Origin of the sequence: Sulfitobacter dubius (genome assembly GCF_900113435.1) — a bacterium.
GTDB classification, from domain to species: Bacteria; Pseudomonadota; Alphaproteobacteria; order Rhodobacterales; family Rhodobacteraceae; genus Sulfitobacter; species Sulfitobacter dubius.
The window spans coordinates 1,606,777-1,661,181 of record NZ_FOPG01000001.1 but is presented as its reverse complement, the minus strand read 5'-3'; the positions used below and the strand labels follow the sequence as shown (position 1 = coordinate 1,661,181).

Genomic DNA, 54,405 nt, shown 5'->3' with positions numbered 1-54,405 from the left:
GCGGCCCTCCTTGTCCTTCAGCGCATTGAACATACGCTCGGCTGCGGCAGTGAAATCAGCGGTGCCTTGGGGCACGAATTCCTCGGTCACCACGGTTGCGCCTGTGCCGTCAAGCGCGGCTTTAAACGCGTCGATCCCGTCATGGCCAAAGGCGTAATCTTCGGCGATGGTGGCGACAAAGAGGTTCTCGTCGGGCTTCAGCGCCAAGGCCTGCGCCTGCATGTCCATCGAAGAGTTGCGCGAGGTTTTGAAGACGTAGCGGTTGCTGTCTGGCCCGGGCAGGCTATCAGCGACCGCAGGCTCTACGATCAAGATCTTCTCATATTCCTCGGCGATGGGCAGCATGCCCTTGGCAACACCAGACGAGGTCGATCCAATCGCCATCAGAACCTCGTCGTCGCCGTAGGCTTCGGCCAATACGGCTCGGGCGACATCGGGTTTGAATTGCGTGTCCTTGACGATCAGCTCGATCTTGTGACCTTTGACAGTATTGGTCCCGTCGGTGGCGTATTCGATGCCCAGCTCGAAACCGGTTTGCGCCTGTTTGGAGAAGGCTTCGAAACTGCTGCCCGAGATCCCGTGCACGAGTGCGATCTTGATCGGGTCTTGCGCCCATGCCGCGCTGGCAAATGCCGCAACACTTGCCGTCACGGCGGCAATCCGCGTGAGTGTCTTCATGGTATCCTCCCTGGACGGGCCAGCGCATTGTTGCACCGTCTCCCCCCGTCGACTAGCTTGAGTTTCGAACATCCGAGAAAGAGATGATTGGGGCAAGATGGTGGAAATACGTACCGATGACTGCTTTCGCGATGGGCAGTTCGCTGAACTGGCTTTCGTGCATGCGCCCATCGGTTTGGTGGTGACGGAGAACAGGGTGATCCGCGAATGCAACATCGCCTTTGCGCAGATGTTCGGCTATGAGCGTGCGGCCCTGCGCGACCAATGGTTCTCGGTGTTATATCCGTCGGATGAAGAGTTCGTAAACATCCGCGACCGGGGCGTGGTGCAGCTGCGCGAAACGAATACCTATTGGGATGAGCGTATCATGGCGCGCCGCGATGGTAGCCTGTTCTGGTGCCGCGTGCGGGGCCATTCCTTTACCCCAGAAAGCCCGCTGGACCGCGCGGTATGGAGCTTTGCCGACCTGTCGGGCGAGCGACCCTATCTGCCGCTCACTCGGCGAGAGCGTGAGATTTTAAGCCATCTGGCCGAGGGGCTGACCAGCAAGGAAATCGCCATCAATCTCGACATTTCGCACCGCACGGTTGAGGTATATCGCGCCAAATTGCTAAAGAAATTCGGCGTGAACAATACCTCTGGTCTGTTTCACTCGCTCGGTGGGATCGACAGTGAACATGTGGTGTCCAACAGTCAGAAGTGACCGGCACTCGTTTCAGCCGGTGTCACCCCGTTCATCGCCCTGCTCCGATTACATCGGGGGCGGAATGCTGCCTGCAGTTTCCCCTTCGCCGCAACACTGTGGTGTCTCCTCTGCGGCTTCGGCCATTGCATCGGCTTGCGCATAGAGGCTGCGAATTTCCACCAGATCTGTTTCTGTCGGAGGTTTGTATGGCTTTCGCACTTCGTCAGATGTTTCTGACGCGCAGCGTTGGCTATTTTTCATTGAGCTAATCCGAATTTTGACCTTAATCGCACGGCAGAACCCGTGGTTGCGGGGCAAACTACTGCCCTACAGTTTTTGCGCCAATTGGGCGTTGCCCCCAAGTAAATCAGGGTTATCCCTAATAATCCGAAGCAAGGCGCTGATATTGCGGCGGTTATTTTTAGGCATTTGTTTCGCATGGCGGTACGGTGAGGTTGCGGGGATAGTCTTGCCAACCGCTATGAGGGTTTTCCCCAATAGACAGGGCGGCGGAAAAGACCGACTTTCTTTGTGAAAGTAGAGGTGCCACATGAGCTTTGTCGCAGCGTTCACAATGATTGCGCTGTGCGGACTGGTTTTGACCTGCGTGATGATCGCCAGACAAATCGGCGACCCGGTGAATCGCTTTGGCGTGTTCGGCGCAGTTGCGGTATTACTATTGGACATCATTGTGGTGCTGGCATCGGCGCAAGCTCCGCGCGGCGTTTTCTATCGTGATCCGGTTGAACTTGTCTTGGCGGCTGCGGCGTTTGCTGTGCTGGTGGCCCAAGTCTGGCGGGTTGCGCGCAACCACCGCAAACAGCAGGGCGGCGGCGGTAGCGAAGAGACCCGCAGGAAATTGCCCGATCTGCTGAATGATCTGCCTGTCCAAGCGGCCTTCCTCACGCCTGATATGACTTACGCTTTTGTCAACGATGCCTATAGCGCGTCCTTTGGGCGACCGGCGCGTGATATTGTGGGCCAGCATCTTTCTCGGATCGTTCCACCTGAATTGTTGGACGAAATAACCGCCAACCTTGAAAAGGCTTTGGCCGGGCGGCAGGTGACATGGCATTTTGATTTTTCCCGCCCGGTTTTGACCCGCAACCAAGGGGCGGCGATCTATCAACCGCTGTCCGACCGGGGGCAGGTGGTGGGCGTTTTGGTCATGGTGATGGAGCGCTCCGCCTTGCAGGACGCGGTTTATGAGGCCGAGATCAGCGCGACAAAACATGCGCTTGCCGCCGATGTCGCAGGGGTGGGTTATTTGGAATGGGATCAGGAGGGCGCACTGATTGATGTCTCACCCGAGGTAGAAACTTTGCTAGGGCGTGATGCGCAGACCCTGCGCGAGATGTGGCAACAGGGACAGGGGTTCGTTGAACCGCGCAGCCGTGCGACGATCCGCAACAATCTGCATATGGCGGACAGCCGCACGCGCGACGTGATCGAAAATATAAAATTTCTGACCGCCAATGGCCGCCAGATCGAGGCACGCGCCTGCATTCGCCGCGTGGACCGAGGGCCAAACGTGCATGTTTTGGCCGCGATCCAAGATGTGACCGACCAGCAGAACGTTCTGAGCGATCTGGTCGAAAGCGAAACCCGTTTCCGCGATTTCACCGAAAGTGCGACCGATTGGGTATGGGAGATGGATGTCCACCGTCGATTTACGTTTCTTTCAGGCGGGGGCCGTCAAACCGAAGCCGAAACACCGATTTTCGAGTTGGGCAAAACACTCACGGAGGCCGATATCGCACGGCGCAAGGGCGACTATGATGTGTTGCAACAGCGGCTGGCCCGTCAGGCGCCGTTTCGCGATTTGCGGCTGGTGATCCCATTGGCCGATGGGCGGGAACGCCTGATCGACATGTCGGGTAAGCCATTTTTTGATAGTAGCGCGCAATTGGCAGGCTATCGCGGCACCTGTTTTGACATGACAGAGATCGCTACAGCGGAGAGTGAGCGGAAAAGCGCGTTGGAAGCTTTGGCGCTGGCGTTTGAGAATATATCGACGATGGTCGCGCTTTTCGACAGGAACGACCGGCTCGTCTATTGTAACGAGAAATACCGCGCAACCTATGCTGGGATCGGCGGTGATATCATTGGTCGGCATTTTGATGAGCTACTGGCGCATTTCACGCGCACCGGCAAATTGGCCATGTCATCTGAAGGCAAAGTTCGCTGGGGCGAACAGCGGCGCGACCGTCGAAACACACCCGCCAAATTCTTCCGCGCACGGTCGTCAGAGGGGCGCTGGTTGGAGGTTACGGATTATCCCGTGGCCGCAGGGGGGCTTTTGACGATTGCCTCTGACATCACCGAAAAGGTTGAGCGTGAAGAGCGGCTTCACCGCCATGAAACGGCGCTGCAACTGCTTAACCGGCGCGAGACGCTGGGCCAGATGACCGCCGCCATCGCCCATGAATTGAACCAACCTTTAGCCGCTATTCATAATTTTGCCGCAGGCTGTGTGCTGCGGGCCGAAAACGACCAGCTTGAGAGAAAGGACATGATCTCTGTGCTTAACAACATGCAAAAGCAATCTGAGCGTGCAAGTGCCATCCTACGGTCCATGTCGAACTATCTGCACAACGATGACGCAGATCGTGTTGCCGTGGGCTTCACCGAAATCCTCCGCTCGGTTCAACTGCTGATCCAGCCGGAAAGCTCTGCCACCGGCGTCACTGTGGTGATCGACGATCAATGCAATGATGCCGAACTTCACTGCGCCCGAATTGAGATTGAGCAACTGCTGATCAATCTGATCAAGAACGGCATTGATGCCTGCCGGGACGCGGGCCGCCCCGATGCCGAAGTCATTTTGTCCGCCCGCTGCACGGAGGGTGAGATCGTGGTTGACGTGGCCGACGGAGGGAGCGGCTTTGCTTCGGATATGCCCGCCCAAACGGCTTTCAGTGCCTTCCGGTCGACCAAGGACAAGGGCCTTGGTGTGGGGTTGGCGATTTGCGAAACGATCGTGCTTTCGCATGGGGGCTCAATCGCCGTGACCAAATCTGATGCAGAGGGGGCCTGCCTGTCCGTTCGCCTACCGGCGGAGGTGCAGGTGTAGAATGACTGAAGACAGGATCGTTTACGTTGTCGACGATGACGCCGCCGTGCGAGATTCGTTGGTGTGGTTGCTTGGCTCTGTCGGGCTACGCGCCCTTTCCTTTGGCTCGGCCGCTGAGTTTCTTGAAGGGTATGAAGATATTGGCACCTGCTGTCTGGTCAGCGATGTCCGCATGCCGGAGATGAGCGGTCTGGAATTGCAAAAGGCGCTAAACGCACGGGGCATCCAGATACCGCTTATACTGATGACGGCTTTTGGCGATGTGTCGACGGCGGTCAAGGCGATGAAGGCCGGCGCGGTAGATTTTATTGAAAAGCCCTTCAACAATCAAAACATGCTCGACCTTATCAACACCGCGCTTCAGGCCGATGCAGCGCGGCGCAAAAGCAAAGAGGTGGCCGTCGAAAATGCGCAATTGCTGGCCCGGCTTACCCCGCAAGAACATCGCGTGTTCGAACGCGTAGTAGCGGGGTTGGCCAATCGTGAAATAGGCAATGAGATGGATATTTCTGTTAAGACGGTCGAGGTGCATCGCGCACGGGTGATGCGCAAGCTAGAGGCTAATTCGGTTGCGGAATTGGTGCGTTTTCATCTGCACAGTGCATCCACGACGGAAGGTGGTTAGCTGCACCAAAAAGCCCCGGCAGCATGAAAACCACCGGGGCAGGATGCCCAGCCCCGGCGAGGGGGGAAGGGCTGGGGGTCTTCCCGGCAGCATGAGGATTGCCGGGAAGGCATGGGTCACGCCGGCTTGGGTTTCAGCGCGCCCACGGTCACCTCAAGGGTCTGTTCCGTGCCCTTGCGCAGGACGACAACCTCCGCTGCGCTCTCTGGTGTTGTGGTGGCCACGGCGCGCGTCAGATCGCGCAGATCATCCACCTCTGTTTCGCCAAAGGATAGAATGATGTCGCCTCTCTTAAGGCCCGCTTTGGCGGCAGGGCTTTCTTCGCTGATGGCCTCAATCACCGCGCCGCGCGGCTCGTCATAGCCCAGCACATTGGCAACCTCGGGGGTCATCTGTCGGATTTGCACACCCAGCCAGCCGCGCTCAACCAAGCCGTCATCGGCGAGATCAGCCACGATGGTCTGCACAAGGTCAGAAGGCACCGAGAAGCCGATCCCGACAGAGCCGCCGCCCGGCGACAGGATCGCGGTGTTCACGCCCACGACTTCGCCATCGTTGTTAAACAGCGGCCCACCAGAGTTGCCACGGTTGATCGCCGCATCGGTCTGGATGAAGTCATCGAATGGCCCGGCCTGAATGTCACGCGACAGAGCCGAAACAATGCCCGAGGTCACGGTGCCGCCAAGGCCAAAGGGGTTGCCCACGGCGACGACTTCATCGCCGACACGCAGGGTTTTGGAAGTGCCAAAGTCCACCTTGGGCAGATCCACATCCGCTTTGACTTTGAGCAGAGCGATGTCGGTCATCGCATCGCTGCCGACCACTTCGGCGTCAAAACTGCGACCATCGGCGAGTTTCACGGTTACCGTCTCGGCACCCGCGACGACATGGTGGTTGGTCACGATCTGACCGTCTTCGGAGATGATGAAACCGGACCCCAAACCTTGGCGCGGAGTCGCCTCGGCACCGTGCTGGTCGGGCAACATCTGCTCGAACCGGCGGCGCAGTTCTTCGGGCATGCCAGGGGGAAGCTGCTGCTGGATCTGCGCGCTCTGTTGTTTGGCTGTCACTTCGATGAAGACCACGGCGGGAGAGACGGCCTCGACAAGGTCAGCATAGCCGCCTGCCGGTACGGCCAGCGCGGCTGTGGGGGCAAGTGCCAGCATTGGGGTCGCGGCGACGGCGGCGCTCAGCGCAAGGGCGGCGGCGCGGGGGGCCTTGGAAAGGGTCTGGTTCATGAGATGCTCCTTGCTGTGCATTCAGTGTTTCTGGACCCCTATCTGGGGGCCGCGTTTTACAGCGCCGTCGCAGGCGCTATACAAATCTGTGAGAATACAGGCGGCGGGATGCGCGGGTGGCAGAATTGCCTTACCTCTTGGCTGAACCTAGATGAGACCCCGATGAAACTGCTTGTTGTCGAAGACGATACCACCACCAGCACCTATATCGCGCGCGGCCTGCGCGAAGAGGGGCATGCGGTGGATGTGGTGGCCGATGGCCGCGACGGGTTGGTGCAGGCCACCACCGGGCAATATGACGTGCTGATCCTTGATCGGATGCTGCCTGAGTTGGACGGGCTGACGCTGTTGAAAACCCTGCGCGGGGCGGGCAATGCCACGCCGGTGTTGCTGCTCACGGCGATGGGGGCGGTGGAGGATCGGATCGACGGGCTGAACGCCGGGGCGGATGATTATCTGGTCAAACCCTTTGCCTTTGGCGAACTGTCGGCGCGGGTGAACGCATTGGCACGTCGCCCGCAGGCGCTGGAGCAGGAAACGACCCTCCGCGCTGGCGACTTGACGATGGACCTCATCAGCCGCCGGGTAACGCGGGCCGGGCAGGACATCGATTTGCTGCCGCGCGAATTCGCTTTGTTAGAGCATCTGCTGCGCCGGAAAGGCCGGGTGCAAACGCGAACCATGCTGCTTGAGGCGGTCTGGGACATTTCCTTTGACCCGATGACCAATGTGGTCGAGACCCACATCAGCCGCCTGCGAGCCAAGGTCGACCGGCCCTTTGACAGCGAGTTAATCCAGACCGTGCGCGGCGCGGGCTATAGGATCGACGCGTGAAGGCGCGGCTGGCGGGGCTCTGGCGGTCGATGCCGCTGCGTCTGGCGCTTTTGCTGGTGCTTTTGTTCACCATCGTCAGTCTTTTAAGCCTCGCCGCCAGCTATGCGGTCACGCAGCGGTCGTTCGAGCAGGCCATCCGCGCCGATCTAGCGCAGGACATGGCAGGCTTTCGCGCCGCCCCGGGCGCCTCGGCATTGGCGCGGCTGGTCGAGGCGGAATCGCGCGAGACTGATCCCAACCGGCTGATCCTTAGCTACATCGGTCCCAACGGACGCATCTACGGCAACGGGGCCATCGCGCGGGACAACGAGGGCTATCACATCGTCTCAATCGGCGCGGCGCGGGCGCAATATGACGGCGTTTACCTCACGCTCACCGACACGCTTTATGGCGGGCTTTTGACCATCGCGCGCAGCCGGGCCGAGATCACGGCCCTGCGCGAGGTTTTTATAAATATCTTGCTGGTGAGCCTGTTGCCCACGGTGCTGATCGCGCTTTCGGGCGGGTTGATCCTTGCCCGACGATCCAAACGGCATGTCGAGGTGATCCGCGGCACGCTGGATCGGCTGACCACGGGCGATCTAACCGCGCGGGTGGCACCGGGTGCGCGCTGGTCGGATGACCTCCTGCGCATCGGTGAGGCGGTCAACCAAATGGCCCGGGCGCAGGAAACGTCCGTGGCAGCGCTGCGGCAGGTGTCGCTGGATATCGCCCATGACCTGAAGACCCCGATTCAACGTGTCTCGGTGCATCTGGACGATCTGGATCGGGCCGAGGCGACGGGCGAAGACCGGGTCGAGCCTTTGGCCCGTGCACGTGCCGAATTGGACGGCATCGCCGCGATCTTTCAATCTCTGCTGCAACTCGCGCAGGTGGAGCAGGGCGACGCCCGCGCCCATTTCGCCCCCGTCGATCTGACCGCGCTGTGCCGCACCATGATTGAGCTTTATGAGCCCGCGGCAGGGGAGCAGGGCAAGCGCCTGATCTGCACCCTGCCGGAGACGCCTGCCCATGTCACAGGTGACCGTGCGTTGCTGGGCCAGATGATCGCCAACCTGATCGAGAATGCCCTGCGCCATTCTGGCGACGCCGAGGCGTTGGACATTTCGCTGGACCAGACGGCCGATCAGGTCACACTCAATGTCGCAGATGGCGGCCCCGGCATTCCCGCAGCAGACCGCGACAAAGTGTTACAGCGGCTCTACCGGCTTGATCGCAGCCGGGGCACGCCGGGCCATGGGCTGGGGCTGGCGCTGGTCGATGGGGTTGTGAAACTGCACCGGGCAAGGCTGGAACTCATAGACAACGCGCCGGGGCTGCGTGTGGTGGTGACATTCGAGCGATAGGCGATCCGGCAGCGGCTGCGGCAATTTAGCCTGTGCCTCTACACCCCCCCGGTCCTATATAGGTCAGGAAACAACACGCGGGGGCTTCTCATGCTCGACGGTTACACCGCCGAAATCCTAGCGCGGGTGCAGTTTGCATTCACGGTTTCGTTTCATATCATCTTCCCGGCTTTCTCAATCGGGTTGGCAAGTTTTCTGGCCGTGCTTAACGCGCTGTGGCTCTGGAAACGCGAAGAAACCTACCTGAAGCTCTTTAACTATTGGAAGAAGATCTTTGCGGTGGCCTTTGGCATGGGTGTCGTTTCGGGCATCGTCATGTCCTACCAGATCGGCACCAACTGGTCGGTGTTTTCTGACAAGGCCGGGCCGGTCGTCGGGCCGCTCATGGCCTATGAGGTGCTTTCGGCCTTCTTTCTTGAGGCCGGTTTCCTTGGCATCATGCTCTTTGGCCGCAAACGGGTCGGCGATGGGCTGCATATGTTCGCCACAGCACTTGTGGCACTGGGCACGCTGGCCTCGGCCACATGGATCCTGTCGGTCAACAGTTGGATGCAGACGCCTGCGGGCTTTGGCATTAATGACGTCGGTCAATTCGTGCCCGAGGATTGGTGGGCGATCGTCTTTAACCCCTCTTTCCCCTACCGGTTGGTCCATATGGTGCTGGCGGCCTATCTGACCACAGCGCTGGTCGTGGGCGCGGTCGGCGGGTTGCACCTGCTGCGCGATCACGCCGACCGGGCCGCGCGGCGGATGTTCTCTATGGCGATGTGGATGCTTCTGTTGGTCACGCCGCTGCAAATTCTCGCGGGCGACATGCATGGCCTTAACACGCTGGAGCATCAGCCCGCCAAGGTCATGGCGATGGAGGGGCATTACGACAGCCATCCAGATGGCGCGCCTTTGATCCTGTTCGGCATTCCGAACCCCGAGGAAAAGCGCATCGACTATGCCATTCAGATCCCCAAGCTGTCATCGCTGATCCTCAAACACGACCTGAACGCGCCCTTGGACGGGTTGGATACGATCCCGGACGAGGATGAGCCGCCGGTGGCGATTGTCTTCTGGTCCTTCCGTATCATGATTGCACTTGGCTTTGCCATGCTGGGGCTGGGTCTTTGGGCTGCGCTGGCGCGGCTGCGGGGGCGGCTCTATGATGCGCCGCTGTTGCATCGGCTGGCGCTGCTCATGGGGCCGACCGGCTTTGTTGCGGTGCTGGCAGGCTGGATCACAACAGAAGTGGGGCGTCAGCCCTTCACCGTTTACGGGTTGCTGCGGACCTCTGACAGCCTCGCCCCGGTCGAGGCGCCGGCGGTGGCAACCTCGCTCATTGCATTTATCGTGGTGTACTTCTTCGTGTTTGGCGCGGGCACTTGGTACATTGTGGCCATGATGCGCAAACCGGTTGTAGATCGCGCGCTTGAAGATGAACGCGACGATGCACAAGACGATGGACCCGTGCTTGCTGTCGGCGCAGAAGCCGCCCATCGCGGCAAACCGAAGGAGAGCTGAGATGTTGGGATTTGAACTGTCGTTCATCTGGGCCGGGATCATCGCCGCTGCGGTGCTGATCTATGTCATCCTTGATGGGTTTGATCTGGGCGTTGGGCTGTTGTTCCCGATGACCAAGGATGAAGGCGAGCGTAACGTAATGATGAACTCGGTCGCGCCCATCTGGGACGGCAATGAGACTTGGCTGGTGCTGGGCGGCGGCGGGTTGTTCGCCGTCTTCCCGCTGGCCTATGCGGTGGTGATGCCTGCGCTTTACATGCCGATCATCCTGATGCTCCTGGGCCTTATCTTTCGCGGCGTGGCGTTTGAGTACCGTTGGCGCACGAAGCGTTGGAAACCCCTTTGGGACATGGCGTTTTTTGGCGGCTCGCTGGTGGCCTCCTTCTGTCAGGGCATCGCTCTTGGCGCGCTGGTGCAGGGGATCGAAATCGAAGGCCGCGCCTATGCGGGTGGCTGGTGGGATTGGTTCACGCCCTTTTCGATCTTGACCGGCGTGGCCGTGACCGTGGGCTATGCTTTGCTGGGCGCGACATGGCTTAACATGAAGCTCGAAGGCCGCATTCAGGCGCATATGCGCCGTTTGGCATGGCCGCTGGCGGTGGCGACGCTGGTCTTTATGGGGTTGGTCAGCCTTTGGACCCCCTTCACCGATGCGGTCTACTTCCAGCGGTGGTTCGCGTGGCCCACCGCGCTCTTCAGCGGTTTGGTGCCGCTTTTGGTCGCGCTTGCGGCCTTTGGGATGCTGCGCGGTTTGCAACGCAAGGCTGACATTCAGCCGTTCCTCTGTGCGCAGGCGCTTTTTGTTCTGGGGTTCATCGGCATCGGGATCAGTTTTTATCCGCATATGGTGCCGCCAAGCCTGACCATCGCCGATGCCGCCGCCCCCGACGAAAGCCTTGCTTTCGCACTGGTCGGTACGCTGGTGCTGCTGCCCCTGATACTCAGCTACACCGCCTACGCCTATTGGGTTTTCCGCGGCAAGATCGACCCTGAGGAGGGCTATCACTGATGCGCCATTGGCTGAAACGTAGCGGCTGGTTCGTAGCGCTTTGGCTGGCCAGCGTGTTGCTGCTGGCAGTGGTTGCCTATGGCATCCGTCTGGTAATCATGCCCAGCTGACGCAGCGATGCGGCTTGCGGGCCTTGCCAAGGGCGCGCGCTTCTGGCCTCTTCGGGCCAAAGCAGCACGAAAGGACAGCCCGATGCGCGCCATGCAAGTCACCGCCTATGACGAACCGCTCACCCTGCAAGAGCTTGAGATGCCGATGCCGGGGCAGGGCGAGGTGCTGATCCAAGTTGATACCTGCGGGCTGAACTTTGGCGATTTGCTGATCATCAAAGGCACCTATCAGGAAAAGCCGCCGCTGCCCTTCACGTTGGGAATGGAGATGGCGGGTACGATTACCGCTCTGGGCGCGGGGGTGGATCACCTGAAAGTCGGGCAGCGCGTGGCGGCCTATACCGGATTTGACGGGCTGGCCGAATATGCCGCCATTCCCGCCGCGGTCTGCGTGCCGATCCCTGACGAAATGACCGCCGTGGATGCAGCAGCTTTCCTCATCGCTTACGGCACCAGCCATGTCGCGTTGGAGTATAAGGCGCGGTTGCAACCGGGTGAGCGGCTGCTGGTTTTGGGGGCGTCGGGCGGCATCGGGCTGACGGCGGTGGAACTGGGCAAGCTGATGGGGGCCGAGGTGATCGCCGTGGCACGCGGCGCGGATAAACTCGCTGTCTGCAAAGAGGCTGGCGCAGATCACCTGATCAACTCCGAGACCGACGACATCCGCGCCATCGTCAAGGAATTGGGCGGGGCGGATGTGGTCTATGACCCGGTAGGCGGCGACCAGTTCAAAGCCGCTATGCGCGCCTGCAATCCCGAAGCGCGGCTGATCCCCTTGGGTTTTGCCAGCGGCGAAGTCCCGCAGATCCCGGCCAATATCCTGCTGGTCAAAAACCTCACCGTCTTGGGGTTCTACTGGGGCGGCTACGCCAAGATCAAACCCTCGGTCCTGACCGACAGTTTCGCCGAGCTGATCAAATGGTATGTCGCGGGCAAGCTGAAACCCCATGTCAGCAACGTCATGCCGCTGGAGCAGGCGAATGAGGCGCTGGCTCTCCTGCGCGACCGCAAGGCGACGGGCAAGGTGGTGGTGGAGGTGGGGCGCTAGGCCCGCCGCCCGCCCTGCAAACGTGTCACGCGCAGCGCCTTTTGGCGCTCGCGTAGATAAACGAACAGGCCCGAGGCGAGGATCAGCGCGATCCCAACCCACACCTCCCAGACCGGCAGGTCGCCGAAAATCACGAAACCCCAGAACACCGCCAGCGGCAGGCCGATATATTCGAACGGGGCCACGGTGGCGGCGTCGCCCAGCCGGTAGGCTTGGCTGAGGCAATAGCCGATCAGCGCGATGTTGAGGCCGATGCCGAGGAAGGTGAGGTAATCCTCTCGTGCGGGCCAAATCCATGCGCGCAGCAGGAACTGGAGCGAGGCATTGCTGCCCTCATCCACGAAACGACCATCGCCCGCGATCAGGAAGAACCCTAGCGACACGGCGACGAAGGCAGCCTGAATATAGACCATCAGCGCCGAGGCTTTGGAGTTCACGCCCAGCTTGCGGGTCATCAATTGGTTCAACGCATAGGTCAGCGCCGCCAGCACCGGCAGCAGCAGAACCCAGCGGGAGACTTCGAGCGTCGCCGTCGAAGCCCATGGCCGCATCATGATGACCACGCCAACAAACCCCACGATCACCGCGCCAAGGCGCAGCGGACCGACCTTTTCGCCCAACAGCGGGATCGACAGCAGGGTGATGAACAGAGGTGCGGCAAAGAACAGCGCCGTCGCTTCGGCCAAGGGCAGGACCGAAAGCGCCAGAAAGAACGACATGTTCGAGATCACGATGAGCAGCCCGCGCAGCAGATGCAGCCCCGGCTGGCGCGTCTTGAGCAGATGAAACCCGCCCTCAAGTTTGACCAGCGCCAGCCCCAACACGATCCCGATGGCCGAGCGGGTAAAGACGATCTGATGCAGCGGATAGCCGCCTGACAGACGTTTGATCAGCATGTCATTGACCGAAATCGCGGCGACGCCGAGAAGGATCAGCCCGATCGCCAGTCCGGCGCGGTTATGGGGAGTAGTTGTCATGGCAAAGACCTACCAGCCCGGCGCGGGAGGTCCAGCGCTTTGACGTTGGTTTGCGCAGAATTACCCGCTAGACTGGTGGGATACGCCAAAGGGAGAGCCAGCCATGCAGATGTCCGACACCCGCCAGATCGCCGCCACCCCGGCCGAGGTCTATGCCGCATTGCTCGACCCTGAGATGCTGCAAACCTGCGTGCCCGGCGCGCAGGATGTGACTGGCTCGGTTGAAGAGGGGTATGACGCCACCGTCGTGCAAAAGGTCGGCCCGGTGAAGGCGACCTTTAAGGGGCATGTCACGCTCTCCGATCTGGTGCCGAACGAAGCGTTGACGATCACCGGCGAGGGCAAGGGCGGTGCAGCCGGTTTCGCCAAGGGCGGCGCAGAAGTGCGGCTGGCCGAAAAAGACGGCGGGACCGAGCTCAGTTACGATGTCGAGGCCAAAGTCGGCGGCAAGCTGGCGCAGCTTGGCAGCCGGATCATCGACGGTTTCGCCAAGAAAATGGCGGATCAGTTTTTCGACAATCTGCAATCTTCGCTCGAAGGTCCGACAGAAGAGACGGGCGAAAGCGCGGAAGCTGGTGAAGACGCCCCCGCCAAAAAGGGGTGGTTCGGCCGCGCCAAGACTTGAAGGCATCTGTTCACCGCCGCCAAAGCCAGTTAGGTTGCCCGCCTTACCAAAGCGGAGACGACCATGCCGACAATCGTGGATATTCAGAACCTGCGGAAATCCTACGCGGGCGGTTTCGAGGCGCTTAAAGGGGTCAACCTACAGATCGAACAGGGCGAAATCCTTGCGCTCCTAGGTTCTAACGGGGCGGGCAAGACGACGCTGATCTCGACCATCTGTGGCATCACCACCGCGACCAGCGGCAAGGTGACCGTGGGCGGCCATGACATTAAGGACGATTTTCGCGCGGCACGTTCGATGATCGGACTGGTCCCGCAGGAGATCAATCTGGAGCCCTTTGAACGGGTGCTCAACACCGTGCGCTTCTCGCGTGGGCTGTTTGGCCGGCCGGCGGATGAGGCGGTGCTGGAGAAAATCCTGCGTCAACTTTCGCTCTGGGATAAGAAAGACAGCCAGATCCGTGAGCTTTCGGGCGGGATGAAGCGCCGGGTGCTGATCGCCAAGGCGCTGTCGCATGACCCGAAGGTGCTGTTCCTTGATGAGCCCACCGCGGGCGTCGACGTGGAACTGCGCAAGGACATGTGGGAGATCGTCGCGGGGCTAAAAGCCTCGGGCGTGACGATCATCCTGACCACCCATTACATCGAAGAGGCCGAGGCCATCGCGGACCGGATCGGCGTCATCGCCAAGGGCGAATTGCTGCTGGTTGAAGAGAAAGACGCGCTGATGGCGCGGATGGGCAAAAAACAACTCGAAGTGCAGCTTACCGAGCCGATCACCGAAGTCCCACTGGCGCTGCAGTCGCCCGATGTGGAGTTGTCCGCCGATGGGCGGTCCCTGATCTATACCTATGACACCAATGCCGAGCGGACCGGCATCACCAAGCTGCTCTCGAAAGTCGCGGAAAGCGGTCTGGTGCTGCAAGACGTGGCGACACGGCAAAGCAGTCTGGAAGATATCTTTGTCGATCTGCTCAAGGAGGATGCGGCATGAACTGGACCGCGATCAAAGCCATCTACGCCTTTGAAATGGCGCGTTTCTTTCGCACCATCACGCAAAGCATCATCTCGCCGGTGCTGTCGACCTCGCTCTACTTCGTCGTCTTTGGCGCAGCCATCGGCAGCCGTATCGAAGAGGTCGAGGGCGTGAGCTATGGCGCCTTTATCGTGCCGGGGCTGATCATGCTCAGCGTCATCACGCAGTCGATCTCCAACGCCTCTTTCGGCATCTATTTCCCGAAATTTATCGGCACGGTCTATGAATTGCTCTCGGCCCCGATCAACTTTTTCGAGATCGTCATCGGATATGTCGGTGCGGCGGCCACCAAGGCGCTGTTCATCGGTACGATCATACTGATTACGGCGTTTTTCTTTGTCGACATCACGATCCAGCACCCCATCGCCATGGTCGCTTTCCTCATCTTGACCTGTATCAGCTTCGCGCTGATGGGCTTTATCATCGGCATCTGGGCGGGGAATTTTGAGCAGTTGCAACTTGTGCCGCTGTTGATCGTCACGCCGCTGGTCTTTCTTGGCGGGTCTTTCTACTCGATCTCGATGCTGCCGCCGGTTTGGCAGGTGATCTCGCACTTCAACCCGGTGGTCTATCTGATCTCAGGCTTTCGTTGGGCATTTTTCGGCTCTGCCGATGTGCCGATCCTGACCAGCCTTGCGGCAATCGCGCTGTTCACGGCGCTTTGCCTCGGCGTGATCTGGTGGATTTTCCGCACCGGCTGGCGTCTGCGGGCCTGAGGGCTGCGAAACTTGGACGCCCGCCTTGTTTGCACGGGGTGGGCGTTCTACATGAGAAGAATGAGAATTAGGCTGCCCTTCCTTAAATCCCCGCCCAGCGTTTCAGTGATCCGGCTTTCCGGTATGATCGGCTCGCAGGGCCGCGCGGTGTTGAACGATGCCACCATGGCTCCGGTCATCGAAAAGGCTTTTGCCAAGGGCAAGCCTGCCGCTGTCGCCTTGGAGATTAACTCTCCCGGTGGCAGCCCGGTGCAATCGTCGTTGATCGGCGCGCGTATTCGGCGGCTGTCTGAGGAAAAGAATATCCCCGTCATCGCTTTTGTCGAAGACGTCGCCGCCTCGGGTGGTTACTGGCTGGCGGCTGCGGCGGATGAGATTTATGCGGACCCAAGCTCGGTCGTGGGCTCCATCGGGGTGATTTCCGCCTCTTTCGGGGTGCATGAGTTCATCCGTGAGCATGGGGTTGAGCGGCGGGTCTATACGGCAGGGCAGAGCAAATCGATGCTCGATCCCTTCCGCCCGGAAAACCCCGAAGATGTCGCGCGGCTGAAAACGCTGCTCGAAGACATTCATGAGAACTTTATCGATCACGTAAAGACCCGCCGGGCGGGCAAGCTGCCCGAGGGGCAGAACCTCTTCACCGGGGAAATCTGGCTGGCGAAACGCGCCGCCGAGTTGGGCTTGATCGACGGTATCGGCCATCTGAAACCGCTGCTGAAAGAGCGCTTTGGCGAGAAGGTGAAACTGCGCCGCTACGGCGTGAAACGCGGGCTGCTGTCACGCTTTGGCGTGCAGATGGTGCAGGACGCGGTGCAGGGCATAGAGGAACGCGCGGCCTTCGCGCGTTTTGGTCTCTAGCGCATGGTTTTTAAGATCGTTCTGCTCTTTCTGGTGGCCATGGGCCTTTTGGCTTGGTTTGGAAAAATGCATTGGCTGGGAGGCAAACGCCTGGCCCGGACCAAATGCCGTGACTGCGGACGTTACCGTATTGGCAAAGGCGATTGTGCCTGTAAGGGAGGGCGTTGATGCTGATGCCGTGGCTACTTTCGGGGCTTGGCCTCGTAATCCTGCTGTTCGCGGGGGATGCTCTGGTCAAAGGGGCGGTGAACCTGTCGCTGCGCCTTGGGGTGCCCGCGCTGATCGTCAGTCTGACGATCGTGGCCTTTGGCACCTCTGCGCCTGAACTGCTGATCTCGGTCAAGGCGATCTTGGACAACGCGCCGGGTTTGGCGCTTGGGAATGTCGTCGGGTCGAACACGGCGAACATCCTGATGGTATTGGGCATTCCGGCCTTGCTGGCGACCATGCACACCTCGGAATGCAGCACGCGCAAGACCTACAATCAGATGATCGCTGCGTCAGTCTTGTTCATTGCATTGGCTTTCCGCGGGGTTTTTGACTGGATCGCGGGGCTCATCTTGCTCGCTGGGCTGGCCTATATGCTCTATGACGCCTTTGGCGACGCCAAGGATCACCGTCATGCCTGCCGGGCCGGTGCGGCGGATGATGATGAAGAGCCCGAAGGCGCGGACCCCAGTATGGCCGGTTGGCAGATTGCGCTGTTCCTGATCCTTGGCCTGATCGGCTTGCCCTTGGGCGCAAGCCTTCTGGTGGATAACGCCACGATCATCGCCCAGACCTATGGGGTGAGTGACACAGTGATTGGCCTGACGCTTGTGGCCGTGGGCACATCGCTGCCGGAATTGGCGACCACCGTGATGGCAGCGCTGCGCCGTCAGGCGGATGTGGCGCTTGGCAACGTCATCGGTTCGAACATGTTTAACCTTCTTGCGATCATCGGCATCGCAAGTCTTGTTGGCCCGATTGAGGTCGACGAAGCCTTCTTGCGGATCGACCTTTGGGTGATGCTGGGCGCGTCGCTGTTGCTGATCCCCTTCGTCTATCTGGGGCGGGATATCACGCGGCTTTGGGGTGTGGCGCTCAGCGCGCTTTACGGGCTTTATTTGTTAATCATCCTGATCTGAGGAGGGCGGCAGATGCGGCGGGCATTGGTGACCGGGGCCGGGCAGCGTCTGGGCCGTGCCATGGCGCTGTATCTTGGGCAGCGGGGCTTTGACGTGGCGGTACATTATGCCACCTCGCAAGATGGGGCCGATGCCACGGCCGCGGGGATCACAGCCATGGGGCGCTGTGCTGTGACTTTGCAAGCCGACCTGCTGGAAGACGCCGCTACGGAAACGCTTTTGCCTCGCGCGGCCGAGGCGCTCGGCGGGCCGATTACCTGCCTTGTAAACAACGCTTCGATTTTCGAATATGACGATATCACCAGCGCCACCCGCGAAAGCTGGGACCGGCATATGGGCAGCAACCTCCGTGCGCCATTCGTGTTGACACAAGCGATGGCGGGGCAGGGGTTAAAGCCCGAAAAAGACCAAAACGGAGAGCCCCGCGCCGCCGGGCTGATCGTCAATATGCTTGACCAGCGGGTGCGGAACCTCACGCCAGAGTTCACGACCTACACGATCGCCAAGATGGGGCTTTGGGCCATGACGCGCAGCACAGCGCAGGCTTTGGCCCCGGCGATCAGGGTTAACGGCATCGGCCCCGGCCCGACGCTGAAGGGCAGTGCCCAAAGCACCGACGACTTCGCCGCACAGCGCCGCAACACGGTTCTAGCCCGTGGTTCAAACCCTGAGGATATCACAGCGGCACTCGGCTATTTCATCGATTCATCGGGGGTGACAGGACAGCTGATCTGCACCGACGGAGGGGAACATTTGCAGTGGAATACAAGCCCCAAAGGTCCCTTGACGTAAGCGCAATGCAGGAAGTTTTGCACGTTCTTAACGTCTGTCACCAAACTGTTACCGAAACCTCTTTGTTTTCAGAGGCTTGTTTCATGCGAGATAAAAAATACAGCAATAACAACGAATTATTGACGTGCTTAAAAAATGGGCAAATCAGAGAAGCCAGTCAAAAACAACGGAAATTCCTAGATGCCCAGAAGTTATCGTCAGACTTATCCACATGTTTGGTGGACATGTTAAAGCTTGCCCCCATTTCCGTCCTATTGCAGCAAAACACGAGAATCAGCGCCTGAGATGACCACGCCAAACGACAGCCCTCCGCCGCAAGGCCGCAAGGTGATTCAGGCCTATCTGAAGTCGCTCGATTCGTCGCCGGGCGTCTACCGGATGCTCGACGCGGAAAGCCGTGTGCTCTATGTCGGCAAGGCGCGGAACCTGCGGGCGCGGGTGTCATCCTATGCGCGGCCGACGGGGCATTCGGGGCGCATCTCGCGGATGATCGCCAATACCGCTTCGATGATGTTTCTGACCACAAAAACGGAAACCGAGGCGCTGCTTCTTGAGCAAAACCTGATTAAACAGCTCAAGCCTAAGTTCAACGTGCTGCTGCGCGACGACAAGAGCTTTCCCAATATTCTTGTCACCGCCGATCACGACTACCCGCAGATCAAGAAACACCGCGGCGCGAAGAAGGAAAAGGGCAGCTATTATGGCCCCTTCGCCAGCGCGGGCGCGGTGAACCGCACGCTGAACCAGTTGCAGCGGGTCTTTCTCTTGCGTGATTGCTCCAACTCGATGTTCGACAGCCGCACGCGGCCCTGTTTGCAGCACCAGATCAAACGCTGCTCTGCTCCTTGCGTCGGTAAAATCTCAGCCGAAGAGTATCGCCAGACCGTGCGGGATGCAGAGCGGTTCCTCAGTGGGAAATCAACCGAGATTCAGGGCCGTCTGGCGCAGGATATGGCCGAAGCGTCTGAGGCGATGGAGTTTGAACGCGCCGCGGCCCTGCGCGACCGGATCAAGGCGTTGACGCAGGTTCAGACGGCCCAAGGCATCAACCCGCAAGGGGTGAATGAGGCCGACATCATTGCGCTGCATATGGAAGGCGGACAGGCCTGCGTACAGGTCTTCTTCATTCGCGCCAACCAGAACTGGGGCAACCGGGATTACTACCCCCGCGTCGGGGCCGATGTGGACGCCGCCGAGGTGCTGGAGGCTTTCATCGGCCAGTTCTACGACACCCGCGAGCCGCCGCGGCAGTTGATCCTTAGCAATGAGATCGAAAACCCCGATCTGATGGCCGAAGCGCTGAGTGGCAAGATCGGTCGCAAGGTGGAACTGTTGGTGCCGCAGCGAGGGGAGAAGGCCGAGCTGGTTGACGGCGCGCTGCGCAACGCCCGCGAAAGCCTTGCCCGCAAGATGGCCGAAACGGCGACCCAGACCAAGCTGCTACAGGGGCTGGCCGATGCCTTTGATTTGCCAAAACCGCCCGATCGGATCGAGGTTTACGACAACTCGCACATCCAAGGCACCAATGCGGTGGGCGCGATGATTGTCGCGGGCCCAGAGGGCATGATGAAAAACCAATACCGCAAGTTCAACATCCGTGGTGACGACCTGACCCCGGGTGACGACTTCGGCATGATGAAAGAGGTGCTGCACCGGCGTTTTAAACGGCTCATCAAAGAAGACCCAGACCGCAGCCGTGGGCTTTGGCCTGACCTACTGCTGATCGACGGCGGCGCGGGGCAGGTGAGCGCCGTGGCCTCCATCATGGCGCAGCATGGGGTGCAGGACATTCCGATGGTCGGCGTCGCCAAAGGCATTGATCGTGACGCGGGCAAGGAAGAGTTCCACCGCGTCGGCAAGCGGGTGATGGCGCTGCGGCACAATGATCCGGTGCTTTATTTCGTGCAGCGCTTGCGCGATGAGGCGCACCGTTTCGCCATCGGCACTCACCGCGCGAAACGCGCCAAGGGGGTCAGCGCCACGCCGCTCGATGATGTGCCGGGCGTCGGGGCCGCGCGCAAACGCGCGCTTTTGGCGCATTTCGGCTCGGCCAAGGCGGTGGGCCGCGCGAACCTCAGCGACCTTAAGGCCGTTGATGGCGTGTCGGATGCGCTGGCAGAGACAATTTATGGATATTTCCATGAGAAGGGCTAGCGACGCGCCCGCCGAAGGGCAGACCGCTGGCGCGGTTTCGTCCTTTCAGCCGCGAACGGCGCAAGGTAGGATAACGTCATGAAATGGAATTTGCCCAATATCCTGACCCTGCTCAGGCTGGTCGCGGCGCCCGGTGTGGCGGTCATGTTTCTATATTTTACGCGCCCCTATGCCGACTGGTTCGCCTTGCTGCTCTTTGTCGGGGCGGCGGTGACGGATTGGTTTGACGGCTACCTTGCCCGCGCGTGGGCGCAGGAAACGAAACTCGGGGCCATGCTCGACCCGATTGCCGACAAGGCGATGGTCGTGATCGCGTTGATGGTGATCGTGGCCTTCTCCAGTTGGTCGCCGTGGCTGGTGCTGCCCGCTACGTTGATCCTGTTTCGCGAAGTCTTCGTTTCGGGCTTGCGGGAATATCTGGGCGATGTTGCGGGGACGCTAAAGGTCACCCAACTGGCCAAATGGAAAACGACGCTACAGATGATCGCCATCGCCGTGCTGTTTTCTCAGGGCGTATTCGAGCATTACCTCGGGATGAGCGTTTTCGGGATGGACCAGCAGATGATCGAAGCGATCCTCGATGGCGAGGTCGAAGATACTCTGGGGCTGGGCTGGAAACTCGCCGGGATGGAATGGGCCGGGCTGTTGGGGCTGGCGCTGTTGTGGGTCGCCGCCGTGCTGACCGCCATCACCGGCTTTGACTATCTGCGCAAGGCGCTGCCGCATCTGAAGGAGCCACGTTGATGGACGTTCTATATTTCGCATGGGTCCGCGAACGGATCGGCCTGCCCCGCGAACGGGTGGAGAGCACCGCAGCGACCGTGGCCGAATTGGTCGAAGAATTGCGTGGCCGAGAGGAACGCTACGAGATGGCGTTTTCTGATCTCTCCGCATTGCGCGTGGCTGTGGATCAGGAGTTGACCGATTTCGACGCCCCGCTCCAAGGCGCGCGAGAGGTGGCTTTCTTCCCCCCGATGACCGGGGGCTGACCGATGCGCGTTTTGGTGCAGGAGGCGCCCTTTGATCTGGCTGAGGAAACCGCGCGTTTCGCCAAGGGCGAGGGCGGCAGCGGTGCGATTGTGACCTTTACCGGCGTCGTGCGCGACAATGATGCAGGCACGCTGAGCGCGATGGAGATCGAACATTACCCCGGCATGACCGAAAAGGCGCTGCGCGAGATTGCGCAGCAGGCCGTTACGCGGTTCGAATTGCAAGATGCGCTGGTGATCCACCGTTATGGGCGGCTGGTGCCGGGGGAACAGATCATGATGGTCGCCACGGCGGCGCGGCATCGCCGCCATGCTTTCGAGGCGGCGGAATTCCTGATGGACTACCTCAAATCCCGCGCGCCATTCTGGAAGCGCGAGATCACGGCTGAGGGTGAAGCTTGGGTCGCCGCGAAAGACGAAGATGAGGCCGCGCTAGAGCGCTGGTAAGCGATCGCTTTAGGCGAAGCGCCCGCCTTTTTTGATGACTTCGATCTGGTAGCCATCGGGGTCCGCCAAAAAGAAGAACTTCGCCACAGTCTCCCCCGCAGGGCGGAAATCAACGATGTCACGCGGGGCGGCCCCGGCTTTGATCGCTGTCTCGCGGGCGGCTTCGAGGTCTTCGACCACAAAGGCCAGATGGCCATAGCCGTCGCCCAGATCATAGGGTGTGTCGCGGTCTTTATTGACCGTCAGTTCCAGCTCAAAATTACCTGAGGTGTCGCGCAGGTAGATCAGGGTGAAACTGTCGAAATCTAAACGGTCGGCGATTCTAAGGCCAAACACGTCTTCGTAGAATTTCACCGATGCCGCCTCATCAAAGACGCGGATCATGGAGTGGGCGAGTTTGGCCATGACAAGGCTCCGAAGGTCTGGGGTTAGGCTTTCTGACGCTCGATATAGGCGCGCATCTCTTCGGCCTCGTGGCGGGCGTCGCGCAGGCCGTCCATCGCGGCGCGCAGCTCTGCTTCTGTCTGGGCAAGCTGGTTGGTCAGTTCGGCTTCGCGCTGTTGCAGATAGGTGATCGCCTGATCGCGGGTTTCTTCAGCCTCGTGCAGTTCTTGGCTCATCCGGTCAAGCTGGGCCACATCATCTGCGGCCACGCGGGTAAAGCGGTTCAGCAGCCAATTGGCGAACCATCCCATGCAGAAGGCCACGAAAAGAATGATGGCTGTTGCCAGGACAAACTCAGTTCTGCTCATCACCGCTGCCTTCTTCGGTTTCGTCGGATTCCCCGATCTCTTCTGCGGTGGTATCGCCCGTTTCTTCAGCGGATTCCAGCGCTGTTTCGTCTTCGGGGGTCTCAGCCTCGGGCTGGATCAGGCGGAATTCGATGCGGCGGTTGGCTTCGCGGCCCTCTTCGGTCTGGTTATCGGCAATGGGATTTTCCTCACCATAGCCTTTGGCAACGAAGGAAGAAGTCAGCACCCGGCGGGCGCGCAGTTCGTTTAGAACCGATTCCGCGCGGCTTTGCGAGAGTGACTGGTTCATCGATTCGCGGCCTTGGCTGTCGGTGTAGCCTTGGATCTCGAGCGGAATGTCCCCGCAATGTTTCAGAACTTCGGCGATGTCATCCATCGTACCAAGCGCCGAGGCGTCAATCGTGGCGTTGCCCGGTTCAAAGGTGATCTTGCCGACCTTGAGGATTTCGCGAATCTCGGCTTCGCACTCCTCGGGGGTAGGCAGCCCGGCGATGGGATCGAGTTTTTCTTTATAGGTGATGTCGATGCTGTAATCAGCGCTTTCGCCCAGCTTGTCGGCCAGAAGGGAGGCAACGGTGGTGTTCGCCTCTTTGCTGCCGGTGTCGCCGGTCACTTCAAGCCGGTCGGGGGTGACCGTAACAGACCCATTGACGAGGGAGGCCATCGCTTCCAGCCCGGTCAAAACGCGCGTGGCCCAATCGGCGGGCAGAGCCTCATCCAGACGGGCGGCGGTGTAGACATTGGCCGACCCGAAATGCGATTTCGCATAGCTGTCCGCCAGATCGCGCAGCCCTTCACTGGTAAGCCGTCCACGGAGTTGCACTTGCCCCTCGGGGGACAGGGTCGCGGTGAATTCAGGCGGGCCAGCATCGGGGTCTTCGACTTTTGGCAGCTTTGCGGTCAAGGCGAACACGTCCGGAAGGGCGTTCTCCAGCTCTCCCACCACGCGGTCGAAACTATCGGAATCAGTGCCCGGCGCGGCGAGTAAGGTGATGTCTGCGTCCGCGAAAGAGATGGAGCCTTGGCCCACACGGCTCAGCGCATCGATCGCCAGCGCCACGGCGCGGCCCCAGTTCGGGCTGGGCACACCCAGACCGATGGTGCAATTGGCGCTCTCAGCCGCGCCAGCGGCGATGCCCGCTTTGAGGATGCGGCTGGCGGCGGCGTCGCTATCGGCAGAACAGGCATCGAAACGCGCGCCCTCTTCGTCGATCTCAAACCGCAAGGTGAAAGGCGTAATCACCGGCCGCGGTGCGGCGATGTCGAGCCGCAGACGCAGGCTGGGCGGGGCTGCGCGTTGCAACTTGCGCTCCATCTGTGCTTTCGCTTCGGGGCTGTCGGCAATCGCGGTGATGGTCACGCGACCCGCGTTGACCGAGGCCTTAGCGCGGGGCAGGTCTGCCATGGCACGCACGGCAAAGTTCAGCGCGTCTTCCCAGCCATCAGGAGCAGGGTAATTGGCGGATTCCAAAAGGTCGGTCACCGTGGCCTCACCCGCCATGTCGCCAAAGGCTTCGATCACCGCGTCGCGGTCGGTGCTGGTGGGGATCAGGCCGATGATCGAAATGCCCGCATCGTTGCGCAGCACCTCGGCAGAGAAACGCGGCGGGGCGATTCCGGATTGGGCCTCAACCTCCATCTCGTCGATCACGCGGGCGGCGTCGACCACGGTTCCAGCAGTTGAGAGGGCGCGGAAGCGGACCGCTTCGGTCGGCGCGATCCCGGCGAGAGTGACCTGCAAACCGTCCGCCTGCACCTCGGCCCATGTCATGCCCTGATCGTCCAGCGCGTCACGCACACCGATTTCCGAGGTGTCCTCGATCAGTTGCACCGAGAAGCTTGCCGCCACCAGAGAGACCACCGCTGCGGCTGCAAAGGTCAGGGCGATCATGAAAATGGCGGAGAGGCGCATGGGCGGCCTTCTGGTTGTTAAGCTCAAGACTTGATACGCCCGTCCTGCCGGGGGTGCAATCAGGCCAGAAGACTTGCTGCGAAAAACAACAGCGGGATCATGCCGGTATCGCGGTTGGCGCGAAAGAGCTGCAAAAGCTTGGCGTTGTCCTTGGTATCCAGCCCACGCAATTGCCACGCCATATGCCATCCCATGGCCCAAGGCCCGCCGAGCGCAATCGCCAGCGCCAGCACCGAAGCCTGCGGCAACCCGGTATAGATCACGGCAATCCCCATAAGACCGACAGTCGCCATGAGGAAGCGCCGCAGCCATTGGCCCGAATTCTCACCAAAGAGCCGCGCGGTGGATTTCACGCCGATCAGCGCGTCATCCTCGGCGTCCTGATGGGCATAGATTGTGTCATAGAACAGCGTCCAAGCAATCCCTGCGAGGTAGAGTACAATGGCAGGCGCGTGCAACGTACCGGCGTGCGCCGTCCAAACGAGCATCGCGCCCCAATTGAAGGCCAGCCCCAGAAAGACCTGCGGCCACCAAGTGAAGCGTTTGGCGAAGGGATAGACCGCCACCGGCAACAGCGCCAACACGCCCATGGCGATGGCTGCTTGGTTAAAGGAAAGCAGGATCAGCAGCGCCAGTAGCATTTGCCCCACCATCCACGCCAGCGCCTGTTTCACCGTGACCGCCCCCGAAGGGATCGGTCGCGAGCGGGTGCGCGCGACCTTGCCGTCGATGTTGCGGTCGGTGATGTCGTTCCACGTACAGCCCGCCCCTCGCATCAGAAAGGCGCCGATGCCGCAGCCCGCGAAAATCCACAGATCCTCCCACCGGGGTGCCTGATCGAAAAGGATCGCGAGGCTCAGCCCCCACCAGCAGGGCAGCAGCAACAGCCATGTGCCAATTGGTCGATCCGCACGGCTCAGCCGCAGATAGGGGCGCAGGGCAGCGGGGGCATGACGGTCGACCCAATTGTCGGCTACAGCATCGGCAACCGACCCATCTTGCGAGGCATCTGGCGAAGGCGGCTGGTTGTGCATATATCTGGCCCCATGAATGCGAAAATCAGATTGTATGTAGATCAGCCCTTGGGGCAGGGGCAAACGGTTCCTTTGGCGCGCGAGCAGGCGCATTACCTCTTTGGGGTGATGCGGCTCACGGTCGGGGCCGGGGTGCTTTTGTTCAACGGGCGTGATGGCGAATGGCTGGCCGAGGTCGCCGAGGCGGGCAAACGCGGCGGGGTGCTGACCTGTGTCGAGCAGAGCAAACCTTTGCAGATGCCGCCTGACCTGTGGCTGCTCTTTGCGCCAATCAAGAAAACCCGAACCGACTTCATTGTTGAAAAAGCGGCTGAGATGGGGGCCTCGCGCATTGTCCCGGTGATGACCGACTTCACCAACGCAGGTCGCGTGCAGCAGCCGCGCCTTCAGGCCCATGCGGTCGAAGCGGCAGAGCAATGCGGCGGCACCTATGTGCCGGAAGTGGCCGAGGCGGTGAAGCTGGGGCGGCTGCTGGACCAATGGGACAGCACCCGGCAGATCATGTTTTGCGATGAGGCTTTGGCCGGGGAAAACGGCGCGCTTCCCACAGGCGCGCAAGGCCCATGGGCCATCCTCATCGGCCCCGAAGGTGGGTTCTCTGAGTCCGAACGCAAACGCTTGCACGGGTTGGATCATGCCCACGCCGTCACGCTAGGCCCGCGCATCCTGCGGGCCGATACGGCGGCGGTTGCGGCGATGACCATGTGGCAGCAGGCATTGGGAGATTGGTGATGCAAGGGACGGCCCGATGAGTTTTCTGCGCCAAGGGGCCCGCGACCAGCTTTGGCGTTGGCGCGAGGCGATTATCGGTGGGGGGCTGATGCTTTTCGGTCTCTGGCTGGTGGCCGGGCCGGGGTTTTTACTGGCGGTGCCGGGCTATGCGGCGCTTGCCGGGGGCGCGGCGCTGATCTGGCTTGGCGTGCAACGTGCCCGCTTTCGCGGTGAAGGTGACGGAGCGGGGGCCGTTCAGGTTGTCGAGGGGCAGATCACTTATTTCGGCCCGCTGACCGGCGGCACGGTGGCTCTGCGCGAATTGCAGCGGCTCAGCCTCGACCGGCAGATGTTTCCAGCCCATTGGCGGCTTGAGCCGCGCGACGATGAAGCGCCCCTGTTGATCCCGGTGAATGCTGCCGGATCCGAGGCGCTGTTTGACGCTTTTGCCGCTCTGCCGGGGCTGCGCACCGAGAGGATGCTCTTTGAGTTGCGCAAGACCCACCATGACGCCGTTGTGATCTGGGAGCGCGCGCCCCTGCGCCCGGCGCATGTCTTGCTGCATTGACAGCCCCGGCAAATCCGCCCATCCCTGCTAGACACGACGCCAAGTCGACACCCTAAGACGACCCTTCAAAACGGAGCCTTCGCATATGTCCATTCCTCAATCCGGCGGCGGCCCGATCGAACATCACGACCAAATGGCGCAGTATCTGGCCGACGGTTGCAAGCCGCGCGAAGACTGGCGCATTGGCACCGAGCACGAGAAGTTCGGCTACTGCAAAGACACGCTCAAACCGCTCCCCTATGAGGGGGACCGCTCGATCCGGGTGATGCTGGAAGGTCTGCGTGACCGTCACAATTGGGCCCCCGTTGAAGAGGGTGGCAAGCTGATCGGGCTTGAGAAAGACGGTGCCAACATCAGCCTTGAGCCGGGCGGCCAGTTGGAGCTGTCAGGCGCGCCGGTCGAGACCATCCATGAGACCTGCGATGAGGTGAACACCCATCTGCGCGAAGTGAAAGACGTGGCCGATGAGATCGGCGTGGGCTTCATCGGTCTGGGGGCGGCACCCGAATGGTCGCATGAGCAAATGGATCTGATGCCCAAGGGCCGTTACAAGCTAATGGACGGCTATATGCAAAAGGTCGGCACCATGGGCACCACCATGATGCGCCGCACCTGTACCGTTCAGGTCAACCTCGATTTCGCGAGTGAAGCCGACATGGTGCAAAAGATGCGCGTCGCCGTGGCGATGCAGCCGATCGCCAACGCGCTTTTCGCCAATTCACCCTTCCTCGACGGCAAGCCCAATGGCGTGAAATCCACCCGCGGTCTAGTTTGGCGCAATCTGGATGATGCCCGCACCGGGATGGTGCCTTTCGTCTTTGATGAAAGTTTCGGGTTCGAGGCTTGGGTGCAATATGCGCTCGATGTGCCGATGTATTTTGTCTACCGCGATGGTAAATATATCGACGCGCTTGGCCAGTCTTTCCGCGATTTCCTGAAAGGCGAACTGCCCGCGCTGCCTGGCGAAAAGCCGACGCTGAGCGATTGGGCCGATCATCTGACCACGCTATTCCCCGAGGCGCGGGTTAAGAAATTTATCGAAATGCGTGGTGCCGATGGTGGCCCGTGGCGGCGTCTCTGCGCACTGCCCGCCTTCTGGGTTGGGCTGATGTATGACCAATCTCCGCTGGATGGCGCTTGGGATTTGGTCAAGGACTGGGATGCAGAGACACGGGAAGAGTTGCGCATCGCCGCCTCGACCCATGGCCTTCAGGCCGAGGTTGGCGGGCTCAAGATGCATGATCTTGCGCGCGAGGCGGTGGCCCTGTCAGAGGCAGGGCTGAAAGCCCGCGCGCGTCCCGGTGCCGGTGGTCTTGTGCCAGATGAAACGCATTTCCTCAACGCCCTGCGCGACAGTATCGAGACGGGCCGCGTGCCTGCGGATGACCTGCTGGCGGATTATCATGGGCCATGGAACGGCGATCTGAGCCGTATCTACGCCGAATATTCCTACTAAAGCATGAAGAGGCTGATGCCGCCTTCGGGGCGGTGTCAGCCCTTTTGTCCGATCCGCGATTCCGTACCTGCACGAATACGGCGGATGTTGTCGCGGTGCCGCCAGAAGATCAGCAGCGTCAGCGCGATGCCCAAGAGCAGCATCTCCCCGTAGCCGAGAAATACCAGCAAGAAGGTTGAGCTTGCCGCCGCCGCCAGCGCCGACAGGGACGAGATGCGCGAGAGTGCCGCCGTAATCAGCCAGACCGCACAACACGCCAGCCCGACAGGCCATGCCAGCGCCAGCATGAGGCCCAAAAAGGTCGCCACGCCTTTGCCGCCGCGAAAACCCAGCCAGACCGGATAGCAATGGCCGATCATCGCGCCGAGCGCCGCCGCCTGTGCGGCATCTTCGCCCGCAAAGGCCCGGGCCAGCAGCACTGCCACGGCCCCCTTGGCCCCATCCAGCAACAGCGTCAGCGCCGCGGCCTTTTTGTTGCCGGTGCGCAGCACATTGGTCGCGCCGATATTGCCCGACCCGATATCGCGCAGGTTGCCCAGCCCCATCAGCCGCGCCAACAACATGCCAAAAGCGATGGAGCCGATGATATAGCCCGCCAGCGCCCAAAAGAGGATCATTTCAATAGAAGTATCGATAGGGGGCATCAATTCGCCTCGTAAACGCAGGAGCCTGCTACATAAGTTGCCATGACCTTACCCTGCATCCGCATCCCGTCAAAGGGCGTGTTGCGGGATTTCGACCGCAGCGTCGCGCGGTCCAACACGAAGGGCGCGTCGGGGTTGAACAGCACCATATCCGCAGGCGCCCCCACGGCAATCCGCCCGCCGGGCAGGCCGAGTCGTTTGGCCGGGTTCAGCGACAGCGCGCGCCAGAGCGTCGGCAGATCCATCATCTCGGCATGAACCAGACGCAGGGCAGCGGGCAGCAGTGTTTCCAATCCTACCGCACCGCTGGCGGCTTCTTCGAAGGGCAGGCGTTTGCTTTCTTCGTCCTGCGGGGTGTGCATGGAACAGATGATGTCGATCAAGCCGCTTGCGACGGCTTCGACCACGGCGATGCGATCTTCTTCGTCCCGCAGCGGCGGTTTCACCTTAAAGAAGGTCCGATAATCGGCCACGTCAAGCGCGTTGAGCGTGAGATGGTGGATGCCCACGCCCGCGGTGATGTCGAGCCCGTTGCGCTTGGCACGCTCCAGCGCGGGCAGGGCGCGGGCGGTGGTGATCTGGTCGGCGTGGTAGCGCGCGCCGGTCATCTCAATGAGGGCGATATCGCGGTCCAGCCCCATCCGCTCGGCCATGGGCGAGACGGCAGGCAAGCCGCGCAATGAGGCGAACTTGCCAGAGGTGACGGCCGCCCCCTTGCTCAGCCCCGGATCCTGTGGGTGGGCGATGACCAGCGCGCCGAGGCTGCGGGCATAAGTGAGCGCGCGGGAGAAGACCTTGGTATCCGTCACCACCCGGTCGCAATCGGTGAAGGCAGCGGCACCTGCGTCCATCAGAAAGCCGATCTCGGTCATCTCGCGCCCCTCGCGGCCCTTGGTCAGCGCGGCCATGGGCACGACGTTCACCGGTGCTGCTTCATTGGCGCGGCGGGTGACGAATTCGAGCGTCTCGGGGCTGTCGATGGCCGGATCGGTGTCCGGGCGCGTGACCATCGTGGTCACCCCGCCCGCCGCCGCCGCCAGCCCGGCAGAGCGGTAGCTTTCCTTGTGCCGCTCGCCCGGTTCGCAAACTTTGACGCCGATGTCGACGATACCGGGGGCGAGGACATGGCCGCCGCAATCGATCACCTCTGCACCATCTACCGCAGTGACCCCGTGGTTCAGAACCTCGGCAATCACCCCATAGCGGACCAAAACCGCGGCGGGCTCAAGCGTGCCGGCTTCGGGGTCTAGAAGGCGCAGGTTGGTGAAAAGATGGGTCATGGGCGGGCCTTTGATGCGAAAGCGGATGCGCCGCTGTCATGCCCCAAATCGCCCCCCAAACCAAGCGGTTTCCGCAGGTTTCTCAGGCAGGCTCCGCCCTTAACCGCCAATCCAAATCATCATTCCGACCACGCCAAAAGCGACCAGCAGCGCGACCATGGCGATGCGACCAGACATTTTAGGATCGTGTTCAGGTTCTTGCATAGGGCTGGTGTACCGCGCTGGCGCTTAGGGTGCCAGCGAATTTCGCACTTAGGCCAACAGCCACCAGACAACGATCAGTACCAATACCGCAATCCCGACAATCACCATCGTCTTGCCTCCACCGCCCTTAGCAGGCTCGGGCGGAGAGACGCGGGGAATGCCGGTGTAGGGCTGTGCGGCCTCCGCTTCCATCGCTTGCACAGAGGTTTCAGGGCCGCTTTCGCTATAGGTGCCGATATGGGTCAGCGCCGGGATCGGGGCCAGTTGCAGCGACTGTCCGGCGAAAGCGCGGGAGTAGACGATCATCACCCAACCGTCGAGCGCGGCAAGCTTGCTGCGGTCCGTCTCGATCTGCTCGGGGTTCACGCCATTGCCGTCGCGCAGATAGCCCGCGAGCCCCAGTTGATCGAGGTCGGCCACCCGGAAGACCTCTGTATAGGCCGCGTCGATCCGCTCAATCCCAAGGGCGGCGGCCTGTGCGGTCTCATCATCGCGCATCGCCCGCGCCTCGGCATCCGAGAGCGAGAGGGCATAGACGCGGACCTTGCCGGCTTCTTGCGGGGCGACTTCTGTATGGGGCATGACGGCTTCCTTTGACTGTTCTCAGGAAAACGCCGCGCGGCCCTTTGGGGTTCCGCTCAGGCCGCGCCGGGCTGAGCGGCGATGTGGTTGCGCGCCAGTAGGTCCATCGCGGCCATGCGGACGGCAACGCCCATCTCGACCTGATCCTGAATGACTGAGCGGTTGATGTCGTCAGCCAGCGTGCCGTCAATCTCAACCCCGCGGTTCATCGGGCCGGGGTGCATGACGATGGCGTCGGGGCTGGCATGGGCGAGCTTTTCGGCGTCGAGCCCGTAGCGGTGGTAATACTCGCGCTCCGACGGGATGAAGCCGCCGTCCATCCGCTCTTTCTGAAGGCGCAGCATCATCACCACGTCGACACCTTCGAGCCCTTTTTTCATGTCGTCGAATACCTCGACGCCGAATTGGTCGATTTGGCTGGGCATCAGGGTCGGCGGGCCGACAAGGCGGATGCGGTTCTCCATCTTGCCCAAGAGTAGGATGTTCGACCGCGCCACGCGGCTGTGGGCGATGTCGCCACAAATCGCGATGCTGAGGCGGTGTAGCCGCCCTTTAGCGCGGCGGATCGTCAGCGCATCGAGCAGCGCCTGCGTAGGGTGCTCGTGCCGCCCGTCGCCCGCGTTGAGCACCGCGCAGTTCACCTTCTGCGCCAGCAGGTCCACCGCGCCCGACTGCGGGTGACGCACGACCAGCAGATCGGGGTGCATGGCATTCAGCGTCATTGCCGTGTCGATCAGCGTCTCACCCTTTTTGATCGAGCTGGCCTGCATCGCCATGTTCATCACATCCGCGCCTAGACGTTTGCCCGCGATCTCGAAACTCGCCTGCGTGCGGGTGGAGTTTTCAAAGAACATATTGATCTGCGTCAGCCCACGCAGCGCGTCCGAATGCTTGTTCGGCTGGCGGTTGCGGTCGGCATAGGTGTCGGCCAGATCCAGCAGGGTGGTAATGTCGGATTGCGAGAGCTGCTCGATGCCAAGCAGGTGGCGATGGGCGAATGACATGGTGGCGATCCCTTCTGCTGTTGCCGCCTTATAGGCGCGGGCGGGTTGGCAGGTAAAGCGCAGCGATAGGGCATTTCGTCCCCCGCGCGCAGAGCGTAAGCTCCGGCCATGGAATCATTCGATTATCATCAGGCAGCTGAGATGCTGGCGTGGCAGGTTGAGCTTGGTGCGACCGAGGCGATTTGCGACGCGCCGGTCAACCGCTATGAGGTGCCCGCAAGCCCGCCCAAGGCGAAAACGCCCGCGAAAGGGCCGCAACCCCTGCGGCCCGAGGCCAAGCCCGATCCGGTGGCTTTGGCCACACGCGCGGCGGCGGGCGCAAAAACCATAGAAGAGTTGCGCACCGCGTTGCAGAGGTTCGAGCATTGTGAGTTGCACAAAGGCGCGCGGAACATGGTGTTCTCTGACGGGGTGCCGGGCGCGCCGGTTATGATATTGGGCGAGGTGCCAGACCGCGAAGAAGACCGTGCGGGCAAACCCTTTGTCGGGCGCACGGGGCAAATGCTTGATCGGATGTTGGCGGCAATTGATATGGGGCGTGATCGCAACGTCTATCTGTCGAATATCCTGCCGTGGCGCACACCGCAGAACCGTGATCCACAACCCGATGAAATTGCCATGATGCGCCCCTTCGTGCAGCGGCACATCGCATTGGCCAAGCCAAAAGTGTTGGTGCTGTTCGGCAATTGGTCTTGCCAATCGCTATTGGAAAAACGCAGCATCATGCGGTTGCGCGGCACATGGACCAAGGCGGCAGACGTGGCCTGCCTGCCGATGGTTCACCCTGCCGCCTTGTTGCGCAATCCGGCCGCCAAACGCGAGGCTTGGGCGGATTTGCTAAGCCTTCAGGCCAAGCTGCGCGATGGTTGATGCGTTGACCCTTCTGGCCTTTGTGCCTGCCGCCCTTGCGCTGAACCTGACACCGGGGGCGGATATGATGTTCTGCCTTGGGCAGGGGCTGCGGTCAGGCCCGCGTGCCGCGCTGGCGGCGAGTGCGGGGATCTCCGCGGGCGCTTTGGTGCATGTGACGCTGGCGGGGCTCGGCCTTGGGGCGCTGGTGGCGGCGCTGCCTTGGGCGCTTGATCTGATCCGCTGGCTTGGTGTGGCCTATCTGTTGTGGCTTGCGGTGCAGACGTTGCGACAGGCCGGAAAACCGCGCGACACGACGCCCGGTATGGGCGGCTGGCGGGCGTTTAACACCGGGTTCATCGTCAATCTGACGAACCCCAAGGTGATCCTTTTCGTGCTGGCCTTTCTGCCGCAATTCGTGGTGCCCGAGGCCGGTCCGGTCTTGGCGCAGTTCTTAACCTTTGGCGCGGTGCTGGCTTTGGGCGGTTTTGTCATCAACGGTGCGGTTGGGGTATTTGCCGCTGGCATCGGGCGGCGGCTGGCTGGGGGCGGGCGTGTGCTCGGCTGGATCAGCAGCGGTATTTTCGTGGCACTGGCCGCGCGTTTGGCAATGATGGAGCGGACATGAGAAGGATTGACGACAGCCGGGAGTTCATCCCCGTGAGAATCGCCGTGCTGACCGTCTCGGACAGCCGCAGCTTGGCCGAAGACCGCTCGGGCGACGTTTTGGTCGCGCGGATTGAAGCTGCGGGCCATGTGCTGGCCGCCCGCGAGATCGTGACCGACGACCGCCCCGCCATCGCGGCGCAACTGCGCCACTGGTGCGCGGATCCTGAGATCGATGTGGTGATCAGCACCGGCGGTACTGGACTCACTGGGCGCGACGTGACGGTCGAGGCGCACCGCGACGTCTATGAGAAAGAGATCGACGCCTTCGGCACGGTCTTCACCATGATCTCGATGGAGAAGATCGGCACCAGCGCCGTGCAAAGCCGTGCGACAGGCGGCGTGGCGCAGGGGACATATCTATTTGCGCTGCCGGGCAGCCCGGGGGCATGTAAAGACGCATGGGATGGCATCTTGCTCAAACAGTTGGACTACCGCCACATGCCCTGCAACTTCGTCGAGATCATGCCGCGGCTGGACGAGCATCAGCGCCGCAAGTAGCGTGCGGGTTTAGCCCGAGGTGCAGCCCGTCACCTCGACCGCGTGGTTCTTGCCGATCACCGTGATCCGAATGGCGGAACGGTCGAGCGCCAGCGCGGTGCCGTTCTCGGCGATCATCTCACCGCTGGCAACGAGCGTATTGCCCGACCGCTGGCTCACGGTCTCGCTCATCCACATGTTGGGATTGCCGGGTTCGATCACCACGGTTTCCTTGCCTCCGGCAGAGGGCAGGGAAAGCCGGGTTTCGATCTCCAGTCCCCGCGCCGTGGGGCGCAGGCTGCATCGGGCGCTTTTCAACCCCGCTTCGGCCCCCGAATAGGGCCGCGCGGCGAGAGCCGCAGCAATGGCGGGGGTGGGTTTGTTTTCGGGCCCATCAAGCACGGCGCTGAGGTGCAGGGTCTGCGGCACGCAGACGTCGCTGCAGACGCCAAGGTCAATGCTGGTATCCAAGGTTACCGGCGCACCGGGGCGGCGCGGGGTGATGGTCAGCGGCAGGATCACTTCGCGCGCATATCCGATGGAGCTTACCCCGCCTTGGTCAAAGACTTTGGGCGCGGGCCATGTGATCTGCACATCGCGGAGGTTGTTCGAGCCGGACCAATCGAACTCCGGCGGGATGCCTGCGTCACCGGGGCTGCGCCAATAGGTCTTCCAGCCCGGTGCCATGCGCAGCCGAACCGCCGCCACCCGCCGACCGTCGGCTTGCTGCCAACCGGTAAGCAGATCGCCCTGCAAAGGTGTGCCGACACCGTCCTGTGCGGCGGCAGGCAGGGCAAGGGCAAGGCAGGAAAGAACGGCGGAGAAGAGGCGCGATATATTCATGCGGCCTTGATGCGGTATCCATCCGCGCCTGCCAAGTCACATTTGCATCATCCATGTTTCGCCGATGCGGTTGGCGGTGCGCTGCCTCTCTTGTTTTGTGGGGCGCAAGCGGCCATGTTCAAAGAAAGGTTACCTTTAGGAGGTGGGCGTTGACGGGTCAGACAATGGAACTGACGGGCAAGCTGCTGGTCGCGATGCCGGGCATGGGGGACACGCGGTTTGCCCATTCCGTGATCTATCTTTCGGCGCATTCCGAACAGGGCGCGATGGGGCTGATGGTCAATAAACCCGCGCCGGAGTTGCGCCTGTCGGATGTGTTGGATCAATTGGTCGATGACACGCCGCCGCAGGCGAAATCTCTGGCCGTGCATTTCGGCGGTCCGGTCGAGACGGGGCGCGGCTTTGTGCTGCATTCCGATGAATACCGCTCTGCCCTTGAAACGCTGCGGGTCGGCGATGGCATTGCGCTGACCGCCACGCGCGACATCCTCGAAGACATTGCGACCGGCAAGGGGCCAGAGCGCGCCCAGTTGATGCTGGGCTATGCGGGCTGGGGGCCGGGGCAGTTGGAGGGCGAGATTGCGCAGAACGGCTGGCTGACCTGTGAGGCGTCGCCAGAAGTTATTTTCGATTTGCCGGATTCGGAGAAATGGGCCGCTGCGCTTAAAACGCTGGGCATCGATCCCTTGGGGCTGTCGGCCTCAGCCGGGCACGCCTAGCGCGGGGCGGCTGCGCGGGCCAGACGGTCGTTGATCGCGCGGCCCAAGCCATGATCGGGGATCGGCGCTACGGCGATGCTCTGTCCGGTGGCGTCCAATTGGTGCAGATGGTCAAAAAGCTTCGCCGCAGCCTCGGTCAGGTCGCCGGAGGGCGAGAGGTTGAGGTCGCAAACCATCGTCCCAAAGCCAAGCAGCACTTCGCCCGGCCCAGCCGTTTCCGCGTTCAACCGCACCGCCGCGCCAGGGGCGTAGTGAGAGGCCAGCTGCCCCGGCGCGATGATCTCGGCCCCATCGACAACCTCCAGTGGTTGCCCGAGCGCCGCCTCTATCGCCTCACTCGGCAGGCCGCCTGCGCGAAGCAGGGCAGGGCGGGGACCGGTCAGGCCGATAATCGTGCTTTCCAGACCCACGCTGCAAGCGCCGTCATCCAGCACAGCCGCGATCTTACCGTCGAGGCCCGCCAGCACATGCGCAGCCGTGGTCGCGCTGATCTTGCCCGAGGGGTTGGCCGAGGGCGCGGCCACGGGGCCGTTGAGTGCCTGCAAGACCTGCCGCATGGCGGGGTGGGCTGGCACGCGCACCGCAAGGCTGGGCAATCCCGCCGTGACCAGTGACGACAGCCCGCTGTCGGGCTTGAGCGGTAAGACCAATGTCAGCGCGCCGGGCCAAAAGGCCTGCGCCAACCGGTCAGCATCGTCCGTCCACTCAACGTATCGTTTGGCCGTCTCGATATCCGGCAAATGAACGATCAGCGGATTGAAGCTGGGCCGCCCCTTGGCGGCATAGATGCCCGCCACGGCTTCCCCATTGCGGGCATCCGCGCCAAGGCCGTAGACCGTCTCGGTCGGCAGGGCGACCAGCGCGCCCTCTTGCAACAGGCGGGCGGCGCAGGCGATGCCTTGGGGCGTGGGGGTCAGCGTCTCGGTCATAGCAGGGCTAATCCTGTCTAATCCTGCAGCATCCCGTGACGCCGCGTTTGGGTTGCGGGGGGCGGCCGGGCATTTCATGCTGGCGGCAACATAAACCAGCCTTTATCAGGGCCATGTCAGGCTTGCCAGATCAAGCGCGCCTTTCAGGAGGATATGATATGCCGTACCGCGCCGCCGTGGATGACTACCGTTTTCTGATCGAGGACGTACTGGATTTCGCAACGCTCCGCAGCACCGACCGTTTCTCTGAAGCCAGTGAAGATGTCACCGGGGCGATCCTGTCCGAAGCCGGGCGGATGTGCGATGACGTGCTGGCGCCGCTGCAACGGGGCGGGGATTTGCACCCTGCAAAGCTGGAAAACGGTATTGTGCGCACCTCTCCCGGGTTTGCCGAAGGTTTCGCCGCGATTGCCGAGGGCGGTTGGATCGGCATGTCGGCGGACCCTGAATACGGCGGCATGGGCCTGCCAATGACCCTGACCAGCGCGGTTAACGAGATGATGAGCGGCGCTTGCCTGTCGCTGCAACTCGCCCCCCTGATGAGCCAGGGCCAGATCGAAGCGCTGGAGCACCACGCGAGCGACGCGATCAAGGAATTGTACCTGCCTAAGCTGATCAGCGGCGAGTGGACCGGTACGATGAACCTGACTGAGTCGCAGGCGGGCTCGGACGTGGGCGCGCTCAGCAGCCGGGCCGAAGACAATGGCGACGGGACTTATGCGGTCTCTGGCCAGAAAATTTATATCTCATGGGGCGACAATGATTTCGCGGGCAATGTCTGCCATCTGGTTCTTGCCCGCCTGCCGGGGGCACCTGCGGGCACCAAAGGAATCAGCCTGTTCCTCGTGCCAAAGTTCATCCCTGATGAGAACGGCGAACCGGGCGAGCGCAATGGCGTGAGCGTGGTCAGCCTTGAGCACAAAATGGGCCTGCACGGCTCGCCCACCGCTGTGATGCAATATGACAACGCGACCGGCTGGATCGTCGGCCGTGAGGGCGGCGGCATGGCGGCGATGTTCACCATGATGAACAACGCCCGGCTTGGTGTCGGCGAACAGGGCATCGGCGCGGCTGAAGGGGCCTATCAACTGGCACTGGACTATGCGTTGGAGCGCAAGCAGGGCCGGTCGCCTGTCGAAGGCGGCACCGGCACCATTGTGGATCACGCTGACGTGCGCCGGATGCTGCTGAGCATGAAGGCCGATATCTTTGCCTCTCGCGCCATCGCGCTGAGCTGTGCCTATGCCAGCGACATGGCGCGCGCCGGGCAGGGCGACGAATGGGCGGCGCGGGCGGCGTTCCTGACCCCGATCACCAAGGCATTCGGCACCGACGTAGGCATGAGCGTTGCCGAGATGGGTGTGCAGGTGCATGGCGGCATGGGCTTTATCGAGGAAACCGGCGCCGCGCAGTTCAGCCGCGATGTGCGTGTCACGGCGATCTATGAGGGCACCAACGGCATTCAAGCGATGGACCTTGTGGGCCGCAAGATGATGGACGGCGGCGAGGCGGCGAACCGGCTGCTTGACGAGATCGAAGCCGATGCCGAGACCGCGCGCGACCCGTTCCCGCGCATGGCCGATGCCGTCTGGCAGGCCAGCGAAACCCTGCGCGAGGCGACCGAATGGATCACCGCGCAAAAGGACATGAACCAGCGTTTTGCGGGGGCCGTACCCTATCTGCGCGCCTTTGCTCGTGTGCTGGGCGGGCATCTGCATCTGCAAGCCGCGATGGCCGAAAAAGCCGCAGGCGGCAGCGGTGCACGTGAGAAGCTGGCGCGGTTTTATATCCAACGTCTTTTGCCCGAGCATCAGGGGCTTTTGACCCATGCGCAGGCGGGGGCCGAAGATCTTTATGCGCTTGGCGTCGAAGACCTGAGCCGCTGATGTCAGAGCAGGCCACCATCCCCGTCGCGCCGCCGAAACCGCCCCAAGGGCTGCGCTATCCTTGGGATGTGCCGCCTGCCGAAGGAGAAGCGATCGAGGTGGCGCCGGGGGTTCTTTGGTTCCGCCTGCCGCTGCCGATGAAGTTGGATCACGTCAATGTCTATGCATTGGACGAGGGCGATAGCTGGACGGTAGTCGATACGGGCTTTGCCTCACGCCGGAGCAAGGAGCTTTGGCGTGGGTTGATGGCAGGCCCACTGGGTGGCAAGCCTATTTCCCGTGTGATCGTGACCCATCATCACCCAGATCACGTGGGCCTTGCGGGCTGGTTGCAAAGCGAATTCGGTGCGGAACTGGTCACCACCCGCACCGCGTGGCTGACCGCGCGGATGCTGACGTTGGATGTTCAAGAGGTGCCGCTCGCCGAATCTTTGTCGTTCTACCGCAAGGCGGGCATGGCGGCCGAGCTTTATGACAAACGCGCCAGCGAGCGGCCCTTTAACTTTTCTGACGTCGTGGCACCGATGCCGCTGGGCTTTACCCGTATCCGCCAGAACGATGTGATCCGCATGGGTGGGCGCGATTGGGAGGTGCATATCGGCAACGGGCATGCGCCCGAACATGCAACATTCTGGAGCCGGGACGACAATCTGGTGATTGCGGGCGATCAAATCCTGCCCTCCATCAGTCCCAATATCGGCGTCTACCCGACCGAGCCGATGGCCGATCCGATCGGGGAGTGGCTTGAAGCCTGCGAGCGTCTTCTTCCATTGGCGCGCGAGGATCATCTGGTGCTGGGCGGGCATAAACTGCCCTTCACCGGTCTGCCGACGCGCTTGAAACAGTTGATCGAAAACCATCACTCCGCGTTGCGTCGCCTGCTGGCCTATATCGACACGCCGAAATCAGCATCCGAATGTTTTGCGTCGCTGTTCAAGCGCAACATCGGCGAGGCGGAGTATGGCCTCGCACTGGTTGAAGCCGTCGCCCATCTAAGCCACCTTTACCAAGCCGGAGACGCCACGCGCGAGTTGCGCGTGGCTGACGGCGCTTGGGTGTATCAGCGCAGGGGGTGAGCGATGGGTGATGAAGTGAAAACAGCGGCCGAAGCCTATGAAGCTGCGGCATTGCCGCGCATGCATGAGGTGCATACGGACCCGGATCAGCCCAAATCAGGCGATCAGCCTCTGCCTAAATCGGTCACAGACAAGTCGGTAAAGCAGAAATCTCCGGCCCAATGGGCCTATGAGCGGGTGGTGCTCTATCTCAAGAACTTTGAAGAAAAGCTCGACAACGATCATGAGGCGGCGATTGGCTTTGCAGGGGGCGATGCAGGCGTGCTTCGGATCGAAGGGATGGGGTATTTCGATCCGGACATCATTACATTCTACGGCGTCGATCCAGCAGGCGCACGGGCGCAGTTGGTACAACATGTGGGACAACTGAATGTGATGTTGCGCGCGCTGCCAAAGAAGGTCCCGGATGCCGAACCAAAGAGGATTGGGTTCCGCTTGGTCGCTGATCTGGAGAAAACTTGAGTTTGCACGAATCCGTGGCGTGCAGCCGCCTATCAGATTCCCCTATAGCGCGCAGTTTCGCCTATTGCTAGTATGGTATTCAGATTGTTATCCCCCCGTGACAGGGAGAATTATATAGGTTAATCACCGCGAACAGATTTTCCTAGGGAGACGAAAATGGCTGAACATGAACACGGTAGCATGGATTACGATGCTCAGGAAAAGACCTTTGACGGGTTCATGACCTTCGTAACACGCAGCGTTGTCGTCATCCTCGCGATCTTGGTTCTGCTGGCGCTCTTTGCTGGTTAATCGCCGTATACTGTTGTTCAAGAGGGTAAGCCTTTGAGAACTCTCTTTACTGTGATCGCGCTTGTAGGCGTGTTGGCTGGCTGTTCGGTGGATCAAAGCCCCGATAGTCCGCCCGACGTCGTCGCGCGTGCCGCCTATCGCTCGTCCGAACCGCCTTCGCTGACATTAATGACCATGGTGAACAACCGCACGGGCAGTGGTGGTCATACCGCGCTGATGGTGAATGGGTCGCAGCGCGTGATCTTTGACCCAGCAGGATCGTTTCGCGATGCGCGTTTGGTCGAACGGGGCGATGTGCTTTACGGTGTGACGCCGGGTTGGTTGCAGGCCTACAAATCGGCCCATGCGCGCAGCACCTTTCACGTTGTTACCCAAGAAATTCAAGTAACCCCCGCCGTGGCCGAACGGGCGCTGCAATTGGTTACGACCCACGGTGCCGTGCCCGGTGCTTTTTGTGCCAGTGCCACCAGCGGGATCCTTGGTGAAATCCCCAGCTTTCAGAATGTTGGATCGACCTTCTATCCCGTCAAACTGCAAGAGCGGTTTGAGGCGTTGCCGGGCGTGACCACCACGAAATATTACGAAGATGATGAGGGCGACGTGATCGATGCCCTGCGCGCGGCGGAACTGGCACGCCAGTAACGCCCGCGCTTAGCCGACCAAGTACAGCATACCATAAAGCGCCACGGCTCCTGACACGATCGCGGCGAGTACGTTTTTCGTTAACAGCCCGACGCCCAGCGTGACCACGGCGGCGCTGACTCGGGGCAGATCAAATTGCCCATCGGTGGCCGAGGGCCATAACACCTGTGGCGCGACCAACGCGGGCAGGATCGCCACGGCGGTATAGCGCAGGTGCCGCAAAAGCCACGCAGGCATCTGCTTGTCGCCCACCAGCCCGGTAAAGACAAAGCGCAGGAAAAAGCTGCCCAGCCCGAGGCCGATGATTACGGTCCAAAGTGCGGTTTTATCAATCATCGTGCCATGCTCCCCGGCTTGCGCCGTTCCATCCATGCCTCAACCTGCGCGCCGGTAATCATACCCGCGAGCCCCGCGATGATCAGCCCAAGCGCATAGGGCACATTAACGGCAATAAGGCTTACAATCACTGCGACAAACGCCGCGGCCACATGGGCCAATGTGCGAAACATCGGCGCGATCATAGCAAGGAAGGTGATCGGAATCGCAAAATCCAGGGCCCAACTGTCAGGCACACTCGAGCCGACCATCGCGCCGACAAGCGTGAAGATATACCAAAGCGGCACCACCGGGGTCACGGTCCCAAAGAAGTAGGCCATGCGTTGCGGCACGGTCATTTCTGGGGCGCGTTCATATTGGGTCATGGCCGCGACATAGGATTGATCCACCGTCATATAGGCCGCCAGTGCCCGCTGCCATACCGGCGCGCCGCCGATCCAAGGGGTGAGAGACGCCGAATACATTGCCATGCGCAGGTTCACCGCTAGCGCTGAGGCGAGCACAATCGCCGTAGGCACGTCTTCTTGCAGCAGTTGCAAGGCCGTGAACTGCGCGGCACCCGCGATCACCACGACGGAGAAGGTCAGCGTCTCGAATACGTTCAACCCAGCTTCGGTGGCCAGCAGACCAAAGAGCGAGGCGAAAGGAATAATCACCAACACAAAGGGCAATGCGTCAACGATACCTTTGCGATAGGCGGATTTGGTGGTGGTGATGGCCATGACGAACTCTTAAATATAATGTCAAAGGCTTAGACCTAACCGGAAGGGGATACAATTGGCCCGCGACAATGAACTTAGCAATTATCTGATCGCCCCCGATCCCACTGCTGTTCGACTGACGCGGAATGTCTCTGGCGTAGATCACACCGGCGCGGAGGTGGCGATCAATGTGGTCGAAGAGCGCCCCCTGACGATATTCCTCAACCGTCAAGAGATCGTGACCGCCATGACCATTGGCGATTACCCGGCCTATCTGGCGCTCGGCTTTCTGCGCAATCAGGGGATGCTGCGCCCGGGCGAAGAGATCACCGGCGTCGATTATGACGAAGAGCTTGAGACTGTCGTCGTCCGCACCAAACGCGCCACCGATTACGAAGACAAGATGCAGCGCAAGACCCGCACCAGCGGCTGCGCCGTGGGCACCGTCTTTGGCGATATGATGGAGGGGTTGGCAGAGGTGAGCCTGCCCGACATGCCGGTGCGTACCTCGGACCTTTACGCGCTCGCGGCCAAGATCAATCGCACGCCGAGCCTTTATCTTGAGGCCGGGGCCATTCATGGCACGGTGCTCTGCCAAGGCGACCGGCCCTTGGTCTATATGGAGGATGTGGGCCGTCACAACGCGGTCGACAAAATCGCGGGTTGGATGCTCTCCGAAGGGGTCGGGGCTGAGGATAAGGTGCTTTATACCACCGGGCGGCTGACCTCTGAGATGGTGATCAAGACGGCGATGATGGGCATTCCGGTGCTGGCGTCCCGCTCGGGCTTTACCGCTTGGGGGGTGGAGATCGCCCAACAGGTGAACCTGACCCTGATCGGGCGGATGCGCGGGCAGCGCTTTACCTGTCTGGCCGGGGAGGGGCGGCTCATCCGCGATGCGGATCCGGCCAGCGTGGCCGAAGAGCCGCGCAAAAGCGGGCGCAAGGGCGCGAAGGATTGACCACATGAAACAACCACTTGGCGTCATTCTGGCGGGCGGGCAGGCGACCCGTATGGGCGGCGGTGACAAGGGCTTGCTGCCGCTGGGGCGAGGCACGCTTCTGTCTTCGGTGATCGACCGGCTGGAGCCGCAGGTCGCGGGGCTGGCGCTCAATGCCAATGGCGATGCGGCGCGCTTTGCGGATCTGGGCCTGCCGGTGCTGGCGGACAGTATCGAGGGTTTCGCCGGGCCGCTTGCGGGCGTACTGGCCGGGCTCGACTGGGCCGCCGAACAGGGGGCCGATACGATTGTGACCGCTGCCGCCGATACGCCTTTCTTCCCCTGCGATCTGGTGCCGCGTTTGCTGCTGGCCGCCGATGGCATGGACCACCCGCTGGCCTTGGCCGCGACGCCGGACGCGAAGCGCGGCACGGCGCGGCATCCGACCTTTGGCCTCTGGCCCGTGGCGCTGCGGGACGATCTGCGCGCGGCATTGGCGGGCGGACTGCGCAAGGTGGTGCTCTGGACCGAACAGCACGACGGGCGCGAGGCGCTGTTCCCCGATGAGGCCGCTTTCTTCAACGTGAACACGCCCGAGGATCTGGCGAAAGCAGAGGCGATGGCATGAGGGTTTACGGCGTCGTCGGTTGGAAGAACGCCGGTAAGACCGGGCTGATGGAGCGGCTGGTGGCGGAGATCACGGGCCGTGGGTTTACCGTCTCCACCGTCAAACATGCGCATCACACTTTCGACGTGGACCACCCCGGCAAGGACAGCCACCGCCACCGGATCGCGGGCGCGCTCGAGGTGCTGTTGGCCTCCGGCGCGCGCTTTGCCTTGATGCATGAGTTGCGCGGGGCCGAAGAGCCGCCGCTGGAGGCGCATCTCGCACGGCTTTCGCCCGTCGATCTGGTGCTGATCGAAGGCTACAAACGCGATGGCCATCCCAAGGTCGAAGCGCACCGGGCCGAGACCGGAAACGCGCTGATCGCGCCGGATGACCCTACGGTGCGGGCGGTGGCCAGCGACGTGGCGCTTGAGATGGACCGGCCTGTTTTTGATCTGAACGACACCCGTGCGATTGCCGACTTCATCCTGCACGAAGTGGGGCTGATCGCCGCCCCAACGGCACCTGCCACCACCGCACCGCCGCCCCTGCGCAACGATTGTTTCGCCCTCCCACCCGGCGTGCATTGGACCCCGGTGGATGATGCGCTGGCGCTGTTGAAAGAGCGCCTCCACCCGGTGACGGGGGCCGAAACCCTTCCCGCCGCCGATGCCGGGGGGCGTATCGTGGCCGAAGATGTCACAGCCATCCGCGCCAACCCGCCGCTGCCGAATACGGCGGTCGATGGCTACGGTTTTGCCGGTGGGCGCGGCGAAGGGTTGCATGAGCTTCCGCTGGTGCCGGGCCGTGCAGCGGCGGGGGATCGCCCCGGCGCGGTGCCTGCGGGCCAAGCGATCCGCGTTCTAACCGGCGCGGCGCTGCCCGAAGGGGTCGATACTGTCATCTTGCAAGAGGATGTGACCGCCGAGGGCGGCATGTTGCGGTTTCACGGACCGGTGAAACAGGGGGCGAACACCCGTAAAGCCGGAGAGGACGTAGAAGCCGGCGATGTGATCCTCACCGCAGGCACGCGCATTGGTCCGGCAGAACTGGCATTGATGGCGGCAGCGGGTGTGGCAGAGGTGCACCTCCGCAAGCGATTGAAGGTCGGCGTGATCTCCACCGGCGACGAATTGGTCGAGGTGGGGGAGGCAGCACGCGACGGGCAGATTTACGACGCCAACCGCCCGATGCTGCTGCAACTCGTCGCCGACTTTGGCCATGAGGCGGTCGATCTGGGCCGCGTGGCCGACGACCGCGCCGCGCTGCGTGCGCGGCTTGATGCGGCGGCAGCGCAGGTCGATGTAATCCTCACCAGCGGCGGCGCCTCTGCGGGGGACGAAGACCACGTCTCGGCCCTGTTGACCGAAGCAGGGGCGATGCAGCTTTGGCGGATCGCGGTAAAGCCGGGGCGGCCCTTGGCGCTTGGGATGTGGCAGGGGGTGCCGGTCTTCGGGCTGCCGGGCAATCCGGTGGCGGCGATGGTCTGTTCGCTGATCTTCGCCCGGCCCGCCATGGCGCTGCTCGCCGGACACGGCTGGCAGGAACCTCAAGATTTTGATGTGCCCGCGGCGTTCGACAAACGCAAAAAGGCCGGGCGGCGGGAATACTTGCGCGCACGGATGCGCAATGGCCGGGCCGAGGTCTTTGCCTCAGAAGGGTCGGGCCGGATCAGCGGGTTAAGCTGGGCAGAAGGCTTGGTAGAGTTGGACGAGGCCGCCCGCGACATCAAGCCGGGCGACACCGTGCGCTTTATCCCCTACGGCAGCTTTACCAGCTAAGGTCGCGCGTCAATCGAAGGTGCCCGCGCAGCGGCCCAGCAACATAAAGGCGCGGGCGGTGCGGGTGTCGGCCAGCATCGAGATTTCCTCATCTGTTGCCTGCTTTTCAAACTCGGCAAAGGTCCGGTCAAAGCGGCGCAGGAAGTGATGCGCGGCATCGCGGAAGATCGGGTCTTGCCGCATCCGCGCATTGGCCAGCGCCAGCGAGGAGCGATCCCGAATTCCGCCGAGAGGCGCAATCGTGCGGCCCCGCGCACCGCTGGCGAACTGCCGCCAGACCTCGGGGCGCGCGCGGTCGGGGCGCAGGTCGTCCATATAGATGCCGTCTTGGCTCAGCAGGGTCAGCACATCCTGCGCGGCCTGCACCAGTTGCGAGGCAGAGCGGTCTTTCAGCGCACGGCGCAGCGCGTCGAACCCGGCTCTATCTTCAGCCGTTTCTGGAAAGTTCAAAGCTCGGGTAAAATCTTCGGCAGACAGGGGTTGGGTCATATCGCCCGCCTGCGTGCCAAGCGCCAGCGTGGGCTGATCTTCGGCGGCGGGGGGTGTTGGCGCGGGGGCAGGGGCCGCAGGGCGCGCTGGCTCTTCGCGGCCTTGAAGACCCGCCAGCGCAATCTCGGTTTTGCGGAGGCTGGCGGTCAATTCATCTAGTTTACGTGCGATGCTGCTCTCGCCCGCAGGCTTGTTGCCCTGCTGTTGCGAGATATAGGAATGGCGGATGGCGTCGATTGCAGCTTGCAAGCGCTGGCTTTCTTCGCGCATGACCCGCCCGGCACGCGCCGCAGTGGCCGCCACCCAAATCATCGCCACAGGAAGAACCACGACCAGCAGGGTCAATAACCCGCGCAGCCCAGCCTCATTCGCGCCCTCTGGCACCTCTGCGGCGATAAAGGTGAAATAGATCGCCGTGCCGAGCAGCCAAAGCGCTGAAAGCCCGCCCGCTATGATCTCAATTTCGGTGATGCTGCTGCCCTTGGGCCGGTCATAGAGACCGATCTGCGCAGGCCGCGCGGCGCCGTTCCCGCCACGTGGGGCGCGGGGGGCTTGGTCTTGGGGTGCGGAAGCGTCGGGCTCTGCCATGTCAGCCTTCCCGTTCAAGCGTAGACGATCTTGAGAACCTCATAGGACTTTTGCCCCCCGGGGGTGCGCACCTCGACGGAATCACCTTCTTCCTTGCCGATCAGCGCGCGGGCGATGGGCGACTTGATGTTCAAAAGGCCCTTTTCGATGTTGGCCTCATATTCGCCAACGATCTGATAGGTTTTCTCTTCGTCGGTGTCTTCGTCCACCAGCGTCACCGTGGCCCCGAACTTGATCGACCCCGACAGTTTCTTGGGATCAATCACATCCGCGAGCGAGATCACGCCCTCAAGCTCTTTGATGCGGCCTTCGATGAAAGACTGCTTTTCCTTGGCGGAATGATACTCGGCATTTTCCGACAGGTCACCATGTTCGCGCGCTTCGGCGATGGCTTTGATGATGGCGGGACGTTCAACCGACTTGAGATGCTTGAGTTCAACTTCGAGCGCGGTGTGACCGTCGCGGGTCATCGGGATCTTTTCCATGGCGGTGTGCCTATATAATGAGGGCCGCACCCGGGTTTTCGCCGGGGGGCGGCCAATTGCGTGTCAACTTGGCAGTTACCTGACCCAAACTGCCCGCCAATTGCAAGTGCCTAACGGCCTCAAGATCGGCGGTTGAATGCCGTCAATCGTATCTTGCTTGTGCAATATGACCACGATCATCGTGGTGGTGAAATCGTGACCATTCGCGCTATCTGATGGGGGACGAACCGGCGGCCTGACAGGTCGCGCGTCATGTTATGTCGCTGCGACCACGTTTTGCGCAATAAACGCAGGGTCGCGATTGCATTGCGCGCGGCGGTGGTTTAGCCAAATCCAAACCGAATTTGCCGTGAGGGAGCACCAAAAATGGCCGAGATTGAACGCGAAGCGATGGAATATGACGTTGTGATCGTCGGCGCCGGGCCTGCTGGCCTGTCGGCTGCGATCCGGCTCAAGCAGTTGGACGCCGATTGCAATGTCGTGGTGCTGGAGAAGGGCTCCGAAGTGGGCGCGCATATCCTCTCGGGCGCGGTGCTTGACCCCTGCGGGCTGGATGCGCTGATCCCTGATTGGAAAGAAAAAGGCGCGCCGATCAATGTGCCGGTGAAGGAAGACAATTTCTATCTGCTGGGCGAGGCGGGGAAGCTGCGCATCCCCGAATTCCCGATGCCACCGCTGATGAAAAACCACGGCAACTACATTGTCTCCATGGGCAATGTCTGCCGTTGGATGGCCGAACAGGCCGAGGAACTGGGCGTCGAAGTTTTCCCCGGTATGGCCTGCTCTGAACTTGTGTTCGGCGAGAATGGCGAAGTCAAAGGCGTTGTGGCCGGTGAGATGGGGCGTCAGGCGGACGGCACGCCGGGCCCCAGCTATGAGCCGGGCATGGAGCTGCACGGCAAGTATGTCTTCCTCTCCGAAGGCGTGCGCGGCAGCCTGAGCAAGCAGGTCATCGCGAAATACGGGTTGGACGAGGGCAAGGAGCCGCAGAAATACGGTCTCGGCATGAAAGAGATTTGGGAGATCGACCCCGCCAAGCACAAAGAAGGCACCGTCACCCACACGATGGGCTGGCCGCTGAACAGCAATGCGGGCGGCGGGTCCTTTATCTATCACCTTGAGAACAATCAGGTTTACGTCGGTTTCGTTGTCCACCTCGGCTACAAGAACCCGCATGTTTTCCCTTACATGGAATTTCAGCGCTTCAAGCATCACCCGATGGTGGCCGAACTGCTTAAAAGCGGAAAACGTGTGGCTTACGGCGCGCGGGCGATCACCGAAGGCGGCTATCAGTCCATGCCCAAAATGGTGGCCCCCGGTGTCGCGCTGCTCGGCTGTTCGGTGGGCATGGTCAACGTGCCGCGCATCAAGGGCAACCACAACGCCATGCTCTCGGGTAAGGCAGCGGCTGAGGCCGCCTATGCCGCGATCCAAGCAGGCCGGGGCGGCGATGAGCTGACCGAATATGAGACCGATGTCCGCGAAGGCCCGATTGCGACGGACCTCAAGAAAGTGCGCAACGTGAAACCGCTGTGGTCGAAATACGGGCTCACCGCGTCGCTGGCGCTTGGTGGCTTTGACATGTGGACCAACACGCTCGGCTTCTCACTTTTGGGCACGCTGAGCCATGGGAAGTCGGACGCCGAAGCGACTGAGCCTGCGGATAAGCACAAAAAGATCGACTACCCCAAGCCCGACGGCAAACTCAGCTTTGACCGTCTGACCAACGTGGCCTTCTCGTTTACTAATCACGAGGAAAGCCAGCCCGCGCACCTTAAGCTGAAAGACCCGAGCATTCCGGTCGAGGTGAACCTGCCGAAATACGCAGGCCCTTCGGCACGTTACTGTCCCGCGGGGGTCTATGAGTTCGTTGAGGATGAGAAGACCAACGAGACGCGGTTCCAGATCAACTTCCAGAACTGTGTTCACTGCAAGACCTGCGACATCAAAGACCCGACGCAGAATATCGTCTGGACCACCCCGCAGGGCGGCGACGGGCCAAACTACCCAAACATGTAAACGGGCCGCCAAAGGGCACGTTGAAAGGACCGATACGCGAGGGCGTGTCGGTCCTTTTTTTGTATCTGAATCGGCGAAATGTCGTCAGCGGCATGCTTCATCGGGACCGCGCCATTGCACACGGGCCCAGAGGTGATAGCCTGAGCGCAAAGCGATATGAGGCGGTTTGCATGTTTCGGAATGTTCTAGGGTTCACCAGCGTTGCGGCGCTTTGCATCGGTCTTTCTGCGCCACTGATGGCGCAATCGGTCGCGGGCCCCTATTTGGCTGGGCGCCATGCGGCTGTGAACAGCGACTACCCCGAGGCCGCGCGCTATTACACCGAGGCGCTGGCGCGTGATCCCAAGAATATCGAGCTGATGGAAAGCGCCGTGTTGTCCTACCTGTCGCTTGGGCGGGTGGAAAAAGCACTGCCGCTGGCGCGCAGCATGATTACCATTGGCACCAAGAGCCAAGTGGCGGAGATGGCACTCGTCGCCGGCATGGCGAAAGAGGGCGATTACAGCGCATTGTTAGAGCGTGACACGTCAGCCATTGGTCCGTGGGTCGGCGGGCTGGTTCAGGCATGGGCGCATATGGGCGCGGGCGATGTGACTGCCGCAATGGCTGCATTCGACGGCCTGAGCGAAGAGGCCGGGATGCAGGGTTTTGTGATGTATCACAAAGCCTTGGCGCTGGCGAGCGTGGGGGATTTCGAAGGGGCAGAGGCGATCTTTGCCAGTGATGCGGCAGGGGCGGCGGGTCAAACCCGACGCGGAGTGATGGCCCATGCTGAGGTTCTGGGCCAATTGGGTCGCAGCGATGATGCGCTGGCCGTGCTCAAAAACGGCTTTGGCGATGACACCGATCCAGAGATTGCGCGGCTGATTGAAACCTTGCAGCAAGACACGCCCGCCCCCTTCAGCCATATGCCCGACGCCCAAGCCGGGATGGCCGAGGTGTTCTTCACCTTCGCCGCCGTTCTGCGCAATGAGGCGGCGGGGGATTACTATGTGCTGCTCTATTCCCGCATCGCCCGCTACCTGCGCCCCGATCACATCGACGCGCTGCTGCTGACGGCGAGCCTTTTGGAAAACCTCGGCGAGCATGATCTGGCGATTGCCGAGTATAAATCCCTGCCTGCCAATAGCCCCGCCTATCACGCCGCCGAGTTGGGCCGTGCCGAAGCGCTGCGCCGCTCAGGCAAGACTGCGCAGGCCATCGAGGTGTTAGAGCAGCTTGCGCGGAGCCATGGTGATCTGGCCGTGGTGCATTCCACGCTGGGCGACATGCTGCGGGCCGAGGAAGACTATGAGGCAGCCATCGCTTCCTACGATCAGGCGCTTGACCTGACCGCCGAAACAGCCCGCGCCCGTTGGGTCCTGTTCTACGCCCGCGCCATCGCCAAGGAACGCAGTGGCGATTGGGAAGGGTCCGAGGCCGATTTTCGCGCGGCGCTCAAACTGAACCCCGAACAGCCGCAGGTGCTGAATTATCTGGGCTATTCACTGGTCGAACAACAGCGCAGCTTGGACGAGGCGTTGGACATGATCGAACGCGCGGTCGCGGCGAGTCCTGATAGTGGCTATATCGTCGATTCGTTGGGCTGGGTGTTCTATCGTTTGGACCGTTACGACGAGGCCGTTGAGCAGATGGAGCGCGCGGTTGAGTTGGAACCCGTCGATCCGGTGGTGAATGATCACCTCGGAGACGTTTACTGGGCCGTGGGCCGCATCCGCGAGGCCGAGTTTCAGTGGCGCCGGGCGTTGTCGTTCGTTGACCTGACCGATGCCGAGTCGGAGGCAGACCCAGAGCGGATGCGCCGCAAGCTAGACGTCGGCCTTGATGCCGTGCTCTCAGAGGAAGGCGCGCCGCCGCTTAAGGTTGCCGCAGACGAATGAGCCGTTCGGAAGTTGCCGCCCCCGCTGGCCCCGGCGATGCTGCGTCGCGGATGGCGTGGGCCAAGATTAACCTGACCCTGCATTGCACCGGGCAGCGCGCAGACGGCTATCACCTGTTGGATTCGCTCGTGGTCCGGGTCGGTGTGGGCGATGCACTGTATGTGACACCCGACGAAGACCTGAGCCTTACCGTTTGTGGCCCGCGGGCCGAGGGGGTGCCCACGGACGCGCGCAACCTTGTACTTCGCGCCGCTGAATTGCTGGATGCAGGGGCGGGCCGAGGCGCTGCACTGCATCTGGAGAAACATCTGCCCGCGGCGGCGGGGATCGGTGGCGGCTCTGCCGATGCGGCGGCGGCGTTGGAATTGCTGGCCCTGCATTGGGGGTTCGCCCTGCCAAAGGATATAGCCCGGCTGGGGGCCGACGTGCCGGTTTGCCTTTCTCAAGGTCCGCAGCGGATGCAGGGCGTGGGGGAAATTCTTACGCCGCTGCCGCCGCTTCCGACCTGTCATTTGGTGCTGGTGAACCCCGGTGTCGACGTGCCGACGCCTGCTGTCTTCTCGGCGTTGTCGGACAAAAACCAACCGCCCATGCCAGAGGTGATTCCGCCCTTCGTCAACTTAGCTGATTTCGTGGATTTCCTGCGCCTACAGCGTAATGACCTCGCCGCCCCGGCCATCGCAAGGGAGCCTGTCATCGCATCTTGCCTAGAGGCGCTGCATGATGCAGCCCTCGCGCGTATGTCAGGCTCCGGCGCGACCTGTTTCGGCATCTATGCAACTGCAGCTGAGGCTGAGGCCACCGCCAACCGCATCAGCGTCGCCGCGCCCAATTGGTGGGTCGCCGCTGCGCCTGTCATGGGGGCTTAGCTGATCCGGCTGACGACGTAGTCGGCCAGATCGGTCAGCATGTCTTTCAACTCATGGTCGGGCAGGGGGGCAAGCGCCGCTTTGGCCTTTTCCGCCCAGTCACAGGCATCGCGCTGTGTTGCCGTCAGCGTATCGTGTTTGCCCAAAAGCATCAGCGCATGGTCGAGGTCACCATCCTCCTGCTTGCCCTTTTCGATGGTGCGCACCCAAAACGCGCGCTCGGTCTCATCGGCTTTGGCCACGGCTTTGATCACCGGCAGGGTCAGCTTGCGCTCGCGGAAATCATCGCCCACGTTCTTGCCTGTGGCGCCGGTATCGCCTTGATAATCCAGCAGGTCGTCGACGATCTGGAATGCGATGCCAAGCGCGTCACCATAGTCGTATAACGCTTTGACCTGACCTTCGGGCGCGTCAGCGATAACGCCGCCCACTTCGGTCGCGGCCGAGAACAACGCCGCCGTTTTGCCCCGCACGACTTGCAGGTAGACCGCCTCGTCCGTAGCCAAATTCTGTGCCGCTGTCAGTTGCAACACCTCGCCCTCTGCAATCGTTGCCGCAGCATTGGACAGGATGCGCATGACGGGCATTGAGCCCGGCTCGGTCATCAACTGAAAGCTGCGCGCGAAAAGGTAATCGCCGACCAGCACCGACGACTGGTTGTCCCACAAGAGATTCGCCGTGGGCCGCCCGCGCCGTTGGGCGCTTTCGTCCACCACATCGTCATGCAGCAGCGTCGCGGTGTGGATGAACTCCACCGTAGCGGCCAGATGGACGTGGTAGGGGCCGCCGTAGCCGCACATCCGCGCCGCGGCCAGTGTCAGCATCGGGCGCAGGCGCTTGCCGCCAGCCTCGACCAGATGGGCGGTAACTTCGGGGATGCGGGGCGCGTGTTTCGACGCCATCCGCTCGCGGATCAGCGCGCTGACGGCATCCATATCATCGGCCAAATAGGCCGCCATGCGGTCGTGCGGTTTCATCGTTGCATCACTTTTCATTGTCATTTCCCACGTCCCGCTCGACATGCCGGTGATCCGGCTCTACATCTTTGATATGAAGGAACTTTTGCGCAGCACCGACTTGACCATCATCGCCTTTGCCACCGCCCTTCTCAGGGGGGAGGATATAGACTGCTTTGAAATGGACGTAAACATGAGCGTGCTCGAAGGGGGCATCGGAATTTTCCCGCGCCGCTTAATGGTGCATCCCAACGATCACGACGCCGCCCTGCGGGTGATGCGCGACAATGAAATTCCCCTCGGGCTGTGAGCCTTTTTGCCGAAGATGATCTGACATGTGACGCTTTTCTGGGCGGCAAGCTGCACCTATGGCAGCCGCGGCGAGGGCGGGGCTATCGCGCCGGGGTGGACCCGGTTTTGCTGGCCGCAAGTGTTGAAGCGACCGCGGGCCAAAGCGTACTGGAACTTGGCTGCGGGGTGGGGGCTGCGGTGCTGTCCTTGGGCGCTCGGGTGCCGGGGCTGGCGCTGACGGGGTGTGAACTGCAGCCTGCCTACGCCGATCTCGCGCGACGCAATGGCAGAGATGTGTTGGAGGTGGTCGAAGCGGACCTGACCGACATGCCCCTACATCTACGCCAACGGCAATTTGATCACGTGCTGGCCAACCCGCCTTATTTTGACCGCGCGGCTTCGGTCCAGTCCCGCGATCCGGGGCGAGAGGCCGCCTTGGGTGAGGCCACGCCCTTACGGCAATGGGTCCGCATGGCGGCGAAACGATTAAAACCCAAGGGGCAGGCGCATTTTATCCACCGCGCGAAGCGGCTGCCCGAGCTTCTGGCGGCGCTGCCGCATGAGATGGGATCGGTCGAAGTGCTGCCCTTGGCCTCGCGGGTCGGGCGGTTGCCTGAGCTGATTCTCTTGCGTGCCCGCAAGAACGGTCGGGGCGCATTCCGATTACATCACAGCTATGCCATGCACCTCGGCACGCGGCATGAAGGTGACGGCAAAAGCTATGTGCCCGAAATCGAAGCGGTCCTGCGCAGCGGTGCGCCGCTGGTTTTTCCTACTTCTTAAGCATTTTTTCACCAACTTCACCCCTATGCTGCGGTGCTGCGTGACTTGTGTGTCGCGCTGTGGTCCACTGAATTTCTAAACACCAATCATGGAGGATTGTATGGCTTTGAGCGCACATCTGGATACCCTGAAGCGAAAGCATCAGGCAATGAGTGAGGCGGTTGAAACTGCTCAACGCGCCCCCGGTATGGACGATCTAAAAGTGGCTTCCATGAAGAAGGAAAAACTGCGTTTGAAAGAGGAGATTAGCCGCCTGTCGAGCTGATCCTTAACAAGAGTTAAAGCTCTCTTGAGGGCTGTCGTTCCGTTTTGGCGGGGCGGCTGCCACGCGTTGTTTGGCACGCGATTAGGACCGCAGAGACCTGTGAGTAAGCTCTTCTCCTAGCCCATATGACAAAGGCCAGCCCACCGAGGGGCTGGCCTTTTCAATTTGGATGTTCTCGCCAGTTAAACGACGAATTGCGCGCCATTGGCTGAGATGGTCGAGCCATTGATAAAACCCGCGTCATCGGAGACGAGGAAGGCCACCGCGCGGGCGATTTCTTCGGGTTCACCCAGACGGCCTGCGGGGATCTGCGCGATGATGCTTTCGCGGACTTTTTCGGGCACGGCCATGACCATATCGGTTGCGATATAGCCGGGGCAGATCGCATTCGCGGTGATGCCTGCGCGCGCGCCTTCCTGGGCCAGTGATTTAACGATGCCCAGATCGCCTGCCTTGGTGGCGGCATAGTTTACCTGCGCGAACTGACCTTTCTGCCCATTGATCGAAGAGATCACGACCACGCGCCCGAATTTGCGTTCACGCATGCCGG

59 protein-coding genes (2 of these 59 cut by a window edge) are annotated in these 54,405 nt (G+C 61.5%); 40 read left to right on the top strand and 19 right to left on the bottom strand.

Annotated elements, in window-relative coordinates:
• Nucleotides 1-678 carry the 5' portion of a substrate-binding domain-containing protein gene (locus BM229_RS08135; protein WP_093927076.1) on the bottom strand. It extends 522 nt beyond the left edge of the window, so the window shows 678 of its 1,200 coding nt (coding positions 1-678); it begins with the start codon at nt 676-678; its stop codon lies beyond the left edge, outside the window.
• 97 nt (nt 679-775) lie between these two features.
• Between BM229_RS08135 and BM229_RS08130 the strand changes: the two genes are divergently transcribed.
• From BM229_RS08130 to BM229_RS08120, 3 genes are all read left to right on the top strand, one after another.
• Nucleotides 776-1,381 (top strand): LuxR C-terminal-related transcriptional regulator, encoded by a 606-nt coding sequence (locus tag BM229_RS08130; protein ID WP_093927075.1) that lies wholly within the window; start codon nt 776-778, stop codon nt 1,379-1,381.
• A 592-nt stretch (nt 1,382-1,973) separates the two neighbouring features.
• The gene (locus BM229_RS08125; protein WP_167360210.1) at nt 1,974-4,436 is read left to right on the top strand and encodes a PAS domain-containing sensor histidine kinase; all 2,463 of its coding nucleotides are present in this window, start codon (nt 1,974-1,976) and stop codon (nt 4,434-4,436) included.
• A 1-nt stretch (nt 4,437) separates the two neighbouring features.
• Nucleotides 4,438-5,061: a response regulator transcription factor gene (locus BM229_RS08120; RefSeq protein WP_093927073.1), complete on the top strand. Its 624-nt coding sequence runs from the start codon at nt 4,438-4,440 to the stop codon at nt 5,059-5,061.
• Between the two features lie 116 nt (nt 5,062-5,177).
• Here the strand turns inward: BM229_RS08120 and BM229_RS08115 are convergent, their stop codons facing one another.
• On the bottom strand, nt 5,178-6,299 hold the full coding sequence (locus BM229_RS08115) for a Do family serine endopeptidase (RefSeq protein WP_093927072.1): 1,122 nt from the start codon (nt 6,297-6,299) through the stop codon (nt 5,178-5,180).
• Nucleotides 6,300-6,461: 162 nt separating this feature from the next.
• Between BM229_RS08115 and BM229_RS08110 the strand changes: the two genes are divergently transcribed.
• The 6 genes from BM229_RS08110 to BM229_RS08085 all read left to right on the top strand — a co-directional run bounded on the left by BM229_RS08110 (nt 6,462) and on the right by BM229_RS08085 (nt 12,155).
• The gene (locus BM229_RS08110; RefSeq protein WP_093927275.1) at nt 6,462-7,133 is read left to right on the top strand and encodes a response regulator; all 672 of its coding nucleotides are present in this window, start codon (nt 6,462-6,464) and stop codon (nt 7,131-7,133) included.
• Nucleotides 7,130-8,479, top strand: a complete 1,350-nt coding sequence (locus tag BM229_RS08105; protein ID WP_093927071.1) for a HAMP domain-containing sensor histidine kinase — start codon at nt 7,130-7,132, stop codon at nt 8,477-8,479. Before BM229_RS08110 ends, BM229_RS08105 begins: the two co-directional genes overlap by 4 nt.
• Nucleotides 8,480-8,569: 90 nt before the next feature.
• Entirely contained in the window at nt 8,570-9,988 is a 1,419-nt protein-coding gene (locus tag BM229_RS08100; RefSeq protein ID WP_093927070.1) for a cytochrome ubiquinol oxidase subunit I, read from the top strand.
• Nucleotide 9,989: 1 nt separating this feature from the next.
• A complete protein-coding gene (gene cydB, locus BM229_RS08095) occupies nt 9,990-10,997 on the top strand; it encodes a cytochrome d ubiquinol oxidase subunit II (RefSeq protein WP_093927069.1) in 1,008 nt (335 codons plus the stop codon).
• A complete protein-coding gene (locus tag BM229_RS08090; RefSeq protein ID WP_208604035.1) occupies nt 10,997-11,107 on the top strand; it encodes a DUF2474 family protein in 111 nt (36 codons plus the stop codon). The genes cydB and BM229_RS08090 overlap by 1 nt, the downstream gene beginning before the upstream one ends.
• Before the next feature lie 82 nt (nt 11,108-11,189).
• Nucleotides 11,190-12,155, top strand: coding sequence for an NADPH:quinone oxidoreductase family protein (locus BM229_RS08085; protein ID WP_093927067.1), 966 nt, complete (start codon nt 11,190-11,192; stop codon nt 12,153-12,155).
• On the opposite strand, the gene BM229_RS08080 is transcribed toward BM229_RS08085, so the two are convergent.
• The gene (locus tag BM229_RS08080) at nt 12,152-13,132 is read right to left on the bottom strand and encodes a DMT family transporter (protein ID WP_093927066.1); all 981 of its coding nucleotides are present in this window, start codon (nt 13,130-13,132) and stop codon (nt 12,152-12,154) included. The two genes, BM229_RS08085 and BM229_RS08080, sit on opposite strands and share 4 nt — an antisense overlap.
• Nucleotides 13,133-13,235: 103 nt before the next feature.
• Here BM229_RS08080 and BM229_RS08075 point away from each other — a divergent pair, with 103 nt between their 5' ends.
• The 10 genes from BM229_RS08075 (at nt 13,236) to BM229_RS08025 (ending at nt 21,875) form a co-directional block, all read left to right on the top strand.
• A complete protein-coding gene (locus BM229_RS08075) occupies nt 13,236-13,757 on the top strand; it encodes an SRPBCC family protein (protein ID WP_093927065.1) in 522 nt (173 codons plus the stop codon).
• A 63-nt stretch (nt 13,758-13,820) separates the two neighbouring features.
• Nucleotides 13,821-14,750, top strand: coding sequence for an ABC transporter ATP-binding protein (locus BM229_RS08070; protein ID WP_093927064.1), 930 nt, complete (start codon nt 13,821-13,823; stop codon nt 14,748-14,750).
• Nucleotides 14,747-15,508, top strand: coding sequence for an ABC transporter permease (locus tag BM229_RS08065; protein ID WP_067629772.1), 762 nt, complete (start codon nt 14,747-14,749; stop codon nt 15,506-15,508). The genes BM229_RS08070 and BM229_RS08065 overlap by 4 nt, the downstream gene beginning before the upstream one ends.
• A gap of 60 nt (nt 15,509-15,568) precedes the next feature.
• Entirely contained in the window at nt 15,569-16,366 is a 798-nt protein-coding gene (locus tag BM229_RS08060; RefSeq protein WP_093927063.1) for a S49 family peptidase, read from the top strand.
• A gap of 167 nt (nt 16,367-16,533) precedes the next feature.
• On the top strand, nt 16,534-17,493 hold the full coding sequence (locus tag BM229_RS08055) for a calcium/sodium antiporter (RefSeq protein ID WP_244152136.1): 960 nt from the start codon (nt 16,534-16,536) through the stop codon (nt 17,491-17,493).
• Nucleotides 17,494-17,505: 12 nt separating this feature from the next.
• Nucleotides 17,506-18,285 (top strand): SDR family oxidoreductase, encoded by a 780-nt coding sequence (locus BM229_RS08050; protein ID WP_093927062.1) that lies wholly within the window; start codon nt 17,506-17,508, stop codon nt 18,283-18,285.
• 285 nt (nt 18,286-18,570) lie between these two features.
• Nucleotides 18,571-20,439 (top strand): excinuclease ABC subunit UvrC, encoded by a 1,869-nt coding sequence (uvrC, locus tag BM229_RS08040; protein ID WP_093927060.1) that lies wholly within the window; start codon nt 18,571-18,573, stop codon nt 20,437-20,439.
• Nucleotides 20,440-20,517: 78 nt separating this feature from the next.
• On the top strand, nt 20,518-21,183 hold the full coding sequence (gene pgsA, locus BM229_RS08035; protein ID WP_093927059.1) for a CDP-diacylglycerol--glycerol-3-phosphate 3-phosphatidyltransferase: 666 nt from the start codon (nt 20,518-20,520) through the stop codon (nt 21,181-21,183).
• Nucleotides 21,180-21,428: a molybdopterin converting factor subunit 1 gene (gene moaD / locus BM229_RS08030; RefSeq protein ID WP_093927058.1), complete on the top strand. Its 249-nt coding sequence runs from the start codon at nt 21,180-21,182 to the stop codon at nt 21,426-21,428. Before pgsA ends, moaD begins: the two co-directional genes overlap by 4 nt.
• A 3-nt stretch (nt 21,429-21,431) precedes the next feature.
• Nucleotides 21,432-21,875, top strand: coding sequence for a molybdenum cofactor biosynthesis protein MoaE (locus BM229_RS08025; protein ID WP_093927057.1), 444 nt, complete (start codon nt 21,432-21,434; stop codon nt 21,873-21,875).
• A gap of 9 nt (nt 21,876-21,884) precedes the next feature.
• Here BM229_RS08025 and BM229_RS08020 read toward each other — a convergent pair whose 3' ends face one another.
• From BM229_RS08020 to ubiA, 4 genes are read right to left on the bottom strand one after another with little or no spacing between them, the layout of a single operon-like run.
• Entirely contained in the window at nt 21,885-22,280 is a 396-nt protein-coding gene (locus tag BM229_RS08020; RefSeq protein WP_093927056.1) for a VOC family protein, read from the bottom strand.
• A 23-nt stretch (nt 22,281-22,303) separates the two neighbouring features.
• Entirely contained in the window at nt 22,304-22,627 is a 324-nt protein-coding gene (locus tag BM229_RS08015; RefSeq protein WP_007118939.1) for a hypothetical protein, read from the bottom strand.
• The gene (locus tag BM229_RS08010; RefSeq protein WP_093927055.1) at nt 22,614-24,539 is read right to left on the bottom strand and encodes an OmpA family protein; all 1,926 of its coding nucleotides are present in this window, start codon (nt 24,537-24,539) and stop codon (nt 22,614-22,616) included. Before BM229_RS08010 ends, BM229_RS08015 begins: the two co-directional genes overlap by 14 nt.
• Before the next feature lie 59 nt (nt 24,540-24,598).
• Complete coding sequence (gene ubiA, locus BM229_RS08005) at nt 24,599-25,573, bottom strand: 4-hydroxybenzoate octaprenyltransferase (protein ID WP_093927054.1); 975 nt, start codon at nt 25,571-25,573, stop codon at nt 24,599-24,601.
• Nucleotides 25,574-25,585: 12 nt separating this feature from the next.
• Between ubiA and BM229_RS08000 the strand changes: the two genes are divergently transcribed.
• The 3 genes from BM229_RS08000 (at nt 25,586) to BM229_RS07990 (ending at nt 28,308) form a co-directional block, all read left to right on the top strand.
• Nucleotides 25,586-26,305 (top strand): 16S rRNA (uracil(1498)-N(3))-methyltransferase, encoded by a 720-nt coding sequence (locus BM229_RS08000; RefSeq protein WP_093927053.1) that lies wholly within the window; start codon nt 25,586-25,588, stop codon nt 26,303-26,305.
• A gap of 16 nt (nt 26,306-26,321) precedes the next feature.
• Nucleotides 26,322-26,852, top strand: coding sequence for a hypothetical protein (locus BM229_RS07995; protein ID WP_093927052.1), 531 nt, complete (start codon nt 26,322-26,324; stop codon nt 26,850-26,852).
• 85 nt (nt 26,853-26,937) lie between these two features.
• Nucleotides 26,938-28,308 (top strand): glutamate--cysteine ligase, encoded by a 1,371-nt coding sequence (locus tag BM229_RS07990; RefSeq protein ID WP_093927051.1) that lies wholly within the window; start codon nt 26,938-26,940, stop codon nt 28,306-28,308.
• A 35-nt stretch (nt 28,309-28,343) separates the two neighbouring features.
• On the opposite strand, the gene plsY is transcribed toward BM229_RS07990, so the two are convergent.
• The 4 genes from plsY to BM229_RS07970 form a co-directional block, all read right to left on the bottom strand.
• A complete protein-coding gene (plsY, locus tag BM229_RS07985) occupies nt 28,344-28,952 on the bottom strand; it encodes a glycerol-3-phosphate 1-O-acyltransferase PlsY (RefSeq protein ID WP_093927050.1) in 609 nt (202 codons plus the stop codon).
• The gene (gene pyrC / locus BM229_RS07980; protein WP_093927049.1) at nt 28,952-30,232 is read right to left on the bottom strand and encodes a dihydroorotase; all 1,281 of its coding nucleotides are present in this window, start codon (nt 30,230-30,232) and stop codon (nt 28,952-28,954) included. The genes plsY and pyrC overlap by 1 nt, the downstream gene beginning before the upstream one ends.
• Before the next feature lie 252 nt (nt 30,233-30,484).
• Complete coding sequence (locus tag BM229_RS07975; protein ID WP_093927048.1) at nt 30,485-31,018, bottom strand: hypothetical protein; 534 nt, start codon at nt 31,016-31,018, stop codon at nt 30,485-30,487.
• Nucleotides 31,019-31,074: 56 nt separating this feature from the next.
• Nucleotides 31,075-32,022: an aspartate carbamoyltransferase catalytic subunit gene (locus tag BM229_RS07970; RefSeq protein ID WP_067265620.1), complete on the bottom strand. Its 948-nt coding sequence runs from the start codon at nt 32,020-32,022 to the stop codon at nt 31,075-31,077.
• Between the two features lie 108 nt (nt 32,023-32,130).
• Here BM229_RS07970 and BM229_RS07965 point away from each other — a divergent pair, with 108 nt between their 5' ends.
• The 3 genes from BM229_RS07965 to moaB are packed head-to-tail and all read left to right on the top strand — an operon-like array spanning nt 32,131 to nt 34,038.
• Nucleotides 32,131-32,892, top strand: coding sequence for a uracil-DNA glycosylase (locus BM229_RS07965; protein ID WP_093927047.1), 762 nt, complete (start codon nt 32,131-32,133; stop codon nt 32,890-32,892).
• Entirely contained in the window at nt 32,885-33,499 is a 615-nt protein-coding gene (locus tag BM229_RS07960; RefSeq protein WP_067938287.1) for a LysE family translocator, read from the top strand. Before BM229_RS07965 ends, BM229_RS07960 begins: the two co-directional genes overlap by 8 nt.
• A complete protein-coding gene (gene moaB / locus BM229_RS07955) occupies nt 33,496-34,038 on the top strand; it encodes a molybdenum cofactor biosynthesis protein B (RefSeq protein ID WP_093927046.1) in 543 nt (180 codons plus the stop codon). Before BM229_RS07960 ends, moaB begins: the two co-directional genes overlap by 4 nt.
• Nucleotides 34,039-34,047: 9 nt before the next feature.
• Here the strand turns inward: moaB and BM229_RS07950 are convergent, their stop codons facing one another.
• The gene (locus BM229_RS07950) at nt 34,048-34,860 is read right to left on the bottom strand and encodes a protein-disulfide reductase DsbD domain-containing protein (protein WP_093927045.1); all 813 of its coding nucleotides are present in this window, start codon (nt 34,858-34,860) and stop codon (nt 34,048-34,050) included.
• A 164-nt stretch (nt 34,861-35,024) separates the two neighbouring features.
• Between BM229_RS07950 and BM229_RS07945 the strand changes: the two genes are divergently transcribed.
• On the top strand, nt 35,025-35,579 hold the full coding sequence (locus BM229_RS07945; protein ID WP_093927044.1) for a YqgE/AlgH family protein: 555 nt from the start codon (nt 35,025-35,027) through the stop codon (nt 35,577-35,579).
• Here BM229_RS07945 and BM229_RS07940 read toward each other — a convergent pair.
• The gene (locus BM229_RS07940) at nt 35,576-36,508 is read right to left on the bottom strand and encodes an L-threonylcarbamoyladenylate synthase (RefSeq protein WP_093927043.1); all 933 of its coding nucleotides are present in this window, start codon (nt 36,506-36,508) and stop codon (nt 35,576-35,578) included. The two genes, BM229_RS07945 and BM229_RS07940, sit on opposite strands and share 4 nt — an antisense overlap.
• Before the next feature lie 158 nt (nt 36,509-36,666).
• On the opposite strand from BM229_RS07940, the gene BM229_RS07935 reads away from it, so the two are divergent.
• From BM229_RS07935 to BM229_RS07915, 5 genes are all read left to right on the top strand, one after another.
• Entirely contained in the window at nt 36,667-38,394 is a 1,728-nt protein-coding gene (locus BM229_RS07935; RefSeq protein WP_093927042.1) for an acyl-CoA dehydrogenase, read from the top strand.
• A complete protein-coding gene (locus tag BM229_RS07930) occupies nt 38,394-39,470 on the top strand; it encodes an MBL fold metallo-hydrolase (RefSeq protein WP_093927041.1) in 1,077 nt (358 codons plus the stop codon). Before BM229_RS07935 ends, BM229_RS07930 begins: the two co-directional genes overlap by 1 nt.
• 3 nt (nt 39,471-39,473) lie before the next feature.
• Entirely contained in the window at nt 39,474-39,932 is a 459-nt protein-coding gene (locus BM229_RS07925; RefSeq protein WP_093927040.1) for a DUF6173 family protein, read from the top strand.
• A 156-nt stretch (nt 39,933-40,088) separates the two neighbouring features.
• Nucleotides 40,089-40,223, top strand: a complete 135-nt coding sequence (locus BM229_RS07920) for an aa3-type cytochrome c oxidase subunit IV (RefSeq protein ID WP_093927039.1) — start codon at nt 40,089-40,091, stop codon at nt 40,221-40,223.
• Between the two features lie 33 nt (nt 40,224-40,256).
• Nucleotides 40,257-40,865 carry a hypothetical protein gene (locus BM229_RS07915; protein WP_093927038.1) on the top strand — a complete coding sequence of 203 codons (609 nt, stop codon included), beginning with the start codon at nt 40,257-40,259 and terminating at the stop codon, nt 40,863-40,865.
• Nucleotides 40,866-40,874: 9 nt separating this feature from the next.
• On the opposite strand, the gene BM229_RS07910 is transcribed toward BM229_RS07915, so the two are convergent.
• Complete coding sequence (locus BM229_RS07910) at nt 40,875-41,201, bottom strand: AzlD domain-containing protein (RefSeq protein ID WP_093927037.1); 327 nt, start codon at nt 41,199-41,201, stop codon at nt 40,875-40,877.
• Entirely contained in the window at nt 41,198-41,923 is a 726-nt protein-coding gene (locus BM229_RS07905) for an AzlC family ABC transporter permease (protein WP_093927036.1), read from the bottom strand. Before BM229_RS07905 ends, BM229_RS07910 begins: the two co-directional genes overlap by 4 nt.
• Nucleotides 41,924-41,978: 55 nt before the next feature.
• On the opposite strand from BM229_RS07905, the gene BM229_RS07900 reads away from it, so the two are divergent.
• From BM229_RS07900 to BM229_RS07890, 3 genes are read left to right on the top strand one after another with little or no spacing between them, the layout of a single operon-like run.
• Nucleotides 41,979-42,863: a formate dehydrogenase accessory sulfurtransferase FdhD gene (locus tag BM229_RS07900; RefSeq protein ID WP_420855244.1), complete on the top strand. Its 885-nt coding sequence runs from the start codon at nt 41,979-41,981 to the stop codon at nt 42,861-42,863.
• Nucleotides 42,864-42,867: 4 nt separating this feature from the next.
• Nucleotides 42,868-43,470: a molybdenum cofactor guanylyltransferase MobA gene (mobA, locus tag BM229_RS07895; protein ID WP_093927034.1), complete on the top strand. Its 603-nt coding sequence runs from the start codon at nt 42,868-42,870 to the stop codon at nt 43,468-43,470.
• Nucleotides 43,467-45,230, top strand: coding sequence for a bifunctional molybdopterin-guanine dinucleotide biosynthesis adaptor protein MobB/molybdopterin molybdotransferase MoeA (locus BM229_RS07890; protein ID WP_093927033.1), 1,764 nt, complete (start codon nt 43,467-43,469; stop codon nt 45,228-45,230). The genes mobA and BM229_RS07890 overlap by 4 nt, the downstream gene beginning before the upstream one ends.
• 9 nt (nt 45,231-45,239) lie before the next feature.
• On the opposite strand, the gene BM229_RS07885 is transcribed toward BM229_RS07890, so the two are convergent.
• Nucleotides 45,240-46,307, bottom strand: coding sequence for a hypothetical protein (locus BM229_RS07885; protein ID WP_093927032.1), 1,068 nt, complete (start codon nt 46,305-46,307; stop codon nt 45,240-45,242).
• A gap of 14 nt (nt 46,308-46,321) precedes the next feature.
• Entirely contained in the window at nt 46,322-46,792 is a 471-nt protein-coding gene (gene greA, locus BM229_RS07880; RefSeq protein WP_093927031.1) for a transcription elongation factor GreA, read from the bottom strand.
• Between the two features lie 366 nt (nt 46,793-47,158).
• Here greA and BM229_RS07875 point away from each other — a divergent pair, with 366 nt between their 5' ends.
• From BM229_RS07875 to BM229_RS07865, 3 genes are all read left to right on the top strand, one after another.
• Nucleotides 47,159-48,811 (top strand): electron transfer flavoprotein-ubiquinone oxidoreductase, encoded by a 1,653-nt coding sequence (locus BM229_RS07875; RefSeq protein ID WP_093927030.1) that lies wholly within the window; start codon nt 47,159-47,161, stop codon nt 48,809-48,811.
• A 170-nt stretch (nt 48,812-48,981) separates the two neighbouring features.
• Nucleotides 48,982-50,691, top strand: a complete 1,710-nt coding sequence (locus tag BM229_RS07870) for a tetratricopeptide repeat protein (protein WP_093927029.1) — start codon at nt 48,982-48,984, stop codon at nt 50,689-50,691.
• Nucleotides 50,688-51,560, top strand: a complete 873-nt coding sequence (locus BM229_RS07865) for a 4-(cytidine 5'-diphospho)-2-C-methyl-D-erythritol kinase (RefSeq protein WP_093927028.1) — start codon at nt 50,688-50,690, stop codon at nt 51,558-51,560. Before BM229_RS07870 ends, BM229_RS07865 begins: the two co-directional genes overlap by 4 nt.
• Here the strand turns inward: BM229_RS07865 and BM229_RS07860 are convergent.
• Nucleotides 51,557-52,555 (bottom strand): polyprenyl synthetase family protein, encoded by a 999-nt coding sequence (locus BM229_RS07860; RefSeq protein ID WP_093927027.1) that lies wholly within the window; start codon nt 52,553-52,555, stop codon nt 51,557-51,559. The genes BM229_RS07865 and BM229_RS07860 overlap by 4 nt on opposite strands.
• 55 nt (nt 52,556-52,610) lie before the next feature.
• Here BM229_RS07860 and BM229_RS07855 point away from each other — a divergent pair, with 55 nt between their 5' ends.
• The 3 genes from BM229_RS07855 (at nt 52,611) to BM229_RS07845 (ending at nt 53,855) form a co-directional block, all read left to right on the top strand.
• Nucleotides 52,611-52,826 (top strand): putative signal transducing protein, encoded by a 216-nt coding sequence (locus tag BM229_RS07855; protein ID WP_093927273.1) that lies wholly within the window; start codon nt 52,611-52,613, stop codon nt 52,824-52,826.
• Complete coding sequence (locus BM229_RS07850; protein WP_093927026.1) at nt 52,823-53,590, top strand: tRNA1(Val) (adenine(37)-N6)-methyltransferase; 768 nt, start codon at nt 52,823-52,825, stop codon at nt 53,588-53,590. Before BM229_RS07855 ends, BM229_RS07850 begins: the two co-directional genes overlap by 4 nt.
• A gap of 100 nt (nt 53,591-53,690) precedes the next feature.
• Nucleotides 53,691-53,855, top strand: coding sequence for a YdcH family protein (locus BM229_RS07845; protein ID WP_093927025.1), 165 nt, complete (start codon nt 53,691-53,693; stop codon nt 53,853-53,855).
• 182 nt (nt 53,856-54,037) lie between these two features.
• Here the strand turns inward: BM229_RS07845 and phbB are convergent, their stop codons facing one another.
• Nucleotides 54,038-54,405 carry the 3' portion of an acetoacetyl-CoA reductase gene (gene phbB, locus BM229_RS07840; RefSeq protein WP_067942768.1) on the bottom strand. Its footprint extends 355 nt past the window's final position, so the window shows 368 of its 723 coding nt (coding positions 356-723); its start codon lies beyond the right edge, outside the window; it ends in the stop codon at nt 54,038-54,040.

What these genes read in the sequence shown, in the direction of transcription:
- BM229_RS08130 (WP_093927075.1), top strand. Translation starts at nt 776, where the DNA reads ATGGTGGAAATACGTACCGATGACTGCTTTCGCGATGGGCAGTTCGCT.
- BM229_RS08125 (WP_167360210.1), top strand. Translation starts at nt 1,974, where the DNA reads ATGATCGCCAGACAAATCGGCGACCCGGTGAATCGCTTTGGCGTGTTC.
- BM229_RS08120 (WP_093927073.1), top strand. Translation starts at nt 4,438, where the DNA reads ATGACTGAAGACAGGATCGTTTACGTTGTCGACGATGACGCCGCCGTG.
- BM229_RS08115 (WP_093927072.1), bottom strand. Translation starts at nt 6,299, where the DNA reads ATGAACCAGACCCTTTCCAAGGCCCCCCGCGCCGCCGCCCTTGCGCTG.
- BM229_RS08110 (WP_093927275.1), top strand. Translation starts at nt 6,462, where the DNA reads ATGAAACTGCTTGTTGTCGAAGACGATACCACCACCAGCACCTATATC.
- BM229_RS08100 (WP_093927070.1), top strand. Translation starts at nt 8,570, where the DNA reads ATGCTCGACGGTTACACCGCCGAAATCCTAGCGCGGGTGCAGTTTGCA.
- cydB (WP_093927069.1), top strand. Translation starts at nt 9,990, where the DNA reads ATGTTGGGATTTGAACTGTCGTTCATCTGGGCCGGGATCATCGCCGCT.
- BM229_RS08090 (WP_208604035.1), top strand. Translation starts at nt 10,997, where the DNA reads ATGCGCCATTGGCTGAAACGTAGCGGCTGGTTCGTAGCGCTTTGGCTG.
- BM229_RS08085 (WP_093927067.1), top strand. Translation starts at nt 11,190, where the DNA reads ATGCGCGCCATGCAAGTCACCGCCTATGACGAACCGCTCACCCTGCAA.
- BM229_RS08080 (WP_093927066.1), bottom strand. Translation starts at nt 13,132, where the DNA reads ATGACAACTACTCCCCATAACCGCGCCGGACTGGCGATCGGGCTGATC.
- BM229_RS08075 (WP_093927065.1), top strand. Translation starts at nt 13,236, where the DNA reads ATGCAGATGTCCGACACCCGCCAGATCGCCGCCACCCCGGCCGAGGTC.
- BM229_RS08070 (WP_093927064.1), top strand. Translation starts at nt 13,821, where the DNA reads ATGCCGACAATCGTGGATATTCAGAACCTGCGGAAATCCTACGCGGGC.
- BM229_RS08065 (WP_067629772.1), top strand. Translation starts at nt 14,747, where the DNA reads ATGAACTGGACCGCGATCAAAGCCATCTACGCCTTTGAAATGGCGCGT.
- BM229_RS08060 (WP_093927063.1), top strand. Translation starts at nt 15,569, where the DNA reads ATGAGAATTAGGCTGCCCTTCCTTAAATCCCCGCCCAGCGTTTCAGTG.
- BM229_RS08055 (WP_244152136.1), top strand. Translation starts at nt 16,534, where the DNA reads ATGCTGATGCCGTGGCTACTTTCGGGGCTTGGCCTCGTAATCCTGCTG.
- BM229_RS08050 (WP_093927062.1), top strand. Translation starts at nt 17,506, where the DNA reads ATGCGGCGGGCATTGGTGACCGGGGCCGGGCAGCGTCTGGGCCGTGCC.
- uvrC (WP_093927060.1), top strand. Translation starts at nt 18,571, where the DNA reads ATGACCACGCCAAACGACAGCCCTCCGCCGCAAGGCCGCAAGGTGATT.
- pgsA (WP_093927059.1), top strand. Translation starts at nt 20,518, where the DNA reads ATGAAATGGAATTTGCCCAATATCCTGACCCTGCTCAGGCTGGTCGCG.
- BM229_RS08025 (WP_093927057.1), top strand. Translation starts at nt 21,432, where the DNA reads ATGCGCGTTTTGGTGCAGGAGGCGCCCTTTGATCTGGCTGAGGAAACC.
- BM229_RS08020 (WP_093927056.1), bottom strand. Translation starts at nt 22,280, where the DNA reads ATGGCCAAACTCGCCCACTCCATGATCCGCGTCTTTGATGAGGCGGCA.
- BM229_RS08015 (WP_007118939.1), bottom strand. Translation starts at nt 22,627, where the DNA reads ATGAGCAGAACTGAGTTTGTCCTGGCAACAGCCATCATTCTTTTCGTG.
- BM229_RS08010 (WP_093927055.1), bottom strand. Translation starts at nt 24,539, where the DNA reads ATGCGCCTCTCCGCCATTTTCATGATCGCCCTGACCTTTGCAGCCGCA.
- ubiA (WP_093927054.1), bottom strand. Translation starts at nt 25,573, where the DNA reads ATGCACAACCAGCCGCCTTCGCCAGATGCCTCGCAAGATGGGTCGGTT.
- BM229_RS08000 (WP_093927053.1), top strand. Translation starts at nt 25,586, where the DNA reads ATGAATGCGAAAATCAGATTGTATGTAGATCAGCCCTTGGGGCAGGGG.
- BM229_RS07995 (WP_093927052.1), top strand. Translation starts at nt 26,322, where the DNA reads ATGAGTTTTCTGCGCCAAGGGGCCCGCGACCAGCTTTGGCGTTGGCGC.
- BM229_RS07990 (WP_093927051.1), top strand. Translation starts at nt 26,938, where the DNA reads ATGTCCATTCCTCAATCCGGCGGCGGCCCGATCGAACATCACGACCAA.
- plsY (WP_093927050.1), bottom strand. Translation starts at nt 28,952, where the DNA reads ATGCCCCCTATCGATACTTCTATTGAAATGATCCTCTTTTGGGCGCTG.
- pyrC (WP_093927049.1), bottom strand. Translation starts at nt 30,232, where the DNA reads ATGACCCATCTTTTCACCAACCTGCGCCTTCTAGACCCCGAAGCCGGC.
- BM229_RS07975 (WP_093927048.1), bottom strand. Translation starts at nt 31,018, where the DNA reads ATGCCCCATACAGAAGTCGCCCCGCAAGAAGCCGGCAAGGTCCGCGTC.
- BM229_RS07970 (WP_067265620.1), bottom strand. Translation starts at nt 32,022, where the DNA reads ATGTCATTCGCCCATCGCCACCTGCTTGGCATCGAGCAGCTCTCGCAA.
- BM229_RS07965 (WP_093927047.1), top strand. Translation starts at nt 32,131, where the DNA reads ATGGAATCATTCGATTATCATCAGGCAGCTGAGATGCTGGCGTGGCAG.
- BM229_RS07960 (WP_067938287.1), top strand. Translation starts at nt 32,885, where the DNA reads ATGGTTGATGCGTTGACCCTTCTGGCCTTTGTGCCTGCCGCCCTTGCG.
- moaB (WP_093927046.1), top strand. Translation starts at nt 33,496, where the DNA reads ATGAGAAGGATTGACGACAGCCGGGAGTTCATCCCCGTGAGAATCGCC.
- BM229_RS07950 (WP_093927045.1), bottom strand. Translation starts at nt 34,860, where the DNA reads ATGAATATATCGCGCCTCTTCTCCGCCGTTCTTTCCTGCCTTGCCCTT.
- BM229_RS07945 (WP_093927044.1), top strand. Translation starts at nt 35,025, where the DNA reads ATGGAACTGACGGGCAAGCTGCTGGTCGCGATGCCGGGCATGGGGGAC.
- BM229_RS07940 (WP_093927043.1), bottom strand. Translation starts at nt 36,508, where the DNA reads ATGACCGAGACGCTGACCCCCACGCCCCAAGGCATCGCCTGCGCCGCC.
- BM229_RS07935 (WP_093927042.1), top strand. Translation starts at nt 36,667, where the DNA reads ATGCCGTACCGCGCCGCCGTGGATGACTACCGTTTTCTGATCGAGGAC.
- BM229_RS07930 (WP_093927041.1), top strand. Translation starts at nt 38,394, where the DNA reads ATGTCAGAGCAGGCCACCATCCCCGTCGCGCCGCCGAAACCGCCCCAA.
- BM229_RS07925 (WP_093927040.1), top strand. Translation starts at nt 39,474, where the DNA reads ATGGGTGATGAAGTGAAAACAGCGGCCGAAGCCTATGAAGCTGCGGCA.
- BM229_RS07920 (WP_093927039.1), top strand. Translation starts at nt 40,089, where the DNA reads ATGGCTGAACATGAACACGGTAGCATGGATTACGATGCTCAGGAAAAG.
- BM229_RS07910 (WP_093927037.1), bottom strand. Translation starts at nt 41,201, where the DNA reads ATGATTGATAAAACCGCACTTTGGACCGTAATCATCGGCCTCGGGCTG.
- BM229_RS07905 (WP_093927036.1), bottom strand. Translation starts at nt 41,923, where the DNA reads ATGGCCATCACCACCACCAAATCCGCCTATCGCAAAGGTATCGTTGAC.
- mobA (WP_093927034.1), top strand. Translation starts at nt 42,868, where the DNA reads ATGAAACAACCACTTGGCGTCATTCTGGCGGGCGGGCAGGCGACCCGT.
- BM229_RS07890 (WP_093927033.1), top strand. Translation starts at nt 43,467, where the DNA reads ATGAGGGTTTACGGCGTCGTCGGTTGGAAGAACGCCGGTAAGACCGGG.
- BM229_RS07885 (WP_093927032.1), bottom strand. Translation starts at nt 46,307, where the DNA reads ATGGCAGAGCCCGACGCTTCCGCACCCCAAGACCAAGCCCCCCGCGCC.
- greA (WP_093927031.1), bottom strand. Translation starts at nt 46,792, where the DNA reads ATGGAAAAGATCCCGATGACCCGCGACGGTCACACCGCGCTCGAAGTT.
- BM229_RS07875 (WP_093927030.1), top strand. Translation starts at nt 47,159, where the DNA reads ATGGCCGAGATTGAACGCGAAGCGATGGAATATGACGTTGTGATCGTC.
- BM229_RS07870 (WP_093927029.1), top strand. Translation starts at nt 48,982, where the DNA reads ATGTTTCGGAATGTTCTAGGGTTCACCAGCGTTGCGGCGCTTTGCATC.
- BM229_RS07865 (WP_093927028.1), top strand. Translation starts at nt 50,688, where the DNA reads ATGAGCCGTTCGGAAGTTGCCGCCCCCGCTGGCCCCGGCGATGCTGCG.
- BM229_RS07860 (WP_093927027.1), bottom strand. Translation starts at nt 52,555, where the DNA reads ATGAAAAGTGATGCAACGATGAAACCGCACGACCGCATGGCGGCCTAT.
- BM229_RS07855 (WP_093927273.1), top strand. Translation starts at nt 52,611, where the DNA reads ATGAAGGAACTTTTGCGCAGCACCGACTTGACCATCATCGCCTTTGCC.
- BM229_RS07845 (WP_093927025.1), top strand. Translation starts at nt 53,691, where the DNA reads ATGGCTTTGAGCGCACATCTGGATACCCTGAAGCGAAAGCATCAGGCA.